Raw genomic sequence first — 57,671 nt, 5'->3', positions numbered from 1 at the left:
GATTAGCAAGATCAAAATTTGATGCACTGATGCCTGGATTTAACCTTAGACCTCGTTGAATGGTTTTTGTAGCGTTAGCAAAACGTTGAAGCTGTTGGATTGAATTAAAGATGATTTTATCTGCATAACTACAAGCTTCATCAATTTCATCATCTGCCCAAGCAACTGAATAGGCATGGGTTTCTTTGCCGAATTTTTCTCTTCCTAAATGTAATTCATACAGGGATGATGATGTGGTCCCATCCATAAACTCAGACATTAAATCAAAAACACTCCATGTGGCAAAACATTTCAAAGCAAGCAAAATTTTTGCTCCGGACATTTCGCGTAAGCGCGTAATAACGTTCATATTTTTTATGAGCTTCGTTTTATCTATAAGATAATAGGGGGTTTTTATCATTGTTTATCCATTCTCTTTTGAAGGGATCTTATTGTTAAGATTAACGTTTAGTACAAAGAGCAACAGAATGTCTCAAGAAAAAGCAGTTTTAAAAAAAGAATCTGTTTTTGTCTAGCAATAGAGAGGCTTTCTGCAACTGAGTTTTGTTTTTGTTGTTTTGAGACTTGCGTTATGTGTATGACAAAAAAATTATATTATGCTTTAGTGTTTTTATTTATTGGCTGCTTTTTTATTATAACAACCAGTATTATTGATTTTTCGCAAAACAGCAGCGATGCTAAAGCTAAAGTAGTTCCTCAAGCTTTTGTTCAAGAGAATTCGGTGCCTTTGATTTTTACGGGGCGTAGAGAGCTTAATGGTTTCAAGGGGTATCATAATTATCGGCGTGGTTATGTTAAGTATAGAGATAATTGGTGGTATCCTGAGGTCGCTTTTGTTGCTTTATCGCATCTAAATACAAAACAGGCACCATTGAAAGCTGTCTCAGGTGTGAAAAATAAATTTTTAATTTCTTCGTTGGAAAAAAATGAGCCATGGATACTTAAGCAACATATTGAATCTTGTCGGGCACGTTATCGTTCTTACAATAAAGATGATAATAGTTATCAGCCTTTTCATGGCCCTCGCAAGCCCTGTCTTTCGCGCTTTTTAAAAGGATAGAAATTATTAATGTAGAAAAATCTCTATCAGCCCTTGTCGTTCTCGTTCCCGTTCTTAAAATAAAAAGGTAGTTTGTGTGCTGAATATTTTTTCACGCAACAGTTGTTTTTAAAAATTTAAAATACTTTTAAGTTTTATTAAATCTTATTATCGTTAAGTGCAAAATGAGGGGGTGATGATGTAAATTTTTATTTTGTCGATGACAAAATATTTAGAGGCAGGATGGAGCTAAAGCATGACAACACGGGAAGCAATGTTGATGTTGCTCGTTTTGCTTCCCCTTGGCGGAAGTGCTGTTATTGGTTTTTTTCGTTCGACAGCAAGAAATAATGAAGCGTGGTTTGCTGGGATTATTGCACTTTTCACTCTTGTTTTTACAATAACACTTTATCCAGAAGTTCACAGAAATCGTGTTGTGCGCTTAGATATTTCTTGGCTTTCAGAGTGGGGAGTTGATCTTATTCTCCGTATAGATGGTTTGTCATGGCTTTTTTGTTTGCTCATTACAGGAATTGGGCTGCTTGTTGTTGTCTATGCGCGTTATTATATGGATCCGGCAGATTCTGTACCGCGGTTTTTTTCTTTTTTTCTGGCATTTATGGGATCTATGACAGGGATAGTCTTATCAGGCAATCTTGTCTTTTTGGTTATTTTTTGGGAACTTACCAGCATTTTTTCTTTTTTGTTGATCGGGTATTGGTATCATAATGCAAGTGCGCGTGAGGGGGCGCGGATGGCTTTAACAATCACAGGTTTTGGTGGTTTTGCCCTTTTTATGGGAATTTTATTGATCGGCCACATTGTTGGAAGTTTTGATTTGGATAAGGTGTTGCAGTCTGGAGATGTGATCCGATCAAGCTCTCTTTATAATCTTGTTCTTATTTGTATTTTATTGGGAGGGTTAACAAAAAGTGCACAATTTCCCTTTCATTTTTGGTTGCCTAATGCGATGGCAGCTCCAACACCTGTATCGGCTTATTTGCATTCAGCGACAATGGTAAAAGCAGGGTTATTTTTGCTTGTACGTTTATGGCCTGTACTTTCTGGAACAGAAATTTGGTTTTGGATGGTTGGTTTTTCAGGACTCGCAACACTTCTTCTTGGTGCTTATTGTTCTATGTTTCAGCAAGATTTGAAAGGGCTGCTTGCTTACTCAACGATTAGTCACCTTGGATTGATTACCACGCTTTTAAGTCTTGGTAGTCCGCTTGCATGTGTTGCGGCAATCTTTCATATGGCCAATCATGCTACTTTTAAAGCTTCTTTATTTATGGCTGCTGGCATTATTGATCATGAGACGGGGACACGTGATATGCGTAAATTGACAGGCCTTTATCATTTTATGCCTATCACGGCGACTCTTGCTTTGGTGGCGAGTGCAGCAATGGCTGGGGTTCCTTTGTTGAATGGTTTTTTATCGAAAGAAATGTTTTTTGCCGAAGCAGTAGAAATGCATATGGACTCATGGCTTGATTGGATTGCACCCTATGTAGCAACACTGGCGAGTCTATTTAGCGTGACTTATTCTATACGTTTTATTCATGGTGTTTTTTTTGGGAAAAAAACTGTTGACTTACCCAAATCTCCTCATGAACCACCGCATTTTATGCGCTTACCCATGGAGCTTTTAGTGTTTATTTGTTTGGCGGTTGGTATTTTTCCTAATTTAACAATAGGACCTATTTTGGATAATGCGGTTGTTTCTGTTTTAGGACCTATGACAATTCCTTATAGTTTGGCTGTTTGGCATGGGTTTAATACTCCATTAATGATGAGTTTGGTGGCTTTATCAGGAGGCGTTTTCCTCTATGTTGTTGGACGTCGTTATTTTTTATCTTGTGATGATGGTGCCCCTTTTTTTCGTCATTTGAAAGGTACGCGTATTTTTGAACGCATTCTTGTGATTATTTCTTGGAAATGGGCACGTGCGGTTGAAGCTGCTTTGTCAACACGTCGTTTGCAAATTCAATTACATTGGATTTTTGTGCTGTGTTTTGCATTTGTTGGTCTTTTACTTTGGTATGATGGTTTTATTTCAGTGGGGTCGTTACCACTTTTCCCACTTGATATACCTTTTTTGGCTCTTTGGCTGGTGGGTGGATCATGTGCACTTTTAGTTGCTTGGCAAGCAAAGTTTCATCGTCTTGCCTCACTTATGCTGTTGGGTGGTGCTGGTTTGATGACTTGTGCAACCTTTTTATGGCTCTCCGCGCCTGATTTGGCAATCACACAATTGGTTGTTGAAGTGGTGACAACCGTCTTATTGTTGCTGGGTTTGCGGTGGTTGCCTAAGCGTTTATATTATCCTGCTCCAACCTCTGTTCATTTATTTGTTCGTTTGCGTCGTGTTCGTGATTTTGTTATAGCTCTTGTGGGAGGTGTTGGTGTAGCGTGGCTTTCTTTTGCAATGATGACACGCCCTCAAGATACAACAATTTCTGATTTTTTTCTGACAAATGCTTATTCTGGTGCGGGAGGGCGCAATGTTGTCAATGTGTTGTTGGTTGATTTTCGTGGTTTTGATACTATGGGAGAGATTGTTGTTTTGGGTATTGTTTCACTCACTGTTTTTGCCCTTTTACGACGGTTTCGTCCTGCTCCTGAAAGTATTGATGCACCTTTACAACAGCGTGTTCAAAAAGCTTTTGATATGGCTCAGCCTGATCGGAATGTGGGCGATACAGTTTTAAATTATCTTGCTATTCCAGCTGTTATTATGGGATGGCTCTTTTCGGTTATTATTGCTTTTTCAGTTTATTTGTTTATACGCGGGCACGATCTTCCAGGGGGTGGATTTGTTGGTGGGGTAACTTTAGCGATAGGCTTTATTTTGCAATATCTTGCTCGTGATATTCGTTGGGTAGAAGCTCATTTGAAAATTTTGCCTTTACGTTGGATGGGCTTTGGCTTGTTGTTGTCTGTTATAACGGGAATGGGGGCTTGGTTTTTTGGCACTCCTTTTTTAACTTCCTTTTTTCAATATGCGCATCTTCCGTTGATTGGAAATGTTCCTATGGCCTCTGCTTTTTTGTTTGATCTTGGCGTGTTTTCTCTTGTGTTGGGAGCAACTGTTCTCATTTTAATTGCACTTGCGCACCAATCCATTCGTAGTTACCGAATCGGTAAGAAACCTCCTTTAAAAGAAAAGGAAAATTAATGGAAATTGTTCTTTCTTTGGCTATTGGTATTCTTGTTGGTTCTGGTATTTGGCTCATTTTACGTCCACGAACTTTTCAGGTTATTCTTGGGTTGTCTTTGATTTCCTATGGTGTCAATCTTTTTATGTTTTCAATGAGTAGACCGCGTAGCAATGCTGCCCCAATTGTTGATCTTTCTGTGGTGATTAATCCAGAAAATTACGTCGATCCTCTTCCACAGGCGCTGGTTTTAACAGCAATAGTGATTGGTTTTGCAACGACAGCTTTATTTCTGGTTATTTTGTTGGTTTCGCGCGGATTAACCGGTTCAGATCATGTTGATGGGCGTGAGGTGCAATGATGGAAGATCACCAGAGTCATCTTCTCATTTTGCCTATTCTTTTACCGTTAATCACTGGAGCACTCCTGCTTTTTTATGATGAGCGCCGTGCAAAACTTAAATCGTTCATTAGTCTTTTTTCTTCCGGATTGTTGGTTATTATTTCTATTTTATTGGTGATACGTGTTCTTGAAGTTGCACCGACTGCGGAGATTTATCGGCTTGGCAACTGGCCTTCTCCTTTTGGAATCATTTTGGTTCTTGATCGTTTAAGCGCTATGATGCTTTTACTTTCCAGCTTGTTAATGGTTGCTGCGTTGGTTTTTGCTCAAGCACATTGGTACAAAGCTGGTCCTCATTTTCAATCACTGATGCAGTTTTTTATGGTTGGAATAAATGGTGCCTTTTTAACAGGGGATTTGTTCAATTTATTTGTGTTTTTTGAAGTGATGTTAACTGCTTCTTATGGGCTTGCTTTGCACGGTTCTGGTCAATTACGCGTACGTGCGGGGTTACATTATGTGGCGGTTAATCTTGTTGCTTCCTTGTTATTTCTTATTGGTGCGGCACTCATTTATGGAGTGGTTGGTACCTTGAATATGGCTGATCTGGCTGTAAAAATAAAACAGATATCTTCAACGGATATTGTTTTATTCGAAATAGGTGCTGCGCTTTTAGGAATCGCTTTTTTACTCAAAGCAGGAATGTGGCCACTTAATTTTTGGTTAATGCCAACCTACAGTGCTGCTGCTGCACCTGTGGGAGCTTCTTTTGCACTTTTGAGCAAAGTGGGTATTTATATTATTTTACGTTTAGTATTGCTATGGTTTGGACCTGAAAGTGAACATTTTAGCTATTTTGGTCATGTGATTTTGTTTTATGGTGGGCTTGCTACCATGGCTTTTGGTTTTATTGGAATTTTGGCTAGTCAAGTTTTGGTACGTTTGGCAGCTTATAGCGTTCTTGTCTCTTCTGGCACATTGTTGGCAGCAATTGGGATCGGTAATACAGCACTGACAGCAGGTGCTCTCTTTTATATTGTTTCTTCAACTTTAGCATTGGGCGCTTTTTTTCTTCTGGTGGAGTTGGTGGAACGCTGTCAAGATATAGCGGCGAATGTTTTGACTGTTACAATGGAAGTCTATGGGGACGATGAAGAGGAGGAGGAGGAAGATGAAGTAGGGATCCATTTGCCGGCAACCTTGGCGATTCTTGGGGGATGTTTTGGTCTGTGTGCACTTTTAATTATTGGTCTACCACCTTTTTCTGGTTTCGTTGCTAAATTTATGATGTTCATGGCAATTCTAAATCATAGTAAAGAAAGCTTTTCTGATTCTCTACTGGTTTACCAAGATTGGCTTTTTGTAATTTTTGTCACGCTCTCTGGTTTTGCTGCTTTGATTGCTCTGACAAGAGCGGGTATTCGAACTTTTTGGGTTTCTCTTGAAGGAAGGGTTCCGCGTGTGCAGGTGATTGAGTTTGCACCCATTGCTATTTTGCTTGCCTTGTGTTTTCTTATAACAATTATGGCTGGTCCTGTTAGCCGTTATATGTCTGAAACAGCTAAGATTTTATATAATCCTCAATATTATATTGAAAGCGTTTTAGATGATTTTTCTCTCAAAAAGAGGGAGATGAATCGATGAGTTATTTTTGTCCTTTTCCTTTTTTCAGTATTGCGATTGTTTGCATGTGGTTGACCTTAAATGACTTTAGTTTAGGTCAGTTGCTTTTAGGAATTATAATTGCTTTGTTTAGTAGTTGGATAATGCGGTTTCTTGAACCGGAAAAAATCACTATTAAAAGTTGGCGTGCAGTTTTCCTGTTGATTTTTCGCGTATTTATTGATTCTATTATTGCAAATATTTCAGTGGTGCGTTTTGTTTTAACAAAAAAACTCAAAAGCAGCAATCTGGTTTCATTGTGGTGCCTCTTTTACTTGAGAGTCGTAGCGCTTTGGCTGTTTTAGCATGTATTCTCTCTGTTACTCCAGGAACTGTTTGGATTGCTTATAATAGAAAAAGTAGTGAACTTTTGCTGCATGTTTTAGATTTTGAAGATGGATATAATTACCAACAGTTTATCAAACAACGCTATGAACAGTTGCTTTTGGAGATTTTCTCATGAGTATGGTGATTCTTTATTGGGGGATCTTTTTGTCACAATTTCTTTTAAGTTTGGCGATGATATTTGCTTTTTTTCGCTTGATTCGTGGTCCACGAGCACAAGATAGAATTGTGGGGTTAGATGCCCTTTATATAATCACGATTCTTTTATTTCTGACTTTTGATATTCGTTCAGGAACAACGATTTATTTTATTGCTGCTCTCATTATTGGGCTATTGGGTCCTGTATCAAGTATTGCTTTAGCCAAATTTCTTATGCGAGGGGAGATTATTGAATGAAGGATGATATATCACTTACTGTTGCTCTTATCGTCACAGCTTTTTTAATCTTGGGATCTGCCCTCACATTGGTTGGAACAATAGGATTGGTGCGTCTTTCCAATTTTTATAAGCGTTTACACATGCTCTCTTTGAGTACGAGTTGGGGGGCTGGCAGTATTCTTATTGCCTCGTTTCTTTATTCAGTGTTTGTGGATCATAAATTTGTTTTTCATGAAGCTTTACTGATGGTTTTTTTGCTTGTAACAATACCGATTGCTTCTATGCTTGTGTCACAGGCGGCAGCTTATCGACACCATGCAGAAAATAGATTGGGAGAGAGACCGCTGGCTCTTTTAACGCGTCGGATGGAAGAACAAACATCTATATCAAAAGATGAGTCATGCGATAAAGGCCAGCGCGATTTATGATATGTGAATCGTGTTTTTATTTTGTTTCTTGTTCTTCTTCTACACAGCGAATGGGCTTTTCTTCTTTGGGATCACTGATGAGATCGTAAAATACGGCTTCATTTTTAGTTGTCCACCATACATATTGACCTCCCACAAATTTTGCTCCAGAAGCACTCATGCTACGCGAACCAATAATGCGCTTGCCTTTCCATTTGAAGTCAACGAGCGAAATATTGCCAGCGTTGAGATAGGTTGCTTCAACACGTTCTTTTTTTGTGTCTATATCGCATTGATACGCAATAGTCTCTTTTGTTGGTTCTGGATCGTCTGGTACTTCAATGACTAAAGAAGCAGCAAAGGTATTGCTTAGGCTAAAGAGACTTGAAGTGACTAAAAATCCTAAAATATGTAAAGTTTTTTTCATAATGTCTCCTTAAGTTTTTTAGAATAATAATGTTGATTCATCTTTACAAAGGATAGGTTTTTTTTCTTCTGGATCGTTAATGAGATCAAAGAGTGTAACTTCTTTATTTTTTTCCCACCAGATATATTGTTCTCCCACAAATTTTGCTCCAGAAGCAGCGATAACATTGGCTGCGATAATGCGATCACCTTTCCACTTGAAATCGACTAACGAAATATGGTCAGCATTATGATAGGTTGCTTCAACGCGTTCTTTATTTGTGCCTGTATCACATTGATAGGTTACGGTTTGTGTTGTTGGTTCTGGATCATTTGGTACTTCGATGACTAAAGAAGCAGCAAAAGTATTGCCTAAACTAAAAAGACTTGAAGTGGCCAAAAATCCTAAAATATGTAAAGTTTTTTTCATAATATTTCCCTATATTGTGCAAAGGAATCATTTGACTCATATGATGGTGTCTACGGCAGGATTCGAACCTGCGACCCCAGGATTCATACCACTTCGATTTTCACCGCCAGCTTTACAAGCTGTTTGTGGTCTGGACTGTCTCTTCACCATAGAGACTATGCTCTTTAGGCGCTGCCCGTTCAGTCTCTACACCTTCCTCTTTCTTACAAAAGAGGCTTGGCTCGGGATTGGCATATAGTTTCCTATGAAGATTTCCCCGAATTTGAGCAGATCCACTTTAAGAATTTCTCCTTAAAGCGCCCAATTTCTTTAGGAATCCTGTGCTCTATCCTACTGAGCTACGCAGACATCATCATAATTGTTCTTTAATAGAAGTATAAAAACGAATCAATTATATTCAATATGAATTAACGAATTTTCGCTAATTTTTGTTCCAGAAACGATAAAACTGCGTCTGGTGAAACATTTTTTGCAATAAATGATTGACCAAGTCCACGTGTTAAAATGAACGTTAGGTTGTCTTGCGACACTTTTTTATCTTGGGAAATGAGGGCCATCAGTGTTTCAGCATCTGGTAGTGTTCCTGGTATATCCTTGAGTTGCGTTGGTAATCCTACGGCTTTAAGGTGTTTTTCGATGCGGTCTGTGAGTGCGGGGTTTATTAAATTCAGTTGAGCGGAGAATTGGTGAGCTAGAATCATTCCAATTGCTACAGCTTCGCCGTGAATTAAGCGGTTTGAATCATAGGTGGTTGCTGTTTCAAGCATATGTCCAAATGTATGACCGAGGTTTAAGAGTGCACGCTCTCCTGTTTCGTATTCGTCACGTGCTACAATATCGGCTTTGAATTGGCATGAGCGAACAATAGCTTCTGTTCGCATAGGGCTGTTGGAAAAAATTTCTTGTGCGTTTTTTTCAAGCCATGCAAAGAAGTCAGGCTGGTTAATGAGACCATATTTGACCATTTCTGCATAACCGGCGCGAAATTCGCGCAATGGTAGGGTATCAAGGATACAAGTGTCAGCAATAACACATTGCGGTTGATAAAAAGTGCCTATAAGATTTTTGCCATATTTGCTATTGATGCCGGTTTTTCCTCCAACAGAGGAGTCAATTTGTGCAAGCAATGTTGTGGGCATCTGAATAAAATTCATGCCGCGGCGTATGATACTTGCGGCAAACCCTCCTAGGTCGCCAATGACACCACCACCAAAAGCGATAACACAGTCACCTCTCTCTAAACGTGCAGAAAGAATTTTATCAATGACATTTTGCAAGGTTGAAAATGATTTTGATTGTTCTCCTGTTTCTACAACAATTGGAACGGTATGAATTTTATTTTTTGTAAACTCTTTCTGTAATGTCTCCAAGTGGAGGGAGGCAACATTTGTATCTGTAATAATTGCCAAACGTGTTTGATGCGAATCTTTTTGCTGAAGAGAATGCTTAATTTGCAAAGCCGCTTGCGCAATGAGATTTGGGCCAATGATAATATCGTAACAGTGCTTGTCTAGTTTAATAGTAACGGTCTTGGTTTGCATATTTGTTCTTTCTATCGTTATTTTCTGTATCGAGGTAATGTTGTACAGACCGTATGACGGCTTTTGCTATGGTAAGACGGCTTTCTTTATGGCTGTTAACTGTTACGTTTGCTTTTGCATAAATAGGGTAACGCTGTTCCATGAGTTTTTGCATGGTTTCTGTGGGGTTTTCTGTTTGAAGAAGTGGTCGCGTTTTGCGCTTTGAGACTCGTTGCATGAGGATATTAAGATCAACTTTGAGCCAGATGGATATAGCATTTTGCTGAATGGTTTTTCGGATGTCTTGATTTATGTAAGCACCACCACCTGTTGCTAAAATAAGAGGACTTTTTTTTATCAAGTTGAAAATAACACGCTGTTCAAGAGCGCGGAATTCTGATTCACCATAAGTTTTAAAGAGTTCGGTTATGGTCATTTTTGAGGCTTTTTCGATTTCGTTATCAGAATCATAAAAGGGTAAATGAAGCATGGTGGCAACACGTTTACCGATAACTGATTTTCCTGCACCCATTAGACCAACAAAGACAAGGGCTCGGTTATTAAGAGATGATAAAAGCTGGTTTTTTATTTTTGTCATCGGAATATGTTTCAGTCGATAATTTTCCATAACTTATTTCGGCATTTATCTGCTTTAAAGTCAATTCCTGTTAATCTTTATAAGACATAATAAAAGATGGAGTGTTCGTGGGAGAATTTATTATTTTATGCCAACGTTGACCAGATTTTTAATGATTCTTTTTATTTCACTTGTTATCCTTTTTACCGTTATGATCGCTCTTGTGGTTTTTGTTAAACCAGTAACTGTGGATATGTATATCGATGTTCCTTTGGATTCATTGAATCTTTCTTCAAAAGTGGGTCAATGAAATGAAAAATGCTGCTGTGATAGATCGTTTTCTTGAGATGATGAGTGCTGAACGAGGTGCTTCTGACCATACGCTTGCGGCTTATCAGCATGATTTACAGTGGGCACAGGAGGTTTTGTCTTCGCAATCTGTTTCGCTTTTTACTGCACAAAAAGAAGATTTAATTGGTCTTTTGTCGCTTATGCATACTCTTGGTGTTGCGGCATCTTCACAAGCACGTCGTTTATCGACTTTGCGCCAATTTTATCAATTTCTTTATGCAGAGGGATTAAGAGCAAATGATCCTTCTCATGATATTGATACACCACGCCAGGGGCGTCCTTTACCGAAAATTATAGGTGAAGATGCAGTAATAAAATTACTTGATTTAGCACAATTGGAAGTGAATCAAGCGGATTATGGGTCAAAAAATCATTTTCGTGCATTGCGTCTTCAGCTGTTAACCGAAATGCTTTATGCAACAGGGCTGCGTATTAGTGAGTTGGTGAGTCTTCCGGTGCAGGCTGTCCGAGGGAAGGGATATAGTATTTTAGTTCGCGGTAAGGGTAAAAAAGAACGAATGGTGCTTTTATCAAAAAAAGCATGCCAAGTTCTTTCGCAGTGGTTAGACTTGCGCGATCAAAGAAAGGATGCGGCAAGCCCTTATCTCTTTCCTGCGTATTCAGAGGCAGGGTATATTGCTCGACAACTTGTTGCACGGGAATTAAAAAGTCTTGCCGCGAGAGCAGGAATAAAGAGTAACAGCTTTTCTCCCCATGTGTTGCGCCACGCTTTTGCGAGCCATCTTTTGCAAAATGGTGCTGATTTGCGTGCTGTTCAACATTTATTAGGGCACTCTGATATTGCTACTACTCAGATTTATACCCATGTGTTGGAAGCAGGACTTTATCGTCTTGTTAATGAGCATCATCCACTTGCCGATAAGCAGAAGGCTAGGTAAAGAAAAAGAAGATGTTTTTGAAAAATACTTTATAAAACAGTTTATAAGTGTATAAGTGGCACCAAATAAGTTAGGTACAATGTATAATTATCTTGATTTTGAAAAACCAGTTGCTGATCTTGATGGGAAAATTCTTGAATTAAAACAGATTTCTCAAGAAGAAAACAGTCTTGATATGAGTGACGAGATTGCGCGTCTTGAAAAACGTTCTCAAACGGCATTGCGCGATATTTATAAAAAATTATCACCATGGCAAAAAACACAAGTGGCTCGTCATCCAGATCGTCCTCACTTTATGGACTATGCTGCACGCTTGCTTAGTGATGTTACACCTTTGGCAGGAGACCGCAAGTTTGCTGAAGATGAGGCTATTCAAGCTGGATTTGCACGTTTTAAAGGAGAAGCAATTGCCTACATAGGTCAAGAAAAAGGGCACGATACCCAAACACGTTTGCGCTATAATTTTGGTTCTGCACGTCCGGAAGGTTATCGTAAAGCTGTACGTATTATGGAAATGGCTGATCGATTTGGTTTACCGCTCCTTACTTTTGTTGATACCGCAGGCGCTTATCCTGGAGTGAGCGCTGAAGAACGTGGTCAAGCAGAAGCAATTGCCCAATCAACAGCAGCAACTTTGCGTCTAAAGGTTCCTGTTGTTTCGGTTATTATTGGAGAAGGTGGTTCTGGAGGAGCGATAGCAATTGCTGCAGCTAACAAAGTTTATATGTTGGAGCATGCAATTTATTCTGTTATTTCACCAGAAGGCGCAGCTTCTATTTTATGGCGTGATTCTACCCGTGCCAAAGATGCCGCAATGAATATGCGTATTACCGCGCAAGATTTATATCGGTTAAAGATTATTGATGGCATTATTCCTGAGCCTTTAGGAGGTGCTCATCGAGGAAAAGAGACTGTGATTGATGAAGCGGGTGACGTGATTTCAGAGGCTTTAAAAGCTATGGCTGGGAAAGATGGTGAAGCTCTTAAAAAAGATCGTTGGGAAAAATATCTTCAAATTGGTAGGTCGTTAACGTAAATCATTTCTTGTGAGCGGATGGATTGGAGTTTAGTTCAATGATATTCAATAGGTTTCTCACGGTGAGTATATTGTGTGTAATGGGAATATTAACAGCATGTGAGGGAAGATTGCCTGCTTCTATTCGTGCTAAAGTTGAGCAACCACTTCCCCAAGAAATTCAAAATAGAATGGTGTTGCATGACATCGATCCTTATGCGCCGATTATGATGCGTTTTTTTAAGGAAGAAAATATCGCTGAAATTTGGAAACAGTCTCGTTCAGGGGCTTTTATATTGATGGCGCGCTATGGTATTTGCAAATGGTCTGGTAAACTTGGACCTAAATATAAAGAAGGAGACCGTCAAACACCGGAAGGTTTTTACACCATTAGTGCAAATCAAATGAATCCTTATTCAAAATATTATCTTTCTTTTAATATTGGATTTCCTAACCTCTACGATCAAGCAAATGGTCGAACGGGAAGTAATCTTATGGTGCATGGTTCTTGCTTTTCTGCTGGTTGCTATTCCATGAGTGATAAAAATATGGCACAAATTTATGCTTTTGCGCGCGATGCTTTTAAAGGTGGACAGAGAGAATTTCAGTTGCAGGCTTTTCCTTTTCGTATGACTGATGATAATATGGCACGTTATAAGACTGATCCTCATTATCCATTCTGGGTTATGCTTAAGGAGGGTTATGATTTTTTCGAAGAAAATCGTACGCCTCCAACGGTTTATGTTCATGAAAAACGTTACGTTTTTAATGCTGGCACTCATAAAACATCAATGGCTTTAACGCCATGAATGTTATCTTATCGTAAAATGCTAAGGCTACGGCAGTGCTGTTAGGTTATGTGCGTGGAGGTCTACAAATCACTGCTGGCTTTGATGTACACAAATATGATTTTGTAAGCAGATGAATCGGCGGTAGTTGCTTTAGCTATGGGACAGTGCCTGTTGGCAGTAACTGGTGAAAAGAAACATGGAGAATATTTACCGATTCCAAAAGTGTCCACACTTGTCCTGGAGATGCAAATCCAAAATGCCTATATACGTATGACCATCCGATCTAGAACAAATTCCTTATAGAAGGAAAAAGTGAAACAAATTTTAAAATTATTGGGTAGTGGAATATGGCTATTGAGTATGGCTTGATGTTATTTAGGTATACCTTCTACATCATCTTTGGATGTGTGGGAAAAGCCTGATGCAGATTTTACAGAGGTAGCAAAAGCTTTGTTAGAATACGGAAAGCCAACTCCTTATGATATTGATCCAGAAAATCAGCGGCAGAGCATTAATGCAAAAACAACCATTGATACTCGTATGCTCCAATCAGGATTGCGCTATAAAGATAAAGGAGGGACTTGGTATGAGAATTTTAAAAAGGAAAACTTTCCCATATGTCGTCCAGATTCTATCATACCACAGAGAAGTGTAAAGAAGCGCTTGAATAGCCCTTTTTGTAGAAAACATTCAGAACAATATGAATGCTATTCTTAAGTCTTGCTTGCTATGATCAATAATCTCCCCTCTTTGCTTTCGCTTAGAATGGCGGGATTGTTTCCTCAATTAATCATCTCAATGTTGTAGGTGAAGCAATATGATAGTAGAGAATGCACTTTCTAATCCTATAACGTTGCATAACAGGTTAGATTCTGAATTTTATAAACTTCGTATGAAAATGAAAAGCTTTGTTCTTCTTTACGTGACAAGTTTTTTATGCCGCGTTAATTTTGACGTTGTTGTTTTGCTTGCTCAATTATCTTGACAAGATCCGATTGTAATCAACGCGATAAAAAAACAAATTTTAAAGTTTTTGATAAAAATCCATTGGTTACATGACGACGAAAAGTAGACGCGCTTGTTTTAAAGAAACCTCTTTTCATGCTCTTAAACCCATTTCACTACGGTACTTGTGATAGTATCGGTAAATTCATTAAGCATCTTCATTTTTACGTTTGTGAAGAAGCAAGCTGGCACCATCATTATATTTGCTAGCTCTCAATGTTGCCACAATTCTTGTATTAAGATGGCTCATAAAAGGTATTTTTACTCTTTTCTTATCAGTTTTTATCCTCACATTCATCCCACTTATAACGTGCAAGAAAGTGGTTTTGATTGATTCAACATAGACAGATTTGGAATGAGAGAATCTTACGATATTCGAGTTTATAATTTAATATGAATAACGCTATATTATTATAAATCAATATTTTGTATGCAGTATAGGTTTAAAGTAAACTACTTAGCTTGACAGGTTTGGTTATTTAGACCTTGGTCTGGAAAGAGCGATCTATGATTGCTTTGCGTTCAAAAAATAATGTAGAAAATTATATCTTAAAGATTCCAATAATAAGCGTAACAGATAAGATGCTAAATGAATAGTAATTGCTCTTATGTTTTTGGGATCACAGGGGATTTTTATTTTTATTATGCTTTTGTTCCACGGCGTCCCATTCCAATTAAGGGGGCAGCGTTTTCGTCTAAAGGCCAGCGTGAGCGGGGGGCAATATCAAGAGGGCTTGTTACTCCTCGTACGAGTTTTTGTGCACCAGCAAAAGCAATCATTGCAGCATTATCCGTACACAAGGAAAGAGGGGGAGCTATAAATTCAAAACCGTGTTGGTGTGCGAGTTCTTGCAACGTGGATCGAATGGCTTGGTTGGCGGCAACTCCGCCTGCGACAACTAAAGCAGGAGGACGGCGGTTTTGATAGTGAGAGAGGGGATATTGATGGGTAAAGTGTTGAAGAGCCAGATGAACGCGATCATGTACTGTATCGGTAACTGCTGCTTGAAAACTTGCCGCAATGTCGGCAACATCACTTTCTGTAAGGGGAGCCATGGCTGTTGCTGCTTGCCGAACGGCGGTTTTGAGACCAGAAAAAGAGAAATCTAGCCGTTTTTCACCTTTTAAAGGTCGTGGAAGAGAGATACGATTTTTATCACCCAATAAAGCTGCCTTTTCAAGTGCTGGGCCGCCCGGATAAGGAAGACCTAAAAGTTTTGCTGTTTTATCAAAAGCTTCTCCCAACGCGTCATCAATAGTGGTTCCTAAACGCTGGTAGTTGCCTATCCCGTGAACAAGAATTGTTTGTGTATGACCACCTGAAACCAACAGCAATAAATAGGGAAACGCGACATTATGCGTTAGCATGGCTGTTAAAGCATGCCCTTCCAGATGATTGACGGCAATAAAAGGTTTTCCAGTGGCAAGAGAGAGTGCTTTTGCACTCATAACGCCTACCAACAACCCTCCTATCAAACCAGGGCCATTTGTGGCTGCAATGGCATCAATCTCTTTTAATTTTGTATTCGCTTCTGTTAGTGCTTTCAGAATTAAACTATCGAGAATTTCAACATGGGCACGGGCAGCAATTTCAGGAACAACACCGCCGTAGGGTGCATGATGATCAATTTGGCTCCAAACAATATTGGAAAGAATTTTGCTGTTTTCTTCATTGTTGTATTCCACGACAGCTGCTGCTGTTTCATCGCAACTTGTTTCTATTCCCAACAGGCGCATTTCAAATAAAACCTTATGTTGACAATTCTTTCCTGTGTGCGTACCACGGACAAGCAAAGATGCAAAGAATTTCTCTTGGGGGAATTTCTTTTGGAGTTTGTTTCTCTATGAAAAAATGTGTTTTAATACTTTCTCTAAAGTGAATGGCTTTGGTTAAAAATAAAGTTGTATCTTTCAGTATAGAATGCTGATGTGTTTTCAAAAGTCTATTTATTTAAGTATACAATTATAACTGTTCCTGATAAAAGTGCAGAGTTGGAAATTTTGGGGAATTTATACTCTTTATAAAAAGAGTGTAAAATAAGTTATGATATTTGAGAAAATCTTAATTTTTAAAACTTTTTTCATTCTATTATTTTATCATTAAAAGAAATTATGCACAAAAAGTGACAAAGATGGTAGACCCTTCAAAACCAAAAAACCACACTATGCTGGTGATCGCCGTAAAAAGCCTGTGATTGAACATGAAGTTGTGAACCATGATTCAGAACAACTAACACAAAATCCAGCAAGTTCGGCTATGAAAGAAGAGCAGAGTGAGAAAAGTCAGCAGAAGCAATGCGTATCTTATAGGACTTGCTTTTATTCGCTTATTTCAGGAATTTTAGGTGGCCTTATCGCTCTAGGTCTTTTTATCGGGTTGCAATGGGCGGGTATACTTCCTTCTTCGTTATTGAAAAACAATCTTGGAGGGGAAAGAGCTTTAAAAATTGCAGAAAGTGCAAAAAGTCAAAGTGAAGAGACATACAAGAAATTAAGGCACATACTGCAAGAAATTGAGGCGTTGAAGGCAGAATTTTCCTCTTTTTCATCACGACAGGTGGAAGCAATTCCCAGTGATGAAGGAGTGCAAGAAGATGGAAGAGAAGCTTTTGTGGTTTTAGAGCAAAAAGTGAATGATCTTGAAAAGTTTGTGCAAGCTTTTGTTAATGCTTCAAAAGAAATAAAAATGGCTTTATCGACTGGAGAAACCAATGCAAACGCTCTTGCTCTCCTAAAGCAACAACTAGAAGCTATACAAGAAGAAATTGTGGCGGCAAAAAATGAAAAACAAGAAATAAATACTGCACTGTTTACAGCGATTAGTTCTTTAAAAAATGCTGTAGAACGTGGGGGATCCTATAGTAATGAGTTAAAGCTGTTACAGCAATTATCCCCTTCGATTGATGGACTTGATCTGTTGCAAAAGACAGCTACTATAGGATTGCCAAGTTCGGCAAAACTTGCAACAGATTTTGCTCGTGTTGCAGATGCAATTGTTGCGACACAAAATGATGTTGCGTCAGATGTTGGTTTTTTTGGACGAATTTTGGCATGGATAAAAGGTCTCATTATTTCACGGCCGATTGGCAATGTTGAAGGTATGACATTGGGGGCAATTGCGGCACGGATGGAAGTTGCTATTCAAGCGGGTGATTATGAAAGAGCTTTGAGTGAATGGCAAATGTTGCCCCAAAATGCAAAGGATGTTTCAGTAGATTTTGTTGATCAGCTTGAAAAACATATTGCTGTTCATCAGTTGTTTCAGAAGTTGTTGATGTCTGTGCAACAAGGATCTTTTAAAGCAACAAAGATGTAAATAGGCTCAAGATGATACGTGTTTTTATTTATAGTTTTGTTGTATGTGTGCTTGGTCTTGCTTTTGGGTGGGTAGCTAATCACAATGGTGTTTTTGTTATAACATTTTTGCACTTTCGGTTTTCTTTTTCATTGCTAACAGCTTTAAGTGCGCTCATTTTACTGTTTGGAATTCTGGCGTTTTTATGGTGGCTTTTATCTGTATTTTTTTCTCTACCTCGTGCTTTTTCCAATTATTTGTATAAACGTCACCAAAAGCGTGGTTATGAAGCTCTTTCACAGGGGCTTCTTGCAGTTTTTGCTGGAGATGGTATTTTGGCACAAGAAATGGAAGCTCAGGTTATAAAATATCTTGCAGGCAAACATGAGCCGCTAGTAAAGCTTTTACAAGCTCAAACCTTATCTTTGCAAAATAATTCTCTGCGCGCTATTGGTCTTTATGAGGGAATGAGAAAAGAAGCACCGACAAAATTGGCAGGGTTATACGGTTTGTTTCGTGAAGCTATGAAGAGCAAAGCTTATGAAGCAGCACAGCAATATGCAGAAGAAGCTTTGGCTTTATCGCCAGCACTTTTATGGGCTCATCAGGCGGTGCTTGATCAGCTCAGTGTGAATGGGCAATGGGACAAAGCACTCGGTGTTTTTGAGCGCGCACAAAAAGCTTTACCGCGCTCTGTTCGTTTGGCTTCAGAGCGTCAACATACACAGGCTTTGCTACTTTGTGGGAAAGCGCTTCATCTGTTTGAGACTCATCCTGGTGAAGCGCGTGCGGCCATTTTAAAAGCACATAAATTGGAGCCTGATTTTGTTCCGATAACAGTCATTGCCGCTGATATGCTTTATAAGTTAAATGAAATACGTAAAGCGGATAAAATGATTATTACAGCTTGGCAAAAAGAACCTCATCCTGATTTGAGTGCGCTGTATCTTGAAAGAGAAGAAGGAGCTGTTGAGCGATTGAAAAAGGCTAAGACACTTGCTTCTTATAATAAAGATACATTTGCCGCGACCTTTCTTATTGCTAAAGCGGCTTTGGATGCAGGTGAGATAGCATTAGCAAGGCAACAAGCACAAAAAGCTCTGCAATATCATCAACGAGAAAGTGTTTATTTATTATTGGCAGATATTGAAGAGGCACAGGGTAATAATCAGGGGGCTGTGCGTCAATGGCTTTCTCTAGCACTTCGTGCTGAACGTGATCCAGTGTGGATGTGTGAGGGATCCATTTTTTCTTCTTGGTCAGTGGTTTCTCCAATAAGTGGGCGTTTGGGCTGTTTTGAATGGAAAGCCCCTCCCAGTATGCCCCCCATTACATTAGAGGCCGCCAATATTGTGCCTAAAAAACAAGATAAAGAGGGTCTTGTGGGAAAAGATACTGGTGTTGAAGATAAGATACTAGAAAAATTTCCCTCTTTAGAGGATTCTTTTTTGTATGATGCACAAGTAGAGAAACAAGATATAAAAAGGCAAGAAATTAAAACAGTTAGCGAAACCCATTTGAATGTTGACGATCCAGGGGTTAAAATAGAAGATGAGGAGATATCTTTATCGAAAAAGAATTCCCCTTTATTTTAAATAAGTAAAATTGTAGTTAATATTGTTCGCCAAAATTATTTTCTTGTGCTTAAAGGATAAAACTTTACTTGGTTGCAGAAGTGATTGGTTAAAAAATGTTTTTAAGTCAAAGGTGTATTGGTCAAAAACAAAAAAAGAATAAACCAAGAATTGCAGTCGTTATGCATCGTCGGTCTACATATACCGGTCGTTTGGGGAAATTTTTGCAACAAAAAGGTTTTGTTCTTGATATTTATCGCCCTATTTTGGGACAAAAGCTTCCCGATACATTGAAGCATTATGCTGGTGTCGTCATTTTGGGTGGGCCAATGAGTGTGAATGACAGCGAAGCGTATATTAATGAGGAAATTGATTGGATTTCTTTGTCATTGAAAGAGAATAAGCCTTTTTTGGGTATTTGTCTTGGAGCACAAATGTTAGCGCAAAATCTAGGGGGGCGTGTTGGTACGAGAAGTGATGGGACTGTTGAAGTTGGCTGGTATCCACTGGAAGCGACGTTGCTAGGCAAGGAAGTGATGAATTGGCCAAAAATGGTCTATCATTTTCATGATGAAGGTATTTATGATTTACCTAAAGAAGCAGAGCTTTTGGCAACAGGTAATACATATCCTACACAAGCTTTTCGTTATGGAAAAAATGCATGGGGCTTACAATTTCATGCCGAATTTACGCGGGCCATGATGCGGCGTTTAGTCGTGCGCTCGGCACACAAACTCATGGAAAAAGGCGCTCAACCCGCTTCTGCACATTTGCAAGGCCGTTTAATCTATGATCAAGCCTTGAGCAAATGGTTTGAAAATGCATTGCAACAAATTTTTGTGTACCCATTACAAGTATATGAGAGTTAAGAAATTTTTAATCATCATGAAATAAAGAAAGTTTTTATTTTGTTTATGTTGTCTCCATTGAAATTAATACGGAAAAGCTTTTCTTTAAGCTATTTATTTTGTGGGCTTTTTTGTTTTACTCTGATACTTATTTATAGCGCAATGTGGTTTTTTTTTCACGTAAAATAGAAGACCGTGTTGCCGATTTCTTCGCAAGAGCAACTGCCAATGATATGACGGTTTTATGCGATCACCTACACAAGAGTGGTTATCCATTACGTATTGGTGTTGCTTGTGATCAATTTCAGTTTGCTTGGCCTTTACACAAGCTTTCTTTGTCAACGGGATATTTGACAGCTGGAGCACCAATTTATGCACCTTATGGGGTAAAGTTTAACGTTCATTCTCCTGTATCTATTGTTTTTGATAAAAAAACTCCTATCGTGTCGCATTGGCGCAATTTGATGATTGAAACAGAATCTTATTGGAGAACAGATAAGACATTTAAATTGATCGCTGAAGGGATTGAAATTTTCCCCATTTCTTCATCTTTTAAAGATAAAAAATTTCAAGACAAACCTGAATTACAGGTGAAAAATAAAAAGACCGTACAAGAAAATGTTGGAGCTCAAGCCTCTTTAAAAGGTGCTCCAGATGTGATTGTACCTGTGTTAGATCAAGAGGATATGCCTCAAAAAATAACAGCAGAGTTTTTACGCCTTGATTTGAAACATGAAAAAAATCATTTATCGGGGCATATCACTTTTGATGATTTTGATCCTACTATGTTTTTTGCTTCTTATTTTGTGGAAGTGCCCAAAGTTGATGGCAATTTGGAATGGGTTCTCAATGAAGTGTCTCATCTGTTTGAAAATGAAGGAAATAGTTGGAAACAATATTTTTATGGAAAAAGTGGACTTTTAAAGCACGGTGAATTGAGTTTTCATACAGGTGGTACATTACGTGTTAGTGGGCCTTTTTCTTTTGATGATGAAGGATATTTGACAGCAAAATTTGAACTTGTCTTTGTGAAGCATATGGAACTTCTTACAACTATGCAGCGCTTATTTCCTGAGCAAACTAACAATCTACAAGCTTTATTTTTTGTTCTGGGTGCTATGCCTAAAAGTGCTGATGGCTATCCTGTTGTCCCTTTGTTGGTTAGTCATGGACAGGCAAAATTAGGATTTTTAAAACTTGGTCGTCTTGCACCGTTTTAAGTTTGAAAGCCGGTATTTTGAAGTTGTGCAATCAACCCAGCTGCAAAAGTAAAGCGAGAAATGTTGAGATCATTTTCAATAAGAGCACTAATACGATTTGTTATATTGTGAATATGATCTTCTTCTATTTTGCTCCAAGTGGCAAAAGGATTGTCTTTTTTTCCATAATTTTTCAGCATTTTCATAACAATTTGTCGTAAGCTTTTAGCAATATTCTCTTTGGCTTGGCTTAAGGCCATACTATCATAATAATCAAGAACAGGAATCGTTTTACTTGCTTCATTAATGCGATTAATACGAATGATTTGAGCCAGTGAAAAATAGATTTCTGCTGTTTTAATAAGGTCGCTGTTGCTTTGTTTTGCAATCAAAGAAATGTCACAAATTATTGGAGCAGTTTCTAAGAGGGCTAATTGTTTTGCTAAAGATTTTGATGCCCCTTCTTCACTATAATGGAGCGTTTTTTCTTTAATTTTTTGATTAATATCTTTATCGTTGGAGTGCGTCAGTTGTTCTTCAATAACGCTACGGGCTTGCTTTATTATTTTTACAAGTTCTTCTAATGGAGTCGAAAGGTCCATATTGCGCAATCCCCAATTTGTTGTCTCAAAGAGCATTGAAGTAATGGCTGCGTAGAATTTATTTTGGATAAGACCAGGTATTTTATTATCGAGCTTATCAATTTGATCAGATAATTGGGGTATTTCAAAACCGTCACGGATTGCAATGAAAACACGGATAACATTTTCAACTTTTTGTTCTGTTGCATCTTGTAGTTGATTAACAAAAGTAGGCCCCCCACGATTCACAATATCGTTTGCAATCAGTGTTGCAATAATATTACGACGTAACTGATGATTGATGATTTCTTTCTCAAAACTTGTTTGAATTTGAGTTGGGAAATAGTTCAACAACATTGCATCAAAATAACAATCATCAATAATGGGGCTGTGGACGATTTCTTCTTTTAGAGTTAATTTAGCATATGCCAAAATAACGGCGAGTTCTGGACGTATAAGGCCTTGGCCTTGTGTTATTCTTTGCCGCAAAATTTGCTCATCAGGGAGAATTTCAACTTTACGATCTAGAAGCTTTTTTTGTTCTAAATCATGCATAAAGCGTATCTGATAAGGCAAGTCTGCAATACTTTGGCTTTCAGCCAAAGAAAGAGCAAGAGGTTGCAAATAATTGTTGCGTAGGACTAATTGTTCAACTTGTGGAGTCATTTTTTTCAAGAGTTCGTTGCGTGCTTCTTTGGTAAGTGTTTTTGCACGGAGCGCCGATGCGAGAACAATTTTGATATTGACTTCAACATCTGAACAGTTAACACCTGCAGAGTTATCAATGGCGTCCGTATTGCACCGTCCACCGTTTAAGACATATTCAATTCGACCACGTTGTGTAACGCCAAGATTAGCGCCCTCACCAATAACTTTTGCACGAACTTGTTCACCGGTAATGCGGAGTGCGTCATTCGCACGATCCCCTACTTGTGCATCAGTTTCTGTTGTTGCACGGATATAGGTACCAATGCCACCAAACCATAGAAGATCAACAGGTGCTTTGAGAAGTGCAGAGATAATTTCAAAGGGTGTTCCCGTTTGTTGTTCAAAGCCAATGGCTTTTGCTGCTTCGGGTGAGAGAGTAATTGTCTTTGCTGTGCGTGAAAAGATGCCACCACCCTTTGATAATTTTGTATGGTCGTAATCTTGCCAGCTTGAGCGAGGAAGTTGAAAGAGGCGCATACGTTCTGCATAGCTTTCAGCTATGTTTGGATCTGGGTCAATAAAGATATCGCGGTGGTCAAAGGCAGCAATAAGTTTTGTTTGTTTGGAAAGGAGCATTCCATTGCCAAAAACATCGCCAGACATGTCACCAACGCCGATACAGGTGAAGGGAGTTGTTTGAATATCGTGATTAAAAGATTCTCGAAAATGTCTTTTAACTGCTTCCCATGCACCTTTCGCTGTAATCCCAATGGCTTTGTGGTCATAGCCTGCTGAACCTCCAGAGGCAAAAGCATCATCGAGCCAAAAGTGGTTTGCTTGGCTGAGTGCGTTTGCTGTATCAGAAAAGGTTGCTGTGCCTTTGTCGGCAGCAACAACAAAATAAGGATCATGGTTATCATGACAGATGATGTTGTGAGGAGATTTTATTTTACCTTTAACCAGATTATCGGTGATGGAAAGCAAAGCCGTGATAAAGTCAATATAAGCTTGTCGTGCGGCTTCTATGATTATGCTACGGTCATTGGTTTGGGGAAGGCGATGAGGATAAAATCCACCTTTTGCACCAACAGGAACGATGACTGCATTTTTAACCTGTTGAGCTTTGACTAGACTGAGCACTTCAGTGCGATAATCCAATGCACGATCAGACCAACGAATTCCACCACGTGCGATAGGACCAAAGCGCAAATGTACCCCTTCAACTTCTGGTCCATAAACAAAAATTTCTCGATAAGGACGCGGTTCGGGTAAGCCTTCAATTTGGCGTGGATCCAATTTGGTTGCTAAAATACGCCGTGGGTTACCATTTTCTAAAGGAGTATAGGCATTTGTGCGTAAACTCGCATCGATAAGATTACGGTAACGACGTAAGATGAGATCATCATCTAAACCTGATACTTTTTGCAACTTTTCTTCAATACGTTGTTGAATGACCTGTTGGTTTTTTTCTCGTTCTTTTTCTGTATGACTTTGATGAAACTTCAAATGAAATAGAGCATAAAGATCTTGGGTAATGTCTGGATAGGCGTTTAAAGTTTGGGCAACGCGGTCTTGTGAATAAGGGATTCCAGCTTGTTGGAGATAGCGTCCATAATGGCGTAAAATGGCAATTTCTCGCCAATCAAGTTGAGCTGTTTGGGTTAAAGCATTAAAGGCATCATTATCAGCATCGTGGGACCAAATAGCTTCAAATGTTTCGGCATGCTTTTGACCGTTTTTGTCGAAATCGATACAAAGTTGGAAGGCGCTTTCTAGTTGCATATCATGAAGGTACACGGAATGTCCATTGCCATCTGGTAATTCAAGTGTTTGCTCAGCTATGACCCGAAACCCCATATTTTCAAGGAGTGGTACGCGCTTGGAAAGAGCTAGTGCTTCATGGCGGTGAAAAAGCCGAAGAGAAATGCTTTGTTTTTCTTTGTTGTGTGTATGATAAAAAGTAACGAAAAGCGTTTTTTTATCATGAAGACTTAAAATATTTCCGGCATCTTCAATTGCATCTTCAGCTGAGAATAAATCACGATAGCTGTTGGGAAATTGGCTCGCTAAACGCATTTGTTTGTCTGTTGCTTTGCGGGTAAGAGCTATGGTTTGAACACTGTCTTCCCAGCTGCGTGCTATAGAGCGAACATTTTGTTCAAGCACTGTGCGCTCAACAACGGGGGCGCTTTCGCTTCCTTTGCGATGGATAATATAGTGAACGCGGATGAGAGTGCTTTCTAAGAAGAGTGGATAGGATTCGAAAAAATCACCTTTGTAGAGCTCAACAAAGTATTCGCCAATTTTTTCGCGAATATTGCTGCTATATTGGTCACGGGGAACATAGACAAGTATAGAAACAAAGCGCCCAAAAGAATCAATATGAGCGAGTACTCTCAGACGTGGGCGTTCGTCTAATTGTAGGATAAGTTTGGCATTTTCTGTCAATGTATCAACGTCAGAACGAAACATTTCATCTCTTGGATATGTTTCTAAAACACTGATGAGTGCTTTTCCAGAATAGTCAGCCTGATTGTATCCAAGGCGTTGAATGATGGTTTTTGCTTTTTCTTTTAAGAAAGGGATTTGCGAGATAGAACGTGTATAAGCTGAAGAAGTAAATAACCCTACAATGCGTAATTCTCCACATAATTTGCCTTCTTTATCAAAGATTTTAAGACCAATATAATCAAGCCAAACAGGACGGTGAATTTTTGAACGGCTGTTGGCTTTTGTCACAATAAGCAGGTTATCACTTTCCATAAAAGAGAGGATTTCTTGAGGAGGTTCTTCCACCCGTGCATCCCCAATAATACGAATAGAGGCATCGGTGAGAATACCCAATTCAATGTCACTGGCGGTAAAGGCTTTTGTGGGTTCTTGGTTTTTGGTGAAGTTATAAGTGCGCATACCAAGGAAGATGAAATTATGGTCCATCAACCAGGTTAGAAATTCAATGGCTTTTTCGCCTTCTTGTTTGTAGTGGGCTGGGAGATTTGTTTGATAGGCATGGATATGCTTTTCGACTTCTTTAAGCATAGGTTTCCAGTCTTGCACAGCTGCATTAACTTGTTCAAGAACTAAGGCGATCTCATCTTGGAGCTTTTGTATCTGCTGTTCGTTTAATGGCTCGATATGAATTTGCATGAGGCTGATGCGTTGTCCGGAGGCACAATCAAGGACGGGGTGCGCAATCAAATAAATATGATTTTTGTGCTGATTAAAGACATTTAAAATCGAATCAAGCAGGAAGGGTTTATTATCATTGACGAGCGTGATAACGGTTATAGGCTTGTTGTTGCGGGTTAAATTTTGCTTAAAGCAGATAGTACTTTTTCCTGCTTTATGAAGATTAAAAGTATCAATGGCAATAGCAGTGGCTTTTTGAAGTTCTTTGTCTTGGTAACAGATAATATCTTCTGTATCGGTATGAGCAAAAAGGATTTGTTCTATTTTATTTTGATTGCTTTTTGTCTTTGATGTTTGTTGCTGTAACACAATGATTTTCCCTTTTTGCTTTTGATGTTCTTTTTTTATAAGAACAAATTTTTATACTATTCTTTCTAGTGTAGCACCTTCTTTTTAAAGGGAGTAGTTATTTATTTGAAGAAGATAAACTGATTATTCCATTTTAAAGTGATAAATTGCTTTTCTGAGGAGAAATTTTACGTCAATAAGAGGATATTTTTAGTATTTTTTTATGTTAATAGTCTGTTTTTTTAAATATATAGGATGAAAGTAAAGAAAGAATGACGTGTTTGCCTGAAAGACTTTTAAGCGGTTATCGATCCTTTATAACAAATCATTTTTCATATAAAACAGCACATTATCAACAATTAGCGCTTGAGGGGCAAAAACCTGAATTTTTGGTTATTGCTTGTTGTGATTCGCGTGCAGTACCAGAAACAGTTTTTGATACTAAGCCAGGCGAAATTTTTACATTACGCAACGTGGCAAATTTGGTTCCTCCTTTTTCTCCTGATAACCAATATCACGCAACATCAGCAGCTATTGAATATGCGGTGCAATTGCTTGAAGTTAAGCATATTGTTGTTTTTGGTCATGCGCATTGTGGGGGGATTAGCACCGCTCTTAAGGGGACGTGTAAGTCTCTATCGTCAAATGATTTTATTGGTCAGTGGATAAGTCTTTTAGCACCAGCAGCACAAGCAGTTATTGGCAATAAGTCGTTGTCCGTATCAGAACAGCAGATTGTGTTAGAGCAACTTTCTATTCGTGATTCATTGAAGAATTTAGAAACATTTCCGTGGATAAAGGCGAGAAAAAATCAGGGTATTTTAACGTTGCATGGGACTTGGTTTGATATATCAAGCGGTAAATTATGGAATATGGAACAGGAAACAGGCTGCTTTGTACTTGTTGAGTGAGAGTTTTGAAGTATAATATTTGTTCTCTTTTAAATGTATTGTATGATAAATCTTGACAAGGGTAGAGTTTTATTGTTTGAAAGAACAAGCTTTCGGTACAAAATTAACTTGGAGCCACTGACTGAGACCCCGCTTTTAAGGGTATAAAGAGATCTCAGAGGTCAACATCCGACAACGCGATGCGTCCTCGGATGCGACTTTGGTTTGTGTATTATGCAGCAATGAGGTTAGAGAATGTTTGAATCCTTACAAGAACGGCTTGGCTCCATACTGTCTCATTTGACAGGGCGTGGAGCTTTGTCGGATCAGGATGTAGCAGAGGCTCTGCGTGAAATTCGTCGCGCTTTATTGGAAGCTGATGTTGCACTTGATGTCGCGCGTTCTTTTACCGATAGGGTTCGTGAAAAAGCTGTTGGGGCTGCAATTGTTAAATCAATTAAACCGGGCCAGATGGTTGTCAAAATTGTTCATGATGAACTGGTTCGTGTCCTTGGAAGTGAAGGCGTTTTGAGTGATTTAAATGCACCAGCACCTGTTGTGATCATGATGATTGGTTTGCAAGGTTCGGGAAAAACAACGACAACAGCAAAGCTTGCAAAGCGTTTAACAGACAAGAATAACAAAAAAGTTCTCATGGCGTCATTAGATACACGACGTCCTGCAGCACAGGAACAACTCCGCCAATTAGGAGAACAGGCACAACTTGCAAGTTTGCCTATTATTGCGGGTCAGTCTCCCGTTGATATTGCAACACGTGCAGTACAAGCAGCTAAACTAGGCGGTTATGATGTGTTGATTCTTGATACAGCAGGCCGTAATCATATTGATGAAGCTTTAATGCTTGAATTGGCTGCGATTAAAGCATGTTCTCTCCCGCATGAAATTATGTTGGTTGCTGATAGTCTTACTGGTCAAGACGCTGTTCATCTTGCGCGTTCTTTTGATGAGCGTGTAGGAATTACAGGAATTATTTTAACACGTATGGATAGTGATGGTCGTGGTGGTGCGGCTCTTTCAATGCGTGCTGTTACAGGGAAGCCGATTAAAGCAATCGGGATTGGTGAAAAAATAGATGCTTTGGAAGAGTTTCACCCCAGTCGCATCGCTGATCGTATTCTCGGGATGGGGGATATTGTTTCTTTGGTGGAAAAAGCAGCTGAAACAATGGATCATGAGAAAGCGGCTGCCTTTGCAAAAAAGATGCAGGCTGGTAAATTTGATCTTAATGATTTGGCTGAACAATTGCAGAAAATGAAAAAACTTGGGGGAATGGGCGGTATTATGGGAATGCTGCCCGGTTTGGGAAAGGTGAAAGATCAAATAGCTGCTGCAGGACTCGATGATCGTTTGTTTAATCGTCAATTGGCTATTATTTCGTCCATGACCCCCTTAGAGCGTGCCAATCCAGAAATTTTGAAACATAGCCGTAAACAACGAATTGCTAAAGGTTCTGGAACAAGCGCTGCTGATATTAATAAGCTTTTAAAAATGCATCGCCAGATGGCTGATATGGTAAAAGCTATTGGAGGTAAAGGCAAAGGCGGTTTGATGGGAAAAATGTTGAGCGGGCTTGGTTCTAAGATGGGGCTTGGTGGTATGGGGGCTTTGGGTGGGGATTCTGCGACTATGCCTGATTTATCGGGATTTGATCCAAAGCAGCTTACAACACTGCAAAAGCAGATAGAAAGTGGTAAGGGAGGAAAGGTTTTGCCCGGTCTTCCAGGGAGTGGGACTTCATTTCCTGGTCTTTCTAGTGGTATTGCCGAAAGGGGAAAATTTCCTCAGCATCCTAAGAAAAAGTAAGATTCAGAGAGGATAAGGAGAGAGGGTGCAGGAAAAAATATTGGATGAATTAGTGCGTTTACGAGCATCCATTGATAATTTTGATGCAGCATTGATACATATTTTGGCAGAGCGGTTTCGTTGTACGCGAGCTGTTGGGCATTTAAAGGCCCATTATGATTTGCCTGCTGTTGACTCTCTGCGTGAGCAGAGTCAAGTGGCACGATTGCGGCAATTGGCTATAGAAAGTCATCTTGATCCTGATTTTGCTGAAAAGTTTTTGAAGTTTGTTGTTGAAGAGGTTGTGCATCATCATGAGGAGATTGCTCGAGAACAAAAAATAAAACAAATCAATTTAAACGAAAGCCAGAGCTGAAAATAGGAGATAAAATATGGCATTAAAAATTCGTTTGTCCCGTGGAGGTTCAAAAAAACGTCCTTACTATCACATTGTTGTTGCGGATGTGCGTAGTCCGCGTGATGGACGGTTTATTGAACGTGTTGGTGCATGGGATCCCATGTTGCCTAAAGATGGACCGCGGGTAAAACTTGATGAAGAACGTATTCAATATTGGCTTGGTCAAGGTGCACAGCCAACAGATCGCGTTTTACGGTTTTTGGATGCAGCTGGTTTAAAAAAGCGTCCAGCCCGCAATAATCCACACAAAGGTGAACCTGGCAAAAAGGCACAAGAACGCATTGCAGCAGCAAAGCAAGCTGCTGAAGAAGCTGCTGCTGCAGTAGCAGAAGAAGCGTGATTGCTCTTGAAAAGTAATAAACTGTACTTTTAAAACTTTTGTAGAGGAAATAATTGTTATCCGTTTTTGGCAGGCGAAAACGGATTTTCTTTAAGAGTATGTTTGTTTTTTCAAGTTAATATGATTCTTTTAAAAATCAATGGCGCGGCCTTTAATTTCCCAGTCTCCATAGCGTGAAGGGTCTTTGCCACCGCGTCCACCATTTTCTAAAGGTCTTTCTTCCTTTATTTTATGCTTACGTCTTTCTTCAGCTTCGTTTAGGGCGCGTTGTGCTGCGGGAGAGAGGGATTGCTGTTTATCCGTGGTTGCATTTTGCTTGCTTATTTTCTTGTCTTTTTTATCCATTTTACACCTATTCCATTGAAGAAGCAGAAAGAAAACCCCATCATATAGGAATGATTGTCTTTTATCATGGAGTTTTTTGAGTAATGAATATAATGCGTACGGCAATGCTTTTAGCTTTTATGACCGCTCTTTTTATGGGGGTTGGTTATCTTGTTGGAGGGGGTAGTGGTATGATCATTGCTCTCTTGATGGCAAGTGGTTTGAATTTTTTTTCTTATTGGAATTCGGATAAAATCGTTTTACGCATGTATGGTGCGCGTGAAGTTGATCAGCATTCGTCACCAGTTTATTATAAGATTGTGAGTGATTTAGCTAGGAAAGCTTCTCTTCCTCAACCAAAAGTTTATGTTATTGAGAGTGCGCAGCCAAATGCTTTTGCTACGGGACGTAATCCTCAAAATGCAGCTGTTGCTGCAAGTACTGGGTTGTTAAAGCAATTGAGTGTGGAGGAAATTGCAGGTGTTATGGCGCATGAGTTAGCGCATATTGAGCACCGTGATACGTTAACAATGACTCTGACTGCAACGATTGCGGGAGCGATTTCTATGCTTGGGAATTTCGCTTTTTTTATGGGGGGGCCGCGTAATTCTTCAGAAAATTCTCATGGGGGAGGGCTTGGGGGCATTATTGCTTTGCTTGTGGCGCCTTTTGCGGCAATGTTGGTGCAAATGGCTATTAGTCGTACGCGTGAATATGCTGCTGATCGGCGAGGAGCTGAAATATGTGGTAATCCTTTATGGTTGGCTTCGGCATTGCGTAAAATTGCTAATGGTGGACGTGAAATATACAATGAGGAAGCAGAGCATAATCCGGCAACAGCGCATATGTTTATTATTAATCCTCTAAGTGGGGAAGGAGCTGATAGCCTTTTTTCTACCCATCCGGCGACTGCGAATCGTATTGCGGCTCTTTATCGGCAGGCGGAAGAGATGAAGGGGGTATTGGTCGAAAGCATGGGCTTAGATTATGGAAATCTAGAGCGTAGTGCGCAAACCCGTGTATCAGATAATCAGGAAAATGGTACTGTTCAACGCGTTACAAAACGTCCTTCTTGGCTTCGTTATGAAGATTCAAAAAGAACTCGATCATAGAGCTTTTAAGAGAACAAAAGCATAAAGGTGTTGTTTTGAAGCACGAGAAAGCGGGGCAGGTGTCCGAAAAAAATGTTCCGGGATTAGCTGTTCGGCAGGTGTGTGTTCGTCTTTTAGGGGCGGTGCTTGATAAGCATGCGTCTCTTTCGGGTTTAACGGATAATAAACATGGACATCCACAATATTTAAGTTTTTCACATCGAGATCGTTTACTGTGTCGTGCTATTTTGGCAGCGGCGTTGCGTCATCGGGGACAAATTACAGTTGCTTTATCACGCTTTTTGATGCGGCCTTTGCCTTCGCAAGCATTTTCATTGCAACATCTTTTGCATATCAGTGTGGCACAGATTCTTTACCTTGATATTCCTGATCATGCTGCGATTGATTTAGCAGTGCGTGTGGCTAAACTTGATCCCCGTATGCGCCGTTTTTCAGGGATGGTGAATGCTCTTTTACGCAATGTTGCACGTGAGGCAGATGTGTTGCGCCAACCGCTTCCGACTGTTGAAGGAGTTCCGGCATGGTTTGGGGAGCTATTAATATCAGCTTATGGAAAAGAAAAGGCTGAACAGATTTTAGAAATTCAAAGTACTCCGCCACCTCTCGATTTGACAGTTAAATCCGACAGTATTGTATGGGCTAAACGGCTTGGTGGTGTTGTTTTGCCTAATGGTTCGGTTCGGTTAAGCCATGTGGATTGTTCTGTTTCTGATTTACCAGGCTATAGGCAAGGGGCTTGGTGGGTTCAGGATTTTGCTGCAACGTTGCCTGCTTGTTTACTTGGAAATATTCAGGGCAAGCGGGTCGCTGATCTTTGTGCGAGTCCGGGAGGAAAAACAGCACAATTAGCTTTGCAAGGGGCTGATGTGACAGCTGTTGATATGTCTGCTAATCGGGTAAAGCGCTTAAAAGAAAATATGGAGCGGCTTCATTTTTCAGTTCGCACTTGGCAGGGAGATGTGAGAAATTTTCATCCCGAACAACTGTTTGATGCTGTGCTTCTTGATGCTCCTTGTTCTTCTACGGGCACAATACGCCGTCATCCTGACGTTTTATGGACAAAATCAATGGAGGATATCCTTACATTAGCGGCGTTACAATATGATTTACTTTCGGCGGCAATTGCTTTGGTGAAGAAGGGAGGGTGCATTGTTTTTTCTAATTGTTCACTGGCGAGAGAAGAAGGTGAAGATCTTATTGAGAAAATTTTATCGATACGTAGCGATATTGTTTTAGAGCCTATTTGTGCAAAGGAAATGGGTGTGATGGCGCATTTGCTCTCGTGTGAGGGGGTTTTACGTACAACACCTGCGGATTTTTGTCATGAAGACTTTAACGCTGAGAAAAACATATTTTTAGGAATGGATGGTTTTTTTGCAGCGCGCTTGCGGAAAGTGTCTTAATTAACGGTTCATTTACTAAAATGGCTGAAATTGTACATGATTCAGTAGGCATGGAGATGAGATTGTGGCAATTGCGGTAAAAGGTCCTCAGATAAAGGCATCAGACTTCGTTTATGGGGCACAGCAATTTATGCGGCGTTTATGGGTAGGACCGCTGTTTCGTTGGCGATTTTCGGGCTTTCGTCCCCATAAAATTTTAGCACATCCCGTTGATTTGCATTTAGCTGATCCGATGATGGCACATGAATTTTATCACGGTCGTTTTGCTTTTACAGGTCATGTTGTTCGTTCTGGTGCTGTTTCTCCTTTTTCATTAGTTCCACCAACCCCGGAATGGGAGGCAGCTCTTCATGATTTTCATTGGTTGCGGCATATGGCAGCAGCTGGGAGCAATTTGGCAGCAGCCCATGCGCGCGCCCTCTTAGAAGATTGGCTGGACCATGGAGGCAAAAAAGTAAAGGGACTTGCTTGGAGTGCACCGGTGGTGGCACGGCGTTTAATTTCGTGGATTTGTCATTCAAAAATGCTCTTGCAAGGAGCAAGTGAAGAGTTTGAAAAATGCTTTTTACGTGCGCTTGGTTTCCAATTTCGTTATTTGCGTGTCACGATTTCTAGTATGGAAAACAATGATCAACGCTTACAAGCAGCAATAGCTTTGACATTTGCCTCTCTAGCTTTACCTGTTTCTGCAATCGTGAAAAAAAAGATGCAAAATTTTCTTATAGAGGAACTTTCACGCCAAATTTTAGTTGATGGTGGACATATTTCGCGTAGCCCTATTGTTTTGCTGAATTTGTTAGCGGATTTATTGTCGTTACGGCATCTTTTTATGCATAGCAATGAAACGGCACCGCGTATTTTGATTGATTCTGTGGAACGTATGTTGCCAGCTTTACGGTTTTTTATCCATGAAGATCAAACTTTGGCGCATTTTAATGGAGTGGGCCCTCTTGTATCGGAACGCTTATCGGCACTGTTAGCATTTGATGAAACTGCGGGACATCCTTTTAGTTATGCACGCCATTCAGGGTTTCAACGTTTACAAGCCAATAAAACGACAGTGCTTGCCGATACAGGAAAGTTTCCTCCACGTTCTGCTGCTGAGTATGCTGGTTCGGGATGCTTGTCTTTTGAAATGTCTTCGCAGGGAAGTCGTTTTGTTATTAATATGGGTGTTAATCCTTATGGGCGTGAGGAATATCGACATTTAGGGCGTGTTACTGCGGCACATTCAACAGCAACGGTTAATGATTGCTCGGTGGGGACTTTTCATAAAAAAAAGAGAAGTGGCACTTCATTTTTGCTTGAGGGGCCAACGGATGTTAAAGTGCGTCGTATAGAAGATGCAGAGAAAACGGGTTTTATTGCAAGTCATGATGGTTATGTGCGACCTTTTAATCTTGTTCATGAGCGTGGTCTCATCTTAGCGACAAATGGTGACATGATCGAAGGTTTTGATCGCTTTTTTATGCCAAATAAAATGCTGTCAAAGCGACATAAAAGAGTACAAAGTGAGCAAAATAATGTTGCTGTCCGATTTCATCTTCACCCACAAGTTCAAGTTAATTATGATGGTAAGCATGTGCGTTTAGCTGTGGGAGATGAGCAAGTATGGTATTTTATATCACCTGACGCTGATATTTGTCTTGAAGATTCAATTGATTTTGCTGCATTAACAGGTCCGCAACGCACACAACAGATTGTTTTATATTTTCGTCCTGCATTTCAGGAAAAGGTTCGTTGGCGTTTTATCCGCCGTCCGTTAGAGTAATGATTTGCTTTTTATGATATTGATAAAGAAAGTTATTTTCTAGTGTGTTAAAAAAAGCGTTCTATCCTTTCGGTGTATTTTGATAAAGGCATGTGCTATGAATGTATAAATTGCTTTTATGCATATAAGCCGGTTCTGTTAGAATTTTAACCATTTCATTTTTAGGGTTCCTGTTATGGGTGTTGTTGCAAAAAATTTTCCCATACCTGATCTTCATCGGGTTCGTCGTGTTCTTCTCTCCGTGTCTGATAAAACGGGTGTGGTTGCATTTGCACAAGCGCTTCACGCTTATGATGTTGAATTGATTTCAACAGGTGGAACAGCCAAAACCTTAATGGCTGCTGGTTTACCGGTAAAAGATGTTGCTGAAGTTACAGGATTTCCGGAAATAATGGATGGACGTGTCAAAACACTCCATCCCTTAATTCATGGTGCTCTCTTAGGGGTAAGAGAGGATCCTAACCATAAGAGTGCGATGGAGCAGCATGGTATCTGTGGAATTGATCTTCTGGTCGTGAATCTTTATCCTTTTGAAGAAACTTCACAATCTGGAGCGGATAGGCAAACAATTCTTGAAAATATTGATATCGGTGGACCGGCAATGATCCGCGCTGCAGCAAAGAATCATGCTTATACAGGTGTTATAACAGCGGTGCGTGATTATGAGTTGGTTCTCGCTGAATTAAAGAAGCATGATGGGTGCCTAAGCTTGTCTCTGCGACGTCAATTAGCAATGCGCGCTTATGAACACACTGCTGCTTATGATGCGGCGATAGCGGCATGGTTTGCACAGGATTTAAAAATTGAAACGCCGTCTTGGCAAAGTTTTTCTGGGCATCTTGAAAGCGTTATGCGTTATGGAGAAAATCCGCATCAACAGGCGGCATTTTATCGCAATAATGACAAACGTTATGGTGTTGCTACCGCCAAACTTTTGCAAGGTAAAGCACTCTCTTATAACAATATGAATGATACAGATGCGGCATTTGAATTGGTAGCAGAATTTGATCCCAAAATGACTGCTGCTGTTGCGCTTATTAAACACGCTAACCCTTGTGGTGTTGCAGAAGGGCGGAGTTTGAAAGAAGCTTATTTAAAAGCTTTGATGTGTGATAATGTCTCAGCGTTTGGTGGAATTGTTGCATTAAATCAGACTCTTGATGAAGAATGTGCGGAAGAGATTATCAAAGTTTTTACGGAAGTGATTATTGCTCCTGATGCAACAATGGCAGCACGTGAAATTATTGCGAGAAAAAAAAATCTTCGTTTACTGATAACGGGTGGTGTTCCTAATCCACGATGCAGAGGTCTTCTTGCCAAAACGCTTGCGGGCGGGATTTTAGTGCAGTCGCGTGATAATATGGTGGTTGATGATCTCAAACTGCAAGTGGTGACGAAACGGGCACCTAGTCAAGAAGAAATGCGTGATCTTAAATTTGCTTTTCGGGTGGTAAAGCATGTTAAATCAAATGCTATTGTTTATGCAAAGAATAATGCAACCGTTGGAATTGGTGCGGGACAGATGAGTCGTGTCGATTCTGCCCAAATTGCTGCACGTAAAGCTGAAGAAAGTGCAAAGAGAGCAGGTTTAACACAATCTCTCGCAAAAGGGTCTGTGATTGCATCTGATGCTTTTTTCCTTTTGCTGATGGTTTGTTAGCAGCTGTTGAGGCAGGAGCGACAGCCGTTATTCAACCAGGTGGTTCTATGCGTGATGAAGAAGTGATTGCTGTTGCCGATGCGCATAATTTAGCTATGGTTTTTACAGGTGTACGACACTTCCGTCATTAACGGATTTTGTGGTATTTTACGAATAAAATCAGTGTTTTAAAACACTTCGTGTGTTTTCATATTAATTTGCAGCTACTGGGCAGGAGCAACAGCTGTTATTTAACCAGGTGCTTCTATGCATGATGAAAAAGTGATTGTGGTTTTTGATGCGCATAGTTTGGTAAGGGTTTTACGAGTGTGCGATATTTTCGTTATTAGCCAATTTTGGTATTTTTTACGAGATAAGTTTTAAAAAACTTCTTATGTCTTAGATGCATATCTATCATGCTATTATAGCACAACTCTTTTTTGTGATTTGTTCTATATTGTTTCCAGGATGAGTAACAGCAAGTTTGAGTAAAAGATATGGATATTTTGCGTTCTTATAGTCATTGGCGTCGTTATCGGCGGACAGTAAATGCGTTGAGTCGTCTTTCAGTAGATGAACTTAATGATCTTGGCATTTATCGTGGCAATATTGATTCTATTGCACGGTATTATTCTCGTAAGCCTTTGTAAGATTTATTTGTGATGGCATTTGAGAAAGCTGTCTTGTTATAAAGAAGCGTCTTGCGATGTATTTGGGTTGGTGGCATGATGCTGCTGGTGGATTGTATAACCTAAAAGCTATTGAGCATCGCCATTTTTTGTTTATACAAAGTGTAAGCGACTAAAATTACACGATTTGTTAGATGGCAACTTTTGCATTTGAAAGAGTGGAGAGTTTTTTTACTCCTTGTCGTTGAGAGTTTTGCCTACATGCCAGTCTCATTTATGATGGGTCAAAGGAATTAGGTTTGGCATGGGAGGATCTAAATGTATTGGGCTTTCCCATGGCGGGTGTAAAACCTTTATTATCCTTATAAATCCCTTTATTATCCTTATAAATCACTGTGTTGTCTTATTATGAGATGAGAGGGAAGTGGTTTTTGTCTCTATTTATTGGTACGCTCAAGAGAACATATGGAGATGCTATGTGTTTCCTTTGGTCGCTTCAAAAAGTAAATGTTTTGTTGTTAGAATTCTCTACATAATAGAGGGGAGAATATGTTTTGTTGTGGGGAGTGTTATTTTTAAAGTGGACTTGTTAACGGTATTGTTTCACAAGGGTGAATATCTTATTTTATTTTTTGCCGTAGTAGGTAAAGAGAGGCGCCCAAGATACCAGCAGCTAGGGTAAACCAAGTGATGGCGTAGACAAGATGATTGTTTCGAAAGTGCACAATCGTAAGGCCAGCAATGGGAAGAGTTTCTCGCGGGGTTGTTTTTTTGCTAACATCAATGAAATAAGGTGCAACCGTGGACAGACCAAGTTTTTCTGCCATAGCGGGGAGGTCGCGCGTGTACCATATATTTTTATCAGGATTATTTTTACGTGGAAAAAAACCATTTTTTTCACTCATGCGCAACAATCCTATGATGGTGGTTTGTTTAGTATCTATAGCCTCATATTGATGAGGTTGGGCATTCGTTTGTAATGGCTTAGAGTTTTGAAAATCAGGGCGCGAATCCATGGGAATAAAACCACGGTTGACGAAGGTTAGGGTATTGTCCGCTGTCTGTAAAGGAGTTAAGACCCAGTAACCGCTAGTATCTTGAGCAACAGCCGTGACCAAGATATTTTTATTTGCCAAAAATTTTCCTGTGATCGTGACAGGGCGATATTCATCTTTTTCAAAAGTAATCTGTGCCCATTGATTTTGCGGTGGGGCTGTTATGGGAGGCAAATGAATACGTTGATTGGCACTGGTGATAAGATTTGTTTTCCAGTTTAATCGTTGTATTTGCCATATACCAAGTGCGCTGAAGAGAAGAAAACAGCATACACAGAACATGCCAAAGAGAAGCGAAGAAAAATGGCTCTGTTTTTTTTGAAGCTCTGTCATGGAGGAATTTGTTTTGCTCATGATGAATGCTTCCTTGTTAAGATGATAAGCATTCTTTTAGCATGATGCCTGTTAAAAAAAAATATTTTCTGTGCCTTTTCATTGAGAAAAGAGAGCCAAGTAAGTCAATAAGAAATGCAAAAGGCTTTACAAAAGACTTGACCTTTTAGTATCGACACCCTATTAAAAACACGATTTCCCAATAATATCCGTTTAAGGGGTGTTATGTGCTCTTTACCTTCATTCTATTTTATGGGTATTGGGATTTTAAGAGTTTTTCAGAGTTTAAAGGTGAAGTTTATGTCTCGTGCTTGCGAATTGACAGGGAAAACAGTTCTTTATGGCAATAATGTTAGCCATGCAAATAATAAAACCCGTCGTCGTTTTTTACCAAATCTTTGCAATGTGACATTGATTTCGGAAGTGTTACAGCAAAATTACCGTTTACGGGTTTCTGCAAGTGCTTTGCGGTCTGTGGAACATCGTGGTGGTTTGGATGGTTTTTTGCTTAAAGCCGATGATAAAGAGTTGTCACAGCGTGCGCGTTTATTAAAGCGCCAAATCGTTAAGAAAAAAGCTGAACAAGCAGCCTAGTTGCCTTTTGGTTGCTATGGGCTAAATTTTGCTTCTCTTTTCTAAGGGGATCGTTTTTTAGCTTTATAGTATTTTTATCGTTGTATTTTATTGGTTCCATATCCCAAGTTAAAAAAATGTTTTCAGAAAACGATTCTTTATTAGTATGGAAAGAGAAAAAAAATATCGTTTTTTCTCTTGCCATGTGTTTTGCTGTAACTGCTTCTAATATTTTGGTTCAGTATCCTGTTTACTGGTTTGGTTTAAATGAGCTGCTCACTTATGGAGCTTTTACTTATCCATTTGCTTTTCTGATTAATGATTTAACTAATCGTTTTTATGGTCCGGCTGCTGCGCGGCGCGTGGTTTATGCTGGCTTTTTTGCTGGTGTTTTTGTTTCGTGGATATTGGCTACACCGCGGCTTGCGGTTGCCTCAAGTTTAGCATTTTTGTTTGGGCAACTTCTCGATATTGCTGTGTTTACTCCTTTGCGACGTAAAACATGGTGGAAAGCACCTTTAGCTGCAGCATTCGTCGGTTCGGCTTTAGATACGGTTGTATTTTTTGCTCTTGCTTTTTCTAGCTCTTTTGTTTTTATCGATAAAATAACAGGTTATGCTGATAGTTCTATTTTGGAGAGTACTGTTGTGGGGGGAGTAGGGATTCCAGTTTGGCTTTCACTGGCTTTTGGTGATTTTGCAATAAAAATCATTATGAGTCTGTTTATGTTGATTCCTTATAGAACAATTCTTAGCTCTGTGAGAGTTCCTCTTCATCAAGGACATTCAAAAGATGATTCATCTTTTGTGAGCAGTAAATAACCATTGTTTATTCTCTTGTTATTTTTAGAGAAGAAAAGATTTTGTCTTGTTTTTATCAGAAGTATTTTAGTTGTATAGAGACTTTCTTATAGATTTCTTGTTTTTAGCATAACTTCAAGATATTATTTTGGTTTAGGAGATGATCGTTTTCTAAAGGTTTGTGTTTATGTACGTTCTAAATGATTTGATTTTTCAGATATGATGATTTTTTATAAGTGAAGCATAAAGAGCGCTCCACAAATAGTTGTTCTTTGATGTGGGATAGTTTCTTTTTAATACAATGTATTTTGCGGTGGCATTCTGTAGCGTTTCTATTTTTTTGAGCTGTTATATTTGTTGTATAAACGCATTTCCAATGCAAAAAAATGTACATTGAAAGCTGAAAAAAATAGTGTTGGCTTTGAACAGGCAAGGCTTATTGTAGGGAGTACGTATTATGCTATTTGATATCGTGCAATGATTGGGTTTTTTATAAAGAGGAATGGTTTACAGGGCAGGGGCGGGAAAAAGGAGCAAAACGATTTAATTGGTATCTTTATGTTATGGTGAAGATGTTTTTTAAAGGGGAGAAGTGAAATAAAGAATATAGGGTTTGTTTTAAATTTTCTTATGACGATAAGAGCGAAGTTTTTTATTGCTAAAGAGCGTCTCTAATTGTTTTGTTATAGCATTGGCGAGTTCTTCAGCATTCATAATTGTTACAGCATGTTGATAATAGCGTGTGACATCATGACCAATGCCAATGGCGATGAGTTCTATGGGTGAATGTGTTTGGATTTCTTGAATCACTGCGCGTAGATGTTTTTCCAGATAATTGTTAGAATTAACCGATAGTGTTGAGTCATCAACAGGGGCTCCATCGGAAATAACCAAGAGAATGCGCCGTTGTTCGCGCCGTGATAAAAGGCGTTGATGTGCCCAAATTAATGCTTCACCATCGATATTTTCTTTTAGTAATCCCTCTTGCATCATGAGGCCTAAATTGCGCCGTGCGTGACGCCATGGGGTATCTGCACTTTTATAGATGATGTGACACAAATCATTCAGACGACCTGGATGAGGAGGCTTATTTTGTTTGAGCCATTCTTCTCGCGATTTTCCTCCTTTCCACGTTTTGGTAGTAAAGCCTAAAATTTCAACTTTAACACCACAGCGTTCAAGAGTTTGTGCCAAAATATCTGCACAGCTTGCTGCAACCGTAATTGGTCGTCCTCGCATGGAACCCGAATTATCAATAAGCAATGAAACAACAGTATCACGAAATTGGGTATTGCTTTCCATTTTAAAAGAAAGGGGTTGCATGGGATCGATAATCAGACGTGAAAGCCGTGCTGTATCAAGATATCCTTCCTCAAGGTCAAAATTCCAATTGCGATTTTGTTGTGCCATCAGGCGGCGTTGTAGACGATTTGCTAAACGTCCAACAATGTTTTGCAGATGGTTGATTTGCTTATCAAGATAATGGCGCAAGAGATCTAATTCGCTTTCAGAACAAAAATCCGTTGTTTCTAAAATTTCATCAAATTGACGAGTGAAAACTTTATAATCAGTAAGCTTTTGCATTTGTTCTGAAATAGTGAAAAGATGTTTGGATTGGCTCATTTTTTTTTGCCAAGTACTACTTTCTTGCTCTTCTTTATCTTTATCAATGTCGTTTGATCTTGTCGCTTGGGTTTTGCCTTTATCTTTCACATCATTTTCTTGTTCAGTAGCTGTTTGTTCTTCATTCCTCTCGTGTTTTTGGTTTTGGCTTTCTTTTTCTTCTTCTTCTAGATTTTGAGATTCATATCCGTCTTTTGGTTTTTTATTGTTTTCACTGTCAGAGGTTTCTTCAAGTTGAGTTGCCATTTTAAGTGTAACAAGCATTTGGCGAACAATCTGTGCAAATGCCTGTTGGTCGTAAATATGTCTTGTTAATTCATTTAGCTCTATGGCAGCTTTTTGTTCAATTTCTTGACGCCATAATTCTAAGACAGGTCCTGCTTCTTGTGGGGGAGAGCGTTCTGTTATTTTTTCGCGCAATAAAAGTGCGATTGCTTCTTGAATGGGGGCTTCACTTTGGCTGCTTATCTTTTGGTAATGGGCTCTTTGATATTTATCGGCGAGCATTTCATAAAGGTTTTGTGCAATTCCTTCCATACTTAACGTGCCAATGGCTTCAATACGTGTTTGCTCAAGGGTATCAAAAATAGCACGTGCTTCCGATTCTTTTGGAGAAAATTTTGTGTGAATGCGCTTGTCATGCCATGCTGTACGTAGAGCCATGGAATCTCCTAATCCGCGGCTAATCGTTATATCTTTTTCTGTTGCATGGAGCGGTAATTCTGGTAAGCGCGCATAATTTTCACTTAAAGATGGTCGGTTATGACCAAAGGAAACTTCGAGATTGGGCGTGCCTGCAATGGCACGCATACAGGTGGAAAGTGCTTTTTTAAAAGCTGCAGCATCAAAAGCGTTTTTGGAAGAGTTCTTTGCCGGATTTTTGTTGTCACCAATATTGGTCGCCATGAATGATAGATTCCTTAAGGCGAAACACCATGAATAAGTGATTCGGGAAGTTCTTCTCCAAAAGAACGTTGATAAAATTCTGCAACCATAGTGCGTTCGAGTTCATCACATTTATTGAGAAAAGTAAGCCGGAAGGCAAAGCCAGTATTTTGAAAAATTTCTGTGTTTTCTGCCCAAGTGATCACTGTGCGTGGGCTCATGACGGTTGAAAGGTCCCCATTGATAAAAGATTGACGTACCATATCAGCAACATGAACCATTTGGGAAATTATCTTTTTTCCTTCTGTTGTTTGAAAAGATTTGACCTTTGAACAGACAATGTCAACTTCTTTATCATGGGGCAAATAATTAAGAATTGTTACAATAGACCAGCGGTCCATCTGTGCTTGATTGATTTGTTGTGTACCGTGATAAAGCCCTGTTGTATCACCAAGTCCAATAGTATTTGCCGTTGCAAAAAGGCGAAATGCTGGATGAGGAGTAATAACACGGCTTTGATCAAGCAAACTGAAGCGTCCAGAGGTTTCAAGAACGCGTTGGATAACAAACATAACATCAGGACGCCCAGCATCATATTCATCAAAAACAAGAGCAATATTGTTTTGATAACTCCATGGTAAAATACCCTCTTTAAATTCAGTAATTTGTAAGCCATCTTTTAAAACGATGGCATCTTTTCCCACCAGATCAATACGGCTTACATGACTATCAAGATTAATTCGAATACAAGGCCAATTAAGACGTGCAGCAACTTGTTCAATATGGGTCGATTTTCCTGTACCATGATATCCGGAAACCATGACACGGCGGTCAAATGCAAAGCCCGCCAGAATTGCTAAAGTTGTTTGCTGATCAAAAAGATAATCGGGATCTATATCTGGAACATGGGGAGTTTTTGTACTAAAGGCAGGAACTTTCATATCCGTATCAATATGAAACAGATCACGGGCACAGAGTGTGATATCGGGCACATTTTCTACTGTAAGATTTGTTTTTGTCATGGTTTTTCTGGAAGGGAAAGAATGCTATCTCCATTTGTTAGGAAACGATACAAGAGTTAGAGCACTTATGCAATGCCCTATAATGAAAGTCTTAAGATAGGAAAGAACAGATTTATATTTTATCATATTTTGTGAAAATAACGATAATTTGAGTGAGAATAGATTTAATAGAGACAATTTTCTTTGGCACAGACTAGCTTTTTTAAGCAAATTATAGGTATGATAGAATATCGCAAAAATACCCCTCTAAAAGAGTGGTTGCAACCATGGAATTTTTAGAATATCCTTTTGCCTGCTCTTTAGAATTTTCCTACAGTGAGAATAAAATAAGGGTATTGGAGTGTATTTTTTTAGCACAAACCAGCTTTCCTGAGCAAATTATAAGCGTGTAAAACATCGCGAAAACGTTCTTCTGAAGAGCGGTTGCCACCATTAGAATCAGGATGATGTTTTTTTACCAGCTCTTTATATTTCATTTTAATATCTTCAGATGAAGCATTTGCTTGCAAGCCTAATGTATCAAAAGCTTTTGCTTCTAAGGGCTTTAACCTTCGCGACGAATTATTGGTTGAATGACGCTTGTTAAAGAGCGTAAAGGGATCACGCATACGATTTTGATAGGCCGCTGTACCAGAGCGAATTCGCGCATAACTGGCAGCTGTTTTTTTCGATGTGCCATTGCTAAAATCGGTTGGCCATGTTGGGCGATGTCCTGTGAGGGCATCTTTTTGAAACTTTGCAATATCTTTATTACTAAGACCAGAGAAATAATTAAAATTCTTATTGTAGGCACGCACATGCTCAATACAAAAATGCAGATACTGCCCTTCGTGATTTCGGCCCGCTGGTGCTTTATGGGATGCTGATTTTTCACAACCTTCCCACTGGCACTGCTGTGTTTCTGATTCAGCTTTTTGTTTTTATTGGAGCTGATTCGAATTGAGTCGAATAATTTAGATTTTATTGTCATATCTTTGATTTATGCAAAATCGATTAATTTTACAAGAATTGACTTTTGAAAAATTTATTTTCACACTTATTTGCTCCACAATAAGATGCTTTGCATCGTTCATTTTATGAAGGAATAAAAATGTCTACATCAGTTCAAACAACGATTAAGATGAAGCTTCAAGATGCGTTTCATCCGCAAAAACTTGAGGTGATCAATGAGAGTCACCTTCATGAGGGCCACCCACATGACGAACACGCTTTTGATGGTAAAGGAGAAACACATTTTCGGGTGAAAATTTCATCTTCTTCTTTTAAAGGAATGACACGCGTGGAAATTCATCGGGCGATTTATCAAGTTTTAGAAAAAGAATTGGCAACTTGTGTTCATGCTTTAGCGTTGGAGATTGCATCTGTTTAATTTTTCTTTTTGTAATAGTTTGTAGGTAAGGAGTACAGTTTTTAATAGGTATACGCCGCGAAGATTCATTAGGCGCTTTTATTTTAAGTTTTTTAGAAGAAGCTTACAATCTGTATTCTATGCTTTAGTGTTGGAAGCTGCATCTTTAATTTTCTTTTTTTGTAAATCTTTCAAGAACGTGGATGTGCTTTTTGATAAATTTTCAAGAGATGCTCTGTATCCACATGGGTATAGGCTTGGGTAGTAGAAAGGCTAGCATGACCAAGAAGTTCTTGGATAGAGCGTAAATCCCCACCTCGTGATAAAAGATGGGTGGCAAAAGAATGGCGCAATGTATGTGGGGTTGCTGTTTCTGGTAGACCAAGATGTGCTCGTAAATTTCGCATAGCGCGTTGAATAATGGCTGGCTGCAAGACACCACCCCTTGCACCGCGGAACATTGGTTGATTGTCTACTAAAGGATAGGGGCAGCATTTGAGATAATTCTGTACGGCTTCATTAACAACTTTGATAAGAGGAACAAGGCGTGTTTTCCCCCCTTTTCCTGTCACGAATAAGCTTGTTTTTTGAGGATCAGAAAACTGTTCTGGTGTGAGGCTTAAGGCTTCTGATATTCGCATGCCACAACCATAGAGAAGCACTAAAACAGCACTGTTACGAGCGATGATCCATGGTTCATTTTCTTGTTGGTTTTCTTGCTTGGTTAAATGAAGTGCTGACTGTACTGCTAAAGGCTTTGGAAGAGATTTTGGATGTTTTGGGGTTCTGATGAGCTGGGCGGCGGGAATAGTGACAATTTTTTTACGCGAGAGATAGCTGAAAAAAGAGCGTAAACCCGCTATACTTCGGCTTAAAGAACGTGCACTTATGTTATGTGTACGCCGATAAGCTAAATAAGCTCGCAAGTCAACAACACGCAAATTGGCAAGATCATTAAAGGTTGGTTTATGACCCAAATGTTGACAGAGAAAAAACAAAAATTGTCGTGTATCACGTTCATAGGCCTCTACTGTTTTTGTAGCCATACGACGCGTTTTTTGCAGACAGTCTAGCCAATTTTTTCTTTCTGCTAAAACAGTATGGTCTGCTGGAATGAGAGGAACATTTTTGTCTTTTCTCGTGTCATTTTTTATGGGCATTTCTTAATTGAGTGTTTCTTTCTTTGTAAGTTTTTCACTCTTCTCGTTTTGTGATTGCTTTTCATTATTGGCAAACTGCTTTTCCCCTTTGAGAGAGAGTATTTTTAGAAGGTTATTTGTTGACATGAGATGTGCAAAGATTAATCCTAAGAAACCATTTTTGTGCAGCTTGGCAAGTTGGCTTGCGGAGAGTTTATTTAGTTTTTCTTCATCAACAATCCAAAAATGCTCTAATTGGGCTGAAAGACCTTTATCGTTTTTCACATTGATTGATTTTTGACTAAGAAGATCCATCTCCACAAGGGTATCAATAAATTCAGTGGTTTTTTCCATAGCGATTTTAAAGCTTTCAAGAAAACGAATCCGTTCTTCCATAAAAGGGGAAATAGAACCATCAGAATTAAAAAGTTCTGTGCCGGCTATTTCATTAAACATGCCTGATTTTTGATCAAAGCAAACGGAAAGCTCTTTTTCATTGCTAAGTTGCGCAAGAACAAAAGGATAACGGCGGACAAAAGCTGGAACATAAGTATTTGTTTTCCAATTTTTATCAGAGGCAATGTAGTCATTTTCGTCATTAGAAAGACCAACAAGAGCGGCAGATGTGTAATGCAGTTTCTTTTGTTCATCTTCTGCGCACATAAATAAAATCGGATAATCTAGTGCTGCTTGAAAATATTCACTGCTTGCGAGAGGAACCCAGTGAGTGTCTTTGGCAAAAGACATATCATTTGGAGGCGCAAATTTTAGATTTTTATGGGAAACTTTGTTGATTGGGGTGATATCTTTGTAAAATAGCATAACATTTGCCATAAGACTTCTCCTTTTATATTAATTTGTTGTTGTTACCAAGAAGGGTCTTAAGGAAAGATATGTCTCATATGGCAACAAGATTGAACAAAAAATTACGCGTGAAAGATTCATTTGTGAGAGATAATGTTTTTTATGAGTTATAATAAAAAAATCTTAAAAATAAAGTCTATCTTGCCATTATTGGTTCCGCCCATGGTATAAGAGGAGATGTTTTGATAAAAGTCTTGAGTGCTAAACCAGAGCATTTAAAGGCTTATGGCGTTCTTTATGATGATATGGAGCGTTGTTATGAAATTGTAACACTTCGCATGCAAAAAAATAACGCGATTGTGCATTTTAAAGGCATTGAGGATCGCAATATGGCGGAAAACTTAAAAGGTATTCGCTTGTATGTTACCCGTGATCAATTGGTAGAAGATTTGACTGAGGATGAATTTTATCAAGTTGATTTAATTGGACTTCGTGTCCAGGATGGTGTTGGTCAAATCTTGGGTGAGGTGTGTGGTTTTTTAATTTTGGTGCTGGTGATTTGCTTGAAATGCGTTTGAATACGGGTAAAACTGTGCTTATTCCTTTTAGCAAAGCAGCTGTGCCAGAAATTTGCCTTGCTTCTGGCTTTTTGGTTGTTGATCCAGTGGCCGCTGGTTTAAGTGATATCTGAGAAAAAATAAATCATCTTAAGCCCAAAAATAAAGCTGTGGGCAAAAAATAATAAAAAAATGTAAGAATGTGATTCTAGATATCTGTGTGAATCTTAAAATATTCTTGGATTTTTGGAATTTTTTGCAAGGTAGGTTAGCAGGGAATATGGATATTTTATACCAAGGAAATAGGGAGCTGTGGATTGCGCATTATGGTGTTCGTGGTTGTCTATTGGTTTCATGCCGTTTGCGGGGATAAGGTGGAGATAAAAGAATAAATAATGAAGTTTCATGTGCGCATTTTAACACTTTATCCTGAAATGTTTCCTGGATTTTTGGGGTATTCTTTAGCCGGACAAGCTTTAGAGAAGGGGGTATGGTCGCTGGAGACTGTGCAAATTAGGGATTTTGCTTTGGATAAACACCATAGTGTTGATGATACACCAGCTGGTGGAGGGGCTGGTATGGTCATGCGGGCGGATGTGTTAGCGGCTGCACTGGATAGTTGTCCAAATGATTCGCCAAGATTGTTAATGAGTCCCCGTGGGCAGCTTTTTGACCAGACGTATGCTCGTTCTCTGGTGCATGAAGCAGGAGTGACATTGGTTTGTGGACGTTTTGAAGGTGTCGATGAACGGATAATAGAAGCACGAGAATTGAAAGAAATATCCATTGGGGATTATATTCTTTCAGGAGGGGAAACAGCGGCATTGGTTCTCTTAGATGCTGTTATACGTCTTCTTCCCGGTGTTATGGGTAATGCGGCTTCTGCGCAATGCGAAAGTTTTGAGAATGGTTTGCTGGAACATCCCCAATATACGCGCCCTGCTCTTTTCGAAGGACGCGCTATTCCATCAGTGTTGACATCAGGACATCACAAAGCTATCGCCGATTGGCGGCAACAACAAGCTGAACTGTTAACACGTCAACGGCGTCCTGATCTTTATGCGCGTTATGATAAAAATCGTCAGAAAACTTGATTCATGTTGTAAGGTGGTGTATGGCATGGCTCTCTGTTTAAAAGAGTTTTCTATAGTTCCATAAAATGAAGGAATGGTGTATTCGCTCCTGTGTAATGCATAGCCTAAAGAACTTCTTTTCTGTTTATGAAAAAGCTTTTTTCGGCAAGAGTTGAGCGCTCTGACTGTTCGATAAAGAACATGAAGGATAAAAAAATGAATATTATCGCACAGCTCGAAGCTGAACAATGTGCAAAAATTGCAGAAAAACGCCAACTGCCAGCTTTTCAACCAGGTGATACCGTGCGTGTGATGGTGCGTGTGAGCGAAGGTACACGTACGCGTGTTCAAGCTTATGAAGGAATTTGTATCGCACGTTCAGGTGGTGGGTTAAATGAAACCTTTACAGTGCGTAAGATTTCTTATGGTGAAGGTGTTGAACGTGTTTTTCCGGTATATTCTCCCCTCATTGAGGGTGTTGAGCTTGTGCGCAGAGGTAAAGTGCGTCGCGCAAAGCTTTATTATCTTCGTGGTTTGAGAGGTAAGGCTGCACGTATCGCTGAAAAGAGAGATTATCGCAAAAAGGCTGAAAAGCTTTCTGAGGTTGTAAAAGCAACAGCTGTAAGTACAGATACACCAGAACCAGTTGCCGAATAAGAGCTGCATTTACTAGAATTTATATAAAAGCAGCTTTTTATTTCTCGTGGTTCGTATTTTTAGTTAAAGAAGTGGTTTTGAGTATGCATAAAATGCTTCTTAAAGCCTTCAGTGTCTTGTTTTTCTTGAATTGTGGCTATCTTTCACGGTTTTTGAAAGATAGCGTTGGTATTTAGAAATGGGCGGGAATCTATTTGAAAAAATAGATATTTAATTTGAGAAATGATGTTAGACCTTTGACGTGAAGATAAAATTGTATTAGATTAAAGCGTGTTTTATGGCCATATAGCTGTAAAACAATCGGTTTTTTTATGCGTGACCTTTAATCCGTTATTTGAGACAACCGACCTGTAATATTGGCATCTTAAAATGCCAGATAAGTGGAAACGATAATGCACTTGGCATTTTGTGCGAATCTTGTCGCTCACGATGTGGTTGCAGTAAAAGCCAGGTCAGGATATTTTATGACAGAGACAATTAGGATAAAAGAGCGCCCTCGTTCCCCTCATATTAGTATTTATCGTTGGACTATTACAATGGCGATGTCGATTGCACATCGCCTTACCGGTATGGCTCTTTATTTTGGAATGGTCTTTCTCACTGTTTGGTTACTGGCAATTGCTTGTGGGGCTGAGACATTTAGAGTCATTCATGAGATTTATAGTTCTATGCCTGGGCTTTGTATTTTGTTTCTTTATACGCTTGCTGGCGTTCATCACATGGTTGGTGGACTTCGTCATATTATTTGGGATTTGAAACCTTCTCTTTTGGCTAAAGAAAAAGCAAGCATGGTGGCATGGGCAACAGTGTTTATTTCTCTTATTATGACTCTTGTAATTTGGCTTATTGGATATAGCATTGTTTAGCTGGGGGTGGAGAAGGATATGAAAAAAGATTTTAGAACGGAACTTGCAAAAGTACGTGGGCGTGGAAGTGCGCATGAGGGAACAGAGCATTTTTGGTTACAGCGTTTGACAGGTTTTATAAATTTACCACTTTCAATCTTTTTTATTGTTCTCATTCTCTCTCTCGTTGGAGAGGACTATAGCGTTGTGCGCGCACGGCTTGCTCATCCTGTTGCAGCTATTTTAATGGGATTATTTACGGTTTCAGTGCTTTATCATATGAAACTTGGAATGCAGGTGGTTATTGAGGATTATATTCCACGTGAAGGTTTCCGGATATTCTTCCTGGTATTAAATATTTTATTTTGTTTTATTTTGGGGGGTATAACCATTTTTGCTCTTTTGAAAATTGCGTTAGGGAGTTAATAGATATGGCAGGTACAGTATCATCTCTAGGCGCGAGAGCAGGGAATGCTCCTTATTGTACTGTCGATCATAAATTCGATGTTGTGGTTGTTGGGGCAGGTGGTGCAGGATTGCGGGCAACACTTGGGATGGCAGAGCAAGGATTAAAAACAGCTTGTATTACAAAAGTTTTTCCAACAAGATCACATACTGTTGCGGCGCAAGGGGGTATTGCAGCTTCACTTTCCAATATGGGACCTGACAATTGGCAATGGCATTTGTATGATACTGTAAAGGGATCTGATTGGTTGGGTGATACCGATGCAATGGAATATTTGGTGCGTAATGCACCTGCTGCTGTCTATGAATTAGAACATTATGGGGTGCCTTTTTCACGTACGCAAGAAGGTAAAATTTATCAACGTCCTTTTGGTGGGCATACAACACAATTTGGTGAAGGTCCACCTGTTCAGCGGACTTGTGCAGCAGCTGATCGCACAGGACATGCCATTTTGCATACACTTTATGGACAGAGTTTAAAGCATAATGCGCAGTTTTTTATTGAATATTTTGCACTTGATCTCATCATGACCGATGGAGTCTGCACCGGTGTGGTGGCATGGAATCTTGATGATGGCACGATACACCGTTTTTCTGCCAAAATGGTTGTTCTCGCAACCGGTGGTTATGGGCGTGCTTATTTTTCAGCAACATCGGCTCATACTTGTACGGGTGATGGGGGTGGAATGATTGCACGTGCCGGATTACCACTGCAGGATATGGAATTTGTTCAGTTTCATCCCACAGGGATTTATGGTTCTGGCTGTCTCATTACAGAAGGGGCACGGGGTGAAGGTGGTTATTTGATTAATTCTGAGGGTGAACGTTTTATGGAGCGCTATGCACCTTCCTTTAAAGATTTGGCTTCACGGGATTTGGTATCGCGTTGTATAACCCTTGAAATTCGCGAAGGGCGCGGTGTTGGTCCAAGAAAGGATCATATTCATTTGGTTCTCAATCACATTGATCCCGCCATATTGCACGAACGTTTACCAGGAATTTCCGAATCAGCACGCATTTTTGCTGGCGTTGATGTGACAAGAGAACCTATTCCTATCCTTCCTACGGTGCATTATAATATGGGGGGAATTCCTACCAATTATTATGGAGAGGTACTTAATCCAACGGCTGATTCGCCTGATCGTATTCAACCAGGTTTGATGGCAGTGGGAGAGGCTGGATGTGCTTCTGTTCATGGTGCTAATCGTTTGGGATCAAATTCGTTAATTGATCTTGTTGTATTTGGTCGTGCTGCTGCAATTCGTGCCGGTGAAGTCATTGATCGAGATGCGGAAATTCCTCCTCTCAATGAGGCGGCGGTTGATGAAATTATGGCACGTTTTGATCGTTTACGTTTTGCTCAAGGAGCAACACCAACAGCTGTATTGCGTGAAAAAATGCAACGCACTATGCAAGAAGATGCTGCTGTTTTCCGTACGGAAGATTCTTTGCAACAAGGATGTCGGCGGATAAGTCAAATTTGGGATGGATTAGCTGATCTTAAAGTCACAGATCGCTCACTGATATGGAATTCTGATTTGGTTGAAACATTAGAGCTTGAAAATCTGATGGCTAATGCAATTACCACTGTTTATTCCGCAGAAGCGCGTTTGGAAAGTCGAGGCGCTCATGCACGTGAAGATTATCCAGAGCGTGACGATAAAAATTGGCGCAAACATACGCTTTCACATTTATCAAAAGAAGGTAAGGTAACTTTGTCCTATCGACCTGTTCATGTTGATCCATTAACAGCTGAAGCAGATGGTGGTATTGATTTAAAACGCATTGCACCTAAAAAGCGTGTTTATTAAGGGGAGAATGAATTATGGTACAAATTAAACTTCCCAAAAATTCTCAAGTAAAACCGGGAAAAATTTGGCCTAAACCTGAAGGTGCTACGCAACTGACAGAATTTCATATTTATCGTTGGTCACCTGATGATGAGGAAAATCCTCATCTGGATACTTATTATGTGGATCGTTCTGCTTGTGGTCCTATGATTCTAGATGGGCTTTTGTTCATTAAGAATCATATTGATCCAACTTTGACATTTCGCCGATCGTGCCGTGAGGGTATTTGTGGTTCCTGTTCCATGAATATTGATGGGGCTAATACGCTGGCTTGTACTAAAGGTATGGATGATGTAAAGCACCCCATTAAGGTCTATCCTTTGCCCTCTATGCCGGTTGTTAAAGATTTGGTTCCTGATTTGAAGCACTTTTATGCCCAACACCGCGTAATTGAACCTTGGTTACAAACCGTTTCGCCTGAACCTGCCAAAGAATGGTTGCAAAGTCACTCTGATCGCCAAAAAATTGATGGACTTTATGAATGTATTTTATGTGCTTGTTGTCAAACATCATGCCCGAGTTATTGGTGGAATGGTGATCGTTATTTGGGACCAGCTATTTTGCTTCAAGCGTATCGCTGGATTGCTGATTCACGTGATGAGATGTGTGGGGAGCGCCTTGATAATTTAGAAGATCCTTTTCGTCTTTATCGCTGCCATACGATTATGAATTGTGCGCAAACTTGTCCGAAGGGATTAAATCCAGCAAAAGCAATTGCTGAGATTAAAAAGCTCATGGTTGAACGCCGTCTTTAAAAAGTCAGTTATAGGAATGATGTGAGAGTCGAGAATATATATGATTTTACACTTTTTGAGATGGTGCGCGAAGCAATTTATAAAATTTTTCTGCTTTTGTATGAAGATTTAAAAAAATTATAATAGCAACAGTTTATTTTTAATTACCGCCTGTGAATATTTTATAAAAGCTGCATAAATTGAAAATTATCCTTTTAAGAAATTTATTTTGTAAGTATTTTTTCTCTTTTGTATCAAATGTATAGTTTACAAAAAATAAATGAGAAAAATGAGCAGAAGCAAAATTTGGGATATGGATTGGTTTTTCTCATCAATTTTTATCTCCTCCGTTGTAAGGGAGTAAAAACTTTCCAAAAAGGTAATAGGAGTGCGAAACCTTAAAAGAAAACCGTGACAAATTGTCACGGCCGCTTTTGTTTGTATCAAGAGTTTTACTTAAACTATCTTTGATTTAGCAAAAATGGGATCATAGAAGATTTCAGAGAGTTTTCTATCTTTAAAGAATAACACCACATCCACTGTAGTGTAAAGCACTACTTTTATCATTTCTAAATCAAGCTGACGACCAACTTCTGATCTTTTTATTAATGTGGCGCATCGTTCAAATGTTTGCAAAGCATTGTTGGCGTGTGTTGTTGTAATTGATCCTGGGTGTCCAGTGTTTAACGAGTTGAGATATTCCCATGCTTCGTTGCCACGTAGTTCGGCAAGAAAAATACGGTCAGGCGATTGACGCAGACATGCATCTAAACATTCATCAGCTGGAACACGACCTGCACCGTTACCATACAGCATATGAACGTGATTTGGATGGTTAGGCAGAAAAAGCTCATGGACATCCTCAATAGTGATCATGCGTTCTTCTATGGGTACTTTTTCAATGAGCGAGCGGGCAAATGTCGTTTTTCCTGATCCTGTTTTGCCTGCAATAATGATGTTGCGTTTATGCAGCACGCATTCTTCCAAAAACTCAAGAATTTTTTTATCGCGTTTGAGACGCAAAAGTTGTACTTCAAATGGCTCTAGTCGTGTGAAATCTTGCTTCGATAACAGATTTTCTGCTTCCTTTTCTAAAGGCTTATTAAAACTGACATCGGCAAAATTATCAAACACACCTTCATTGTTCAGTTCCTCTAGTGTCTTAACTATGAGGGAATGCTTACGAATTACAAAAGATAGTGTGCCATCGATAACCGCTGGCGTTTGTATAATGGTACCACGTTGTCCACCAGGTAAGCGTACATAATTAATACTTCGGGGCGCCATACCATTATAAACGATAATGGCTGTAATAAGCGTTTGCAAAAAAGCAGCCGTTAATTCTGGTACATTATGCACATGCCAACCCTCGAAGTTTTTTGTCCACACTTCACAGGGGCGGTTTATCGATAATTCAGTAATTTTTGGATCTTCTAAGAAATGATCAAGCGGTTGCAGAAGTTGCGCAACTGCTTGGTCTTTTTGTATTCCATTAACGTGTAACGAGGCTGTAGACATCACTGAAATCCAGATCTCGAGCAACAAAAATATTCACGCGCTCGCCTTGGTTTTTATAAAGTGTTGGTGTAATGTTGATTGAGTTTTGGAGAACATCAGTCACGACCGATTCAGCGTTATGTACGCCTTGGGATTGTACTCTTTCCTTATTCTCTTTATTATCTCGATCTTTTCGCCAAATTTTGTCTTTTACCCATTCTCCCAAATCACCAATGATGCTCACCATAATTGCTCCGCCAAATCGTTGCCAAAAATGCGTATCAATCCAACCACCAATACCAGCTTCTCCAAGAGGACCTGTACCGGGTGAGTCAAGATTAACGATAACACCGGAAGGTGTTTCAATGCGCGACCATTGCACGAAAACGCGTGTTTGTCCTTGTTGTATGCCACTTTGATAAAAACCAACAACCTTAGAGCCACGATCGAGCAAAACAACCCGACCACTTGTAGAATAAACATCACGTGTTAAATGACACGTTGTCATTCCCGGTTGGGTTGTGATAATTTTTGTTTCTAGTGTACAATCTATCTGTGTTCCTTGTGTGATCAAGAGATCACGGTTATTGAGCTGTACTGCTTGTGATTGACCTAAGCGTACCGGCTGAAGGTGATCAAATAATGCACCACTATTTCTATCGTCATTAGATGCGTTATTTTTTGACGGTTCTGTCGAGCCTTCACTACTACCGCCACTGTTAAGACCGGAACTAAGCATACGTTTGCGCGCCAACTCTTCAGAATCTTTGATCAAATGTGGAGGAATTGTTGTTTGAAGAAGTTTTGCTAAGGTTGCTGGAATTTCCTGTGTTGAATCTTCAGGTTTTTTTCTTCTTCTTCTACTTTTGGCTCCTCTATAACGCGAGGGACATAGTTTGGTATGATTTGCTGCACTGTCTGTTGAGGTTTTTCTTCCTCAACTTCTATACTATTGCGCATTTTTAAAGCTTTCCAAGTCAGAGCAATTGGTACCGCTATTATGACAATGAGTCCTACCATTAATAATGCACGAGCACCGGGAATTATTGGACGACGCTCCAAACCTAACTCAGAACTACCATAGGCACCTTCAATATGTTTTTGCTCGGCGTAACCTCGTTCCGCGTTTTTATTGATCTCATCTCCTTTCTTATTGTCAAACATTATTTACCTCCTTTGTTAACGCGATGGACCATCGAAGATACTGTCCCAGTTGTATTCGCTACACCATTGGGATCATAAGCTTCGTTGAAAACAGCTAAAGCACGTTTTCCAAGTCGTATGAGCCATTTGGGATTGACCTTATGAACGGCAATAATATCATTGGAACTGCCTATAACGGTACGTGGTATTAAGCTCTCGTTACCTTCAGCATCTACTAGGTAAATTGATGGCATATCCATGTTGGCAGGAAATTTGAAATAGGTAATACGCCCATTGTCCCAAGCATTAATTGGAGCAATATCTTGGTTGCCACTCATGGTATAGCTGAGGTTATAGCCTTTTACACCTTGGTGAAAACCGCGTTCAATATCAAGGTGTTGGCTGTTTGCTTCTGACTTTTGAGTATTTGTATCAGGATAATGGAAAGCTAATTCGTAGGTGGCTCCAGCACGATCATTTCGGAACTGTAATCGAAATTTATAGCTACGTTTGTCTGTTACAACGATGAGATTCGTATTAGCTAATTCTGCTTTGGGTTTAATAAAGATATGTCGTCCTTTATGTGCAAAGGCATAAGCATCAGAATCACCAAAAGCATGCGTGATGTAGCGTTCACCCTCTTCAAGGATGATATGTGTTGCCACCCCAAGAACGGTTTCAATTTGAACCACATCAGCCACATTATATGTTACATAGCGAATGCGATGATCATATTGTGAATTTGATGGGGTTTTGAGTGCTTGTACAGGCACCGTGTAAAGAAAGGAAAATGAAGATAGTAAGGCAAGGAACGTAAGTTTTTTCATAATAATCAATTCTTTAATTATTTAGCAGTATTTCCGGATCGGTGCGGTAACTTGTCACTTGGAAACCAAGAGGATTAAGCAATCGATCAGATGATTTCATTGGTGCACCAACATAAGTATAACCAATTGTTGCAATTTGGTGTTGTTTTACTCCAACAGCACCTGTACTGTCATGTTGTTGCGTGGTGAATCGTACTGTTGCTTGACCACGTCCATTTGGTTGGATCGACCGCACTTTAACTGTGATACGTGCTTTGTTAGAAAGTACTTTATCACGCGCATCTTCTCCCTCATAGATTTTATAAAACTCTTGTTGAACAGCTGCTGTGCTTAAAAGTGCTGTGGTGTCATAATTGAGCTGAATAGTATCGTAGTCGTAAGTTTCGCGGTTAAGGACATATTGGTTGAGCCAATATCTGTCTACAACTTCGCCATAGCTAGTTTCATGCTCGCGCATCACAGAAATTACGTCAACCGCGCCAGTTGTGTTATCAACGCGTAGCACTAAAGGTGTTGGAGCTGGTTGTGAAAAACCAACAACTCCGCATATCATGCCAAACAACCCAAAAATGCCAACGACATTTGCTACACGCCATGCTGTCCTACGCGATCTTACAAATTCGTTGATAAGTTCGCGTTCTAAACCTCGGCTTTCTTCATAATAACTCTTAAGTTTTTCAGCTGTTACTTGTTTAGCTTGCTGTTTTTTCATATGGCTCCTCGCTGAATTTCGGCAGGAATTGTTTTATTAATCGGTACGCGGTTCCAATTACTTGGTTGTTTTGGCTTTGGCGCTAACGCGCAAGCCGATAAAATATTTGCAATCAAAATTGCAAAAACAATTTTTTTCATTTTAATGCTCCCGTTTTATAACTGCAATATATATCTTTAACATTTTTTTGTCATTATTTCAATTTTGATTACAAAATATATTGATTATCTTTTATTTTTTTCATTTAGTGATCTCATTTTTTACGGAAATATTCATTTGCAGCGTGGATATTTTTACGGGCAGCTGATTTTGTCATTTGGTGTGTGCTGATTAGGGAAACAGGTCTACCTATTTCATCTAAATTTCCATAGATGCCCCAATGTAATACCTTTTGCCAGAGCATTGGCAATATTTGCCAGTTTGAGCAACAGTACAATGGAGATAATAGACAGGATGAAAGCACCGCCTAGTGCATAACTTATATTTTGTTTTCCATCGAATTTTAGATCAGTCATGTAATTTGCAAAGATGTTCATTAGCAGACTAGATACGGTGGCTAGGAGTACAAAAAAAATCGTATAATTCAAAATTTGTCCTATCCATTGTTCGAAAAAACGATAAGTTGGCTGCCAAAGTAAGGAAATAATGAAGAGAGGTCCGAAACCTACGAGAAGTACAAGAATAATTTTTGCTAGCAGGATGAATGCACCACCGATTGCAGCTAGGAAGCTTGTTGCAAGTAAAATAAGAATGCCGAAGAGCCCATAGAGTAAGCCATCAGCATCTAAGAAAGCAGCTTCTTCGAAAGCTTCGCTTGCACGTTCGAACCCTCTTTCAGCGACTTTGTCGATCAAGCTGATTAATTGCTTATTGTCGTTTTGATTATTAAACAGCGTTTTTAATAAATCATGAGGCATTTCTATTATTAAATTTGCGATTTCATTTTGATAAAGACCTACTGTTAAGGCAATAGAAGTAATAATGCTTACTCGAAAACAGCGGTTTACAAGCCCAGAGAGTGGCATATCTATGGCGCCACGAATAACAAGCCACCCATATAGAATGAAAGCGATGGTAAGGCCGATGGATACAAAAGGCGTGATTGTTATGATTGCTTTTGAGGAGATATCCGTGACATATGTTTTTGTTGCCTGATCAATATGACTGAACAGTTGGGTAAACATTTTGAAGTCCATAGCATTCCTCTTTAGTGAATTTTAATTTCTTTTACTTTTCAACATGGTCACATGTTGTGAGTTTCATTGTATTTACACAATTCCTCGGAATATTTTTTATTGGAGCTGTTTTTAAGAAGGATTAAACTTTTTAACTATTCCTTCAGTGTATTGTAGAGGGTCCTTATATTGATTATGTTAGTTTTTCTTAAAAGCAGAAATATAAAGGATCAATAAAATAGAAAAATTATTGTAAAATTTTATCTTATAGTTTGGCAT

General features: G+C 39.4%; 50 protein-coding genes and 7 pseudogenes (1 of these 57 running past the window's edge). 35 read left to right on the top strand and 22 right to left on the bottom strand.

Annotated elements, in window-relative coordinates; translation table 11 throughout:
* Window positions 1-400 carry the beginning of a carboxynorspermidine decarboxylase gene (locus QWU_RS02385; RefSeq protein ID WP_006589941.1) on the bottom strand. The gene continues 698 nt to the left of window position 1, outside the view, so only the first 400 of its 1,098 coding nucleotides appear in the window; the start codon lies at window positions 398-400; the stop codon falls past the left edge of the window.
* Window positions 401-571: 171 nt separating this feature from the next.
* Between QWU_RS02385 and QWU_RS02380 the strand changes: the two genes are divergently transcribed.
* The 7 genes and pseudogenes from QWU_RS02380 (at window position 572) to mnhG (ending at window position 7,352) form a co-directional block, all read left to right on the top strand.
* Window positions 572-1,060 carry a BA14K family protein gene (locus tag QWU_RS02380; RefSeq protein WP_006589940.1) on the top strand — a complete coding sequence of 163 codons (489 nt, stop codon included), beginning with the start codon at window positions 572-574 and terminating at the stop codon, window positions 1,058-1,060.
* A gap of 235 nt (window positions 1,061-1,295) precedes the next feature.
* A complete protein-coding gene (locus QWU_RS02375; RefSeq protein ID WP_006589939.1) occupies window positions 1,296-4,217 on the top strand; it encodes a monovalent cation/H+ antiporter subunit A in 2,922 nt (973 codons plus the stop codon).
* A complete protein-coding gene (locus QWU_RS02370) occupies window positions 4,217-4,558 on the top strand; it encodes a Na+/H+ antiporter subunit C (protein WP_006589938.1) in 342 nt (113 codons plus the stop codon). Before QWU_RS02375 ends, QWU_RS02370 begins: the two co-directional genes overlap by 1 nt.
* A complete protein-coding gene (locus tag QWU_RS02365; protein WP_006589937.1) occupies window positions 4,558-6,183 on the top strand; it encodes a monovalent cation/H+ antiporter subunit D in 1,626 nt (541 codons plus the stop codon). The genes QWU_RS02370 and QWU_RS02365 overlap by 1 nt, the downstream gene beginning before the upstream one ends.
* A pseudogene (locus QWU_RS08930) lies at window positions 6,180-6,664 on the top strand (Na+/H+ antiporter subunit E). The gene QWU_RS02365 and the pseudogene QWU_RS08930 overlap by 4 nt, the downstream one beginning before the upstream one ends.
* On the top strand, window positions 6,661-6,942 hold the full coding sequence (locus QWU_RS02355) for a K+/H+ antiporter subunit F (RefSeq protein ID WP_017196121.1): 282 nt from the start codon (window positions 6,661-6,663) through the stop codon (window positions 6,940-6,942). The pseudogene QWU_RS08930 and the gene QWU_RS02355 overlap by 4 nt, the downstream one beginning before the upstream one ends.
* A complete protein-coding gene (gene mnhG / locus QWU_RS02350; RefSeq protein WP_006589934.1) occupies window positions 6,939-7,352 on the top strand; it encodes a monovalent cation/H(+) antiporter subunit G in 414 nt (137 codons plus the stop codon). The genes QWU_RS02355 and mnhG overlap by 4 nt, the downstream gene beginning before the upstream one ends.
* 16 nt (window positions 7,353-7,368) lie before the next feature.
* Here mnhG and QWU_RS02345 read toward each other — a convergent pair whose 3' ends face one another.
* From QWU_RS02345 to QWU_RS02325, 4 genes are all read right to left on the bottom strand, one after another.
* Entirely contained in the window at window positions 7,369-7,758 is a 390-nt protein-coding gene (locus QWU_RS02345; RefSeq protein ID WP_006589933.1) for an MliC family protein, read from the bottom strand.
* A gap of 18 nt (window positions 7,759-7,776) precedes the next feature.
* Window positions 7,777-8,166, bottom strand: coding sequence for an MliC family protein (locus tag QWU_RS02340; protein ID WP_006589932.1), 390 nt, complete (start codon window positions 8,164-8,166; stop codon window positions 7,777-7,779).
* 407 nt (window positions 8,167-8,573) lie between these two features.
* Window positions 8,574-9,707: a 3-dehydroquinate synthase gene (gene aroB / locus QWU_RS02330; protein WP_006589931.1), complete on the bottom strand. Its 1,134-nt coding sequence runs from the start codon at window positions 9,705-9,707 to the stop codon at window positions 8,574-8,576.
* Window positions 9,682-10,314, bottom strand: a complete 633-nt coding sequence (locus tag QWU_RS02325; protein ID WP_026017271.1) for a shikimate kinase — start codon at window positions 10,312-10,314, stop codon at window positions 9,682-9,684. The genes aroB and QWU_RS02325 overlap by 26 nt, the downstream gene beginning before the upstream one ends.
* A gap of 260 nt (window positions 10,315-10,574) precedes the next feature.
* Here QWU_RS02325 and QWU_RS02315 point away from each other — a divergent pair, with 260 nt between their 5' ends.
* From QWU_RS02315 to QWU_RS10105, 5 genes are all read left to right on the top strand, one after another.
* Window positions 10,575-11,513, top strand: a complete 939-nt coding sequence (locus QWU_RS02315; RefSeq protein WP_017196118.1) for a site-specific tyrosine recombinase XerD — start codon at window positions 10,575-10,577, stop codon at window positions 11,511-11,513.
* A gap of 79 nt (window positions 11,514-11,592) precedes the next feature.
* Window positions 11,593-12,549: an acetyl-CoA carboxylase carboxyltransferase subunit alpha gene (locus tag QWU_RS02310; protein WP_006589927.1), complete on the top strand. Its 957-nt coding sequence runs from the start codon at window positions 11,593-11,595 to the stop codon at window positions 12,547-12,549.
* Between the two features lie 38 nt (window positions 12,550-12,587).
* Window positions 12,588-13,337 (top strand): L,D-transpeptidase family protein, encoded by a 750-nt coding sequence (locus QWU_RS02305; protein WP_006589926.1) that lies wholly within the window; start codon window positions 12,588-12,590, stop codon window positions 13,335-13,337.
* A gap of 387 nt (window positions 13,338-13,724) precedes the next feature.
* Window positions 13,725-14,036: a hypothetical protein gene (locus QWU_RS02300; protein ID WP_006589925.1), complete on the top strand. Its 312-nt coding sequence runs from the start codon at window positions 13,725-13,727 to the stop codon at window positions 14,034-14,036.
* 100 nt (window positions 14,037-14,136) lie between these two features.
* On the top strand, window positions 14,137-14,304 hold the full coding sequence (locus QWU_RS10105; protein ID WP_006589924.1) for a hypothetical protein: 168 nt from the start codon (window positions 14,137-14,139) through the stop codon (window positions 14,302-14,304).
* A 19-nt stretch (window positions 14,305-14,323) separates the two neighbouring features.
* Here QWU_RS10105 and QWU_RS10265 read toward each other — a convergent pair.
* From QWU_RS10265 to tsaD, 3 genes and pseudogenes are all read right to left on the bottom strand, one after another.
* Window positions 14,324-14,398, bottom strand: a pseudogene (locus QWU_RS10265) (helix-turn-helix transcriptional regulator); the annotation flags it as partial.
* A 77-nt stretch (window positions 14,399-14,475) separates the two neighbouring features.
* Window positions 14,476-14,574 (bottom strand): annotated as a pseudogene (locus tag QWU_RS10545) (DUF4102 domain-containing protein); the annotation flags it as partial.
* A 392-nt stretch (window positions 14,575-14,966) separates the two neighbouring features.
* Window positions 14,967-16,061 carry a tRNA (adenosine(37)-N6)-threonylcarbamoyltransferase complex transferase subunit TsaD gene (gene tsaD / locus QWU_RS02280; RefSeq protein ID WP_006589923.1) on the bottom strand — a complete coding sequence of 365 codons (1,095 nt, stop codon included), beginning with the start codon at window positions 16,059-16,061 and terminating at the stop codon, window positions 14,967-14,969.
* Window positions 16,062-16,515: 454 nt separating this feature from the next.
* On the opposite strand from tsaD, the gene QWU_RS08925 reads away from it, so the two are divergent.
* The 4 genes from QWU_RS08925 to QWU_RS02260 all read left to right on the top strand — a co-directional run bounded on the left by QWU_RS08925 (window position 16,516) and on the right by QWU_RS02260 (window position 21,261).
* Window positions 16,516-17,640: a COG4223 family protein gene (locus QWU_RS08925; RefSeq protein WP_017196112.1), complete on the top strand. Its 1,125-nt coding sequence runs from the start codon at window positions 16,516-16,518 to the stop codon at window positions 17,638-17,640.
* 11 nt (window positions 17,641-17,651) lie between these two features.
* Window positions 17,652-19,214, top strand: coding sequence for a heme biosynthesis protein HemY (locus tag QWU_RS02270; RefSeq protein ID WP_017196111.1), 1,563 nt, complete (start codon window positions 17,652-17,654; stop codon window positions 19,212-19,214).
* Window positions 19,215-19,309: 95 nt separating this feature from the next.
* Window positions 19,310-20,062 carry a glutamine amidotransferase gene (locus tag QWU_RS02265; protein ID WP_006589920.1) on the top strand — a complete coding sequence of 251 codons (753 nt, stop codon included), beginning with the start codon at window positions 19,310-19,312 and terminating at the stop codon, window positions 20,060-20,062.
* Window positions 20,063-20,205: 143 nt separating this feature from the next.
* On the top strand, window positions 20,206-21,261 hold the full coding sequence (locus QWU_RS02260) for a DUF2125 domain-containing protein (protein ID WP_017196110.1): 1,056 nt from the start codon (window positions 20,206-20,208) through the stop codon (window positions 21,259-21,261).
* Here QWU_RS02260 and QWU_RS02255 read toward each other — a convergent pair.
* Window positions 21,258-25,967, bottom strand: a complete 4,710-nt coding sequence (locus QWU_RS02255) for an NAD-glutamate dehydrogenase (RefSeq protein ID WP_017196109.1) — start codon at window positions 25,965-25,967, stop codon at window positions 21,258-21,260. The genes QWU_RS02260 and QWU_RS02255 overlap by 4 nt on opposite strands.
* 251 nt (window positions 25,968-26,218) lie before the next feature.
* On the opposite strand from QWU_RS02255, the gene QWU_RS02250 reads away from it, so the two are divergent.
* From QWU_RS02250 to rpsP, 4 genes are all read left to right on the top strand, one after another.
* Window positions 26,219-26,857 carry a carbonic anhydrase gene (locus QWU_RS02250; RefSeq protein WP_006589917.1) on the top strand — a complete coding sequence of 213 codons (639 nt, stop codon included), beginning with the start codon at window positions 26,219-26,221 and terminating at the stop codon, window positions 26,855-26,857.
* A gap of 234 nt (window positions 26,858-27,091) precedes the next feature.
* Window positions 27,092-28,660, top strand: coding sequence for a signal recognition particle protein (gene ffh, locus QWU_RS02245; RefSeq protein WP_006589916.1), 1,569 nt, complete (start codon window positions 27,092-27,094; stop codon window positions 28,658-28,660).
* A 25-nt stretch (window positions 28,661-28,685) separates the two neighbouring features.
* Window positions 28,686-29,015, top strand: a complete 330-nt coding sequence (locus tag QWU_RS02240) for a chorismate mutase (RefSeq protein ID WP_006589915.1) — start codon at window positions 28,686-28,688, stop codon at window positions 29,013-29,015.
* Between the two features lie 16 nt (window positions 29,016-29,031).
* Complete coding sequence (gene rpsP, locus QWU_RS02235; RefSeq protein WP_006589914.1) at window positions 29,032-29,397, top strand: 30S ribosomal protein S16; 366 nt, start codon at window positions 29,032-29,034, stop codon at window positions 29,395-29,397.
* A gap of 129 nt (window positions 29,398-29,526) precedes the next feature.
* On the opposite strand, the gene QWU_RS02230 is transcribed toward rpsP, so the two are convergent.
* Complete coding sequence (locus QWU_RS02230) at window positions 29,527-29,742, bottom strand: DUF1674 domain-containing protein (RefSeq protein WP_004857950.1); 216 nt, start codon at window positions 29,740-29,742, stop codon at window positions 29,527-29,529.
* An 83-nt stretch (window positions 29,743-29,825) separates the two neighbouring features.
* Here QWU_RS02230 and htpX point away from each other — a divergent pair, with 83 nt between their 5' ends.
* The 5 genes and pseudogenes from htpX to QWU_RS09670 all read left to right on the top strand — a co-directional run bounded on the left by htpX (window position 29,826) and on the right by QWU_RS09670 (window position 36,296).
* Window positions 29,826-30,833: a zinc metalloprotease HtpX gene (gene htpX / locus QWU_RS02225; RefSeq protein ID WP_006589913.1), complete on the top strand. Its 1,008-nt coding sequence runs from the start codon at window positions 29,826-29,828 to the stop codon at window positions 30,831-30,833.
* Window positions 30,834-30,868: 35 nt separating this feature from the next.
* Entirely contained in the window at window positions 30,869-32,236 is a 1,368-nt protein-coding gene (locus QWU_RS02220) for an RsmB/NOP family class I SAM-dependent RNA methyltransferase (RefSeq protein WP_026017270.1), read from the top strand.
* Window positions 32,237-32,300: 64 nt separating this feature from the next.
* Complete coding sequence (locus tag QWU_RS02215) at window positions 32,301-34,007, top strand: heparinase II/III family protein (protein WP_017196107.1); 1,707 nt, start codon at window positions 32,301-32,303, stop codon at window positions 34,005-34,007.
* Window positions 34,008-34,182: 175 nt separating this feature from the next.
* Window positions 34,183-35,798 (top strand): annotated as a pseudogene (gene purH / locus QWU_RS08920) (bifunctional phosphoribosylaminoimidazolecarboxamide formyltransferase/IMP cyclohydrolase).
* A 345-nt stretch (window positions 35,799-36,143) separates the two neighbouring features.
* A complete protein-coding gene (locus QWU_RS09670; RefSeq protein ID WP_006589909.1) occupies window positions 36,144-36,296 on the top strand; it encodes a DUF1127 domain-containing protein in 153 nt (50 codons plus the stop codon).
* 599 nt (window positions 36,297-36,895) lie between these two features.
* Here the strand turns inward: QWU_RS09670 and QWU_RS02195 are convergent.
* Window positions 36,896-37,684 carry an SURF1 family protein gene (locus QWU_RS02195; protein WP_006589908.1) on the bottom strand — a complete coding sequence of 263 codons (789 nt, stop codon included), beginning with the start codon at window positions 37,682-37,684 and terminating at the stop codon, window positions 36,896-36,898.
* 279 nt (window positions 37,685-37,963) lie between these two features.
* On the opposite strand from QWU_RS02195, the gene rpmB reads away from it, so the two are divergent.
* Both rpmB and QWU_RS02185 read left to right on the top strand, forming a co-directional pair.
* The gene (rpmB, locus tag QWU_RS02190) at window positions 37,964-38,257 is read left to right on the top strand and encodes a 50S ribosomal protein L28 (RefSeq protein WP_019219341.1); all 294 of its coding nucleotides are present in this window, start codon (window positions 37,964-37,966) and stop codon (window positions 38,255-38,257) included.
* Between the two features lie 116 nt (window positions 38,258-38,373).
* A complete protein-coding gene (locus tag QWU_RS02185) occupies window positions 38,374-39,057 on the top strand; it encodes a VUT family protein (RefSeq protein ID WP_006589906.1) in 684 nt (227 codons plus the stop codon).
* A gap of 597 nt (window positions 39,058-39,654) precedes the next feature.
* Here the strand turns inward: QWU_RS02185 and cobT are convergent.
* From cobT to QWU_RS08915, 3 genes and pseudogenes are all read right to left on the bottom strand, one after another.
* Window positions 39,655-41,565: a cobaltochelatase subunit CobT gene (cobT, locus tag QWU_RS02175; RefSeq protein WP_006589905.1), complete on the bottom strand. Its 1,911-nt coding sequence runs from the start codon at window positions 41,563-41,565 to the stop codon at window positions 39,655-39,657.
* Window positions 41,566-41,579: 14 nt separating this feature from the next.
* Window positions 41,580-42,566, bottom strand: a complete 987-nt coding sequence (gene cobS / locus QWU_RS02170; protein WP_017196102.1) for a cobaltochelatase subunit CobS — start codon at window positions 42,564-42,566, stop codon at window positions 41,580-41,582.
* 350 nt (window positions 42,567-42,916) lie between these two features.
* A pseudogene (locus QWU_RS08915) lies at window positions 42,917-43,536 on the bottom strand (J domain-containing protein).
* Between the two features lie 120 nt (window positions 43,537-43,656).
* On the opposite strand from QWU_RS08915, the gene QWU_RS02160 reads away from it, so the two are divergent.
* Window positions 43,657-43,935: a BolA family protein gene (locus QWU_RS02160; protein ID WP_006589902.1), complete on the top strand. Its 279-nt coding sequence runs from the start codon at window positions 43,657-43,659 to the stop codon at window positions 43,933-43,935.
* 170 nt (window positions 43,936-44,105) lie between these two features.
* On the opposite strand, the gene QWU_RS02155 is transcribed toward QWU_RS02160, so the two are convergent.
* Window positions 44,106-45,074, bottom strand: coding sequence for a tyrosine recombinase XerC (locus QWU_RS02155; RefSeq protein ID WP_006589901.1), 969 nt, complete (start codon window positions 45,072-45,074; stop codon window positions 44,106-44,108).
* Between the two features lie 3 nt (window positions 45,075-45,077).
* Window positions 45,078-45,887, bottom strand: coding sequence for a SapC family protein (locus QWU_RS02150; RefSeq protein WP_006589900.1), 810 nt, complete (start codon window positions 45,885-45,887; stop codon window positions 45,078-45,080).
* Window positions 45,888-46,019: 132 nt separating this feature from the next.
* On the opposite strand from QWU_RS02150, the pseudogene rimM reads away from it, so the two are divergent.
* The 7 genes and pseudogenes from rimM (at window position 46,020) to QWU_RS02115 (ending at window position 52,059) form a co-directional block, all read left to right on the top strand.
* Window positions 46,020-46,548, top strand: a pseudogene (rimM, locus tag QWU_RS08910) (ribosome maturation factor RimM).
* Window positions 46,549-46,809: 261 nt separating this feature from the next.
* Window positions 46,810-47,508, top strand: coding sequence for a tRNA (guanosine(37)-N1)-methyltransferase TrmD (gene trmD / locus QWU_RS02140; protein WP_006589898.1), 699 nt, complete (start codon window positions 46,810-46,812; stop codon window positions 47,506-47,508).
* Between the two features lie 195 nt (window positions 47,509-47,703).
* Window positions 47,704-48,144 carry a 50S ribosomal protein L19 gene (gene rplS, locus QWU_RS02135; RefSeq protein WP_006589897.1) on the top strand — a complete coding sequence of 147 codons (441 nt, stop codon included), beginning with the start codon at window positions 47,704-47,706 and terminating at the stop codon, window positions 48,142-48,144.
* Window positions 48,145-48,608: 464 nt separating this feature from the next.
* Window positions 48,609-49,010 carry a succinate dehydrogenase, cytochrome b556 subunit gene (sdhC, locus tag QWU_RS02130; RefSeq protein WP_026017269.1) on the top strand — a complete coding sequence of 134 codons (402 nt, stop codon included), beginning with the start codon at window positions 48,609-48,611 and terminating at the stop codon, window positions 49,008-49,010.
* An 18-nt stretch (window positions 49,011-49,028) separates the two neighbouring features.
* Window positions 49,029-49,415, top strand: a complete 387-nt coding sequence (sdhD, locus tag QWU_RS02125; protein ID WP_006589895.1) for a succinate dehydrogenase, hydrophobic membrane anchor protein — start codon at window positions 49,029-49,031, stop codon at window positions 49,413-49,415.
* Window positions 49,416-49,420: 5 nt separating this feature from the next.
* Window positions 49,421-51,265: a succinate dehydrogenase flavoprotein subunit gene (gene sdhA / locus QWU_RS02120; protein ID WP_006589894.1), complete on the top strand. Its 1,845-nt coding sequence runs from the start codon at window positions 49,421-49,423 to the stop codon at window positions 51,263-51,265.
* A 14-nt stretch (window positions 51,266-51,279) separates the two neighbouring features.
* Window positions 51,280-52,059 (top strand): succinate dehydrogenase iron-sulfur subunit, encoded by a 780-nt coding sequence (locus tag QWU_RS02115; RefSeq protein ID WP_006589893.1) that lies wholly within the window; start codon window positions 51,280-51,282, stop codon window positions 52,057-52,059.
* A gap of 435 nt (window positions 52,060-52,494) precedes the next feature.
* On the opposite strand, the gene trwD is transcribed toward QWU_RS02115, so the two are convergent.
* The 6 genes and pseudogenes from trwD to trwI form a co-directional block, all read right to left on the bottom strand.
* Window positions 52,495-53,559: a type IV secrection system protein TrwD gene (gene trwD, locus QWU_RS02110; protein ID WP_193581814.1), complete on the bottom strand. Its 1,065-nt coding sequence runs from the start codon at window positions 53,557-53,559 to the stop codon at window positions 52,495-52,497.
* Window positions 53,531-54,699 (bottom strand): annotated as a pseudogene (gene trwE / locus QWU_RS08905) (type IV secrection system protein TrwE). Before trwE ends, trwD begins: the two are co-directional and overlap by 29 nt.
* Window positions 54,699-55,505, bottom strand: a complete 807-nt coding sequence (gene trwF, locus QWU_RS02100) for a type IV secrection system protein TrwF (protein WP_006589890.1) — start codon at window positions 55,503-55,505, stop codon at window positions 54,699-54,701. The pseudogene trwE and the gene trwF overlap by 1 nt, the downstream one beginning before the upstream one ends.
* Window positions 55,506-55,518: 13 nt before the next feature.
* The gene (gene trwG / locus QWU_RS02095) at window positions 55,519-56,217 is read right to left on the bottom strand and encodes a type IV secrection system protein TrwG (RefSeq protein WP_006589889.1); all 699 of its coding nucleotides are present in this window, start codon (window positions 56,215-56,217) and stop codon (window positions 55,519-55,521) included.
* Window positions 56,214-56,357: a type IV secrection system protein TrwH gene (gene trwH, locus QWU_RS08900; RefSeq protein WP_006589886.1), complete on the bottom strand. Its 144-nt coding sequence runs from the start codon at window positions 56,355-56,357 to the stop codon at window positions 56,214-56,216. The genes trwG and trwH overlap by 4 nt, the downstream gene beginning before the upstream one ends.
* Window positions 56,358-56,570: 213 nt before the next feature.
* Window positions 56,571-57,413 carry a type IV secrection system protein TrwI gene (gene trwI / locus QWU_RS02085; RefSeq protein WP_006589885.1) on the bottom strand — a complete coding sequence of 281 codons (843 nt, stop codon included), beginning with the start codon at window positions 57,411-57,413 and terminating at the stop codon, window positions 56,571-56,573.
* Window positions 57,414-57,671 lie beyond the last annotated feature (258 nt).

The sequence above is a fragment of the Bartonella birtlesii IBS 325 genome (assembly GCF_000273375.1).
Lineage (GTDB): Bacteria > Pseudomonadota > Alphaproteobacteria > Rhizobiales > Rhizobiaceae > Bartonella > Bartonella birtlesii.
Note: the sequence above shows the minus strand (reverse complement) of the source record. Positions and strands in the feature narration are given on the sequence as shown.

Bases quoted from the DNA above. Each gene is read 5' to 3' on its own strand.
- QWU_RS02380 (WP_006589940.1), top strand. From the start codon at position 572: ATGTGTATGACAAAAAAATTATATTATGCTTTAGTGTTTTTATTTATT.
- QWU_RS02375 (WP_006589939.1), top strand. From the start codon at position 1,296: ATGACAACACGGGAAGCAATGTTGATGTTGCTCGTTTTGCTTCCCCTT.
- QWU_RS02370 (WP_006589938.1), top strand. From the start codon at position 4,217: ATGGAAATTGTTCTTTCTTTGGCTATTGGTATTCTTGTTGGTTCTGGT.
- QWU_RS02365 (WP_006589937.1), top strand. From the start codon at position 4,558: ATGGAAGATCACCAGAGTCATCTTCTCATTTTGCCTATTCTTTTACCG.
- QWU_RS02355 (WP_017196121.1), top strand. From the start codon at position 6,661: ATGAGTATGGTGATTCTTTATTGGGGGATCTTTTTGTCACAATTTCTT.
- mnhG (WP_006589934.1), top strand. From the start codon at position 6,939: ATGAAGGATGATATATCACTTACTGTTGCTCTTATCGTCACAGCTTTT.
- QWU_RS02345 (WP_006589933.1), bottom strand. From the start codon at position 7,758: ATGAAAAAAACTTTACATATTTTAGGATTTTTAGTCACTTCAAGTCTC.
- QWU_RS02340 (WP_006589932.1), bottom strand. From the start codon at position 8,166: ATGAAAAAAACTTTACATATTTTAGGATTTTTGGCCACTTCAAGTCTT.
- aroB (WP_006589931.1), bottom strand. From the start codon at position 9,707: ATGCAAACCAAGACCGTTACTATTAAACTAGACAAGCACTGTTACGAT.
- QWU_RS02325 (WP_026017271.1), bottom strand. From the start codon at position 10,314: ATGGAAAATTATCGACTGAAACATATTCCGATGACAAAAATAAAAAAC.
- QWU_RS02315 (WP_017196118.1), top strand. From the start codon at position 10,575: ATGAAAAATGCTGCTGTGATAGATCGTTTTCTTGAGATGATGAGTGCT.
- QWU_RS02310 (WP_006589927.1), top strand. From the start codon at position 11,593: ATGTATAATTATCTTGATTTTGAAAAACCAGTTGCTGATCTTGATGGG.
- QWU_RS02305 (WP_006589926.1), top strand. From the start codon at position 12,588: ATGATATTCAATAGGTTTCTCACGGTGAGTATATTGTGTGTAATGGGA.
- QWU_RS10105 (WP_006589924.1), top strand. From the start codon at position 14,137: ATGATAGTAGAGAATGCACTTTCTAATCCTATAACGTTGCATAACAGG.
- tsaD (WP_006589923.1), bottom strand. From the start codon at position 16,061: ATGCGCCTGTTGGGAATAGAAACAAGTTGCGATGAAACAGCAGCAGCT.
- QWU_RS02270 (WP_017196111.1), top strand. From the start codon at position 17,652: ATGATACGTGTTTTTATTTATAGTTTTGTTGTATGTGTGCTTGGTCTT.
- QWU_RS02265 (WP_006589920.1), top strand. From the start codon at position 19,310: ATGTTTTTAAGTCAAAGGTGTATTGGTCAAAAACAAAAAAAGAATAAA.
- QWU_RS02250 (WP_006589917.1), top strand. From the start codon at position 26,219: ATGACGTGTTTGCCTGAAAGACTTTTAAGCGGTTATCGATCCTTTATA.
- ffh (WP_006589916.1), top strand. From the start codon at position 27,092: ATGTTTGAATCCTTACAAGAACGGCTTGGCTCCATACTGTCTCATTTG.
- rpsP (WP_006589914.1), top strand. From the start codon at position 29,032: ATGGCATTAAAAATTCGTTTGTCCCGTGGAGGTTCAAAAAAACGTCCT.
- QWU_RS02230 (WP_004857950.1), bottom strand. From the start codon at position 29,742: ATGGATAAAAAAGACAAGAAAATAAGCAAGCAAAATGCAACCACGGAT.
- htpX (WP_006589913.1), top strand. From the start codon at position 29,826: ATGAATATAATGCGTACGGCAATGCTTTTAGCTTTTATGACCGCTCTT.
- QWU_RS09670 (WP_006589909.1), top strand. From the start codon at position 36,144: ATGGATATTTTGCGTTCTTATAGTCATTGGCGTCGTTATCGGCGGACA.
- QWU_RS02195 (WP_006589908.1), bottom strand. From the start codon at position 37,684: ATGAGCAAAACAAATTCCTCCATGACAGAGCTTCAAAAAAAACAGAGC.
- rpmB (WP_019219341.1), top strand. From the start codon at position 37,964: ATGTCTCGTGCTTGCGAATTGACAGGGAAAACAGTTCTTTATGGCAAT.
- QWU_RS02185 (WP_006589906.1), top strand. From the start codon at position 38,374: ATGTTTTCAGAAAACGATTCTTTATTAGTATGGAAAGAGAAAAAAAAT.
- cobT (WP_006589905.1), bottom strand. From the start codon at position 41,565: ATGGCGACCAATATTGGTGACAACAAAAATCCGGCAAAGAACTCTTCC.
- cobS (WP_017196102.1), bottom strand. From the start codon at position 42,566: ATGACAAAAACAAATCTTACAGTAGAAAATGTGCCCGATATCACACTC.
- QWU_RS02160 (WP_006589902.1), top strand. From the start codon at position 43,657: ATGTCTACATCAGTTCAAACAACGATTAAGATGAAGCTTCAAGATGCG.
- QWU_RS02155 (WP_006589901.1), bottom strand. From the start codon at position 45,074: ATGCCCATAAAAAATGACACGAGAAAAGACAAAAATGTTCCTCTCATT.
- QWU_RS02150 (WP_006589900.1), bottom strand. From the start codon at position 45,887: ATGGCAAATGTTATGCTATTTTACAAAGATATCACCCCAATCAACAAA.
- trmD (WP_006589898.1), top strand. From the start codon at position 46,810: ATGAAGTTTCATGTGCGCATTTTAACACTTTATCCTGAAATGTTTCCT.
- rplS (WP_006589897.1), top strand. From the start codon at position 47,704: ATGAATATTATCGCACAGCTCGAAGCTGAACAATGTGCAAAAATTGCA.
- sdhC (WP_026017269.1), top strand. From the start codon at position 48,609: ATGACAGAGACAATTAGGATAAAAGAGCGCCCTCGTTCCCCTCATATT.
- sdhD (WP_006589895.1), top strand. From the start codon at position 49,029: ATGAAAAAAGATTTTAGAACGGAACTTGCAAAAGTACGTGGGCGTGGA.
- sdhA (WP_006589894.1), top strand. From the start codon at position 49,421: ATGGCAGGTACAGTATCATCTCTAGGCGCGAGAGCAGGGAATGCTCCT.
- QWU_RS02115 (WP_006589893.1), top strand. From the start codon at position 51,280: ATGGTACAAATTAAACTTCCCAAAAATTCTCAAGTAAAACCGGGAAAA.
- trwF (WP_006589890.1), bottom strand. From the start codon at position 55,505: ATGAAAAAACTTACGTTCCTTGCCTTACTATCTTCATTTTCCTTTCTT.
- trwG (WP_006589889.1), bottom strand. From the start codon at position 56,217: ATGAAAAAACAGCAAGCTAAACAAGTAACAGCTGAAAAACTTAAGAGT.
- trwH (WP_006589886.1), bottom strand. From the start codon at position 56,357: ATGAAAAAAATTGTTTTTGCAATTTTGATTGCAAATATTTTATCGGCT.
- trwI (WP_006589885.1), bottom strand. From the start codon at position 57,413: ATGGACTTCAAAATGTTTACCCAACTGTTCAGTCATATTGATCAGGCA.